Below are 56,044 nucleotides of genomic sequence, written 5' to 3' on the forward strand. Positions count from 1 at the left end.
CAGGGATGACGGTCGCTCACAGATCGCATCGGCAGACGCGTAGCCCTCTTGGGCACGGGGCTGTGGCTCAGCCGAGCGCCAACTCGTTTAGCACCTCCTTGAACACTCGGTAGCGGTCGGCTCCGACCTGGTCGGCCCAGTTGCGTTCCATGGCGGCGATGGCCTGCTCACTCATGGCCTTGATCTCGTCGCCGGCTGGGGTCCGGGTCACGATTCGGGCCCGTTTGTCGATGGGGTCGGGGTTGATGGTGATCCACCCCCGCGCCTCCATTTCGACCAGCCGCTGACCCACGGCCTGTTTGGAGATCCGCATCGCCTCGGCCAGCTCTGATGGTCGGGCGCCATCGGTCGGGAGCATGCCAAGCAGGGCCCCGAAGGTCCCCCGCATGCCCTCGATGGTGAGGTCGAGGTGCGGCCGGATGTCGTGTCCCGCTCGCCGGTTGAGGCTGTCGAGACGTGAAAAGACATGGTCGGGGAGCGTCACTTGGTCAAACACGTTGACTAATATAGTCAAGGAAGCTTCTGCGTCACCGCTGTAGTTGAGTGCATACCTCCCGAGCACCACGCCATCGTGCTCGAACAGCTCAACTGGCTGGACGAGCCACGCGTGTACGGATGTGGCCTCGAGAGCGACATGCCTGAGGGAATCCGCTTGCCCAAGCTGCTGGCCATCGATCGTGCCTGCGACGACCGGCTGGTCCTCTGGCTGGAAGAGGTCGACGACGAAGGCGGGCCCTGGAACCTTGAGCGATACCGTCGGTCGGCTCGTGGGCTGGGTCGAATGACCGGCCGCTGGCCCGAGGCGCGGGTGGAACGCAACCTGGGATTGGGCCGACGCTCGCTGCATTATCTCTTTTACGGCAAAATGATGAACGTCGATCTGCCGCTCCTGGCCGACGATGCCACCTGGGACGACCCTGCGGTCCGGGAGGTGACGGCGGCCGATCCAAAGTTGCGAGAGGATCTGGCGTGGCTGGCCGGAGCGGCACCTGCGCTGCTCGACCGGGCCGAAGCGCTGCCTCATGGCCTGGCGCACGGCGATGCCTCACCGACCAACCTGCACGAACCGGGGGACGGCACTGTTGTTGCCTTCGACTGGAGCTACGGGTCGTTGGGCCCGGTGGGGAGCGATCTTGGCCAGCTGCTGGCCGGTCGCTTCGATTCCGGTGTTGCAGAACCTGACGACCTCCCTGCGATCGCCGAGACGATCCTCGACGCGTTCAGCGGTGGCCTCGCCGACGAGGGGTACCCCGCCCCATCGGAATAGCTGCGTCTGGCATGGGCCACCCACCTAGCCGTCCGATCGGCGTTCTCGGCGATCCTGGTTGATCGCCCCGGCCTTGGGGAAGCAGACCGGGCCGACCTGATCCGACGCCTAGCGCCACTCGCCCGCTACGCAGTGGATCTGGCGCGATCGGTCAGCTGACGTCGTAGCAGGACTCCCTGCTCGATCAACGGGCCATGCTCGCCGCCGACCGCAGCGAGCATCGAGCACGCCACGCCCACTACTTCTCCGTCGGGCCCCCGGTCGACGCCATCCTGGCGCGGTGTTTCAGAGGGAGCTGATGGCCGCCTTGAGCGCTGCGAGACCCTTGGGGTCGACGCAGTAGCGGGTCCGGGGGCCGTCGATCTCGCCCTGGACGAGCCCTGCTTCGCGCAGGATACGGAGGTGCTCGGAGACGGTGGACTGGGCGAGGGGCAGCCCGTCGACGACCTCGCTCGTGGCGCAGGTGTCTCTGGCGACGAGCATTCTCAGGATCTGCACGCGTGCCGGGTGTCCGATCGCCTTGGCCATGGCGGCCAGCTCGTCGTCGGTTGTGGTCGCCTGTCTGCTCATCGCCCATCGACGATACCCGAAGAAGTCCTTGTTGCCGATCGGTCCATCGTGTATCGTCGAACGACGATGAACGACTGTGGGGAATGAAGTCTCGGATGAGCACCTCCACCGATGTGCCGCCAGCGTCCCAGCCATCGCCAGCGTCCCCTACATCGTCCGAGGTGCGCCGGTGGCTGCTGGTGGCGGCGACGGTTGCGTTGTGGTGGGCGCTGTACAGCCTGAACCGTCCGTTCTGGGATTGGCTGCTGTTCGACGTGGTCGGACTCGAAGGCGAAAGTCGGCTGGGAGAGTCGATCCACTTCTTCTTCTACGACGTCACCAAGATCACACTGCTGTTGGCCGGAATCATCTTCGTGGTCACGGTGCTCCGCAGCTTCATGTCCGTGGAACGCACCCGGGCGCTGTTGGGCGGTCGGCGTGAGGGCGTGGGCAATGTGGCGGCCGCAGGGCTTGGGGTGGTGACCCCGTTCTGCTCGTGTTCGGCTGTGCCGGCGTTCATCGGGTTTGTCGCAGCTGGAGTTCCGCTCGGGGTGACGATGAGTTTCCTGATTGCGACTCCGATGGTGAACGAGGTCGCCATCGTCATGCTCTACGGCCTGTTCGGCTGGCGGATCACCGCCATCTACATCGCCACCGGACTGGTCATTGCTACGACCGCCGGGTGGGTGATCGGGCGGATGGGGATGGAACGGTGGGTCGAGCCGTTCGTGTTCGAGACGAAGCTGCGCGGCAAGGTGATCGACCCGTCGATGGGTCTGTCCTGGAACGACCGCCTCGCCATGGGACGCGAGGAGGTTGCGACGATCCTGCGCAAGATCTGGCCGTTCCTGCTGGTGGGTATCGGAGTGGGCGCGATCATTCATGGCTGGGTCCCGGAGCAATGGTTTGCCGATCATGCTGCGGGTCCCTTGGGGGTGCCGATCGCGGTGGCTCTCGGGGTGCCGCTCTACTCGAACGCGGCAGGTGTCATGCCGCTGGTCGAGGCGTTGCACGACAAGGGCATGCCGATGGGTACCGTCCTGGCGTTCATGATGAGCGTCGTGGCGCTGTCGTTACCCGAGATGATCCTGTTGCGGCAGGTACTGCAACCCAGGCTGATCGCCACTTTCATCGCTGTCGTCGCTTCCGGCCTCATCGTCACCGGGTACCTCTTCAACGTGATCATTTGAACCAGCACAGGAGTCATGAAATGGACATCAAGATCCTCGGCAGCGGTTGCACCAAATGCGACAAGCTCGAAGCCGCTGCGCGCACCGCCGCCGCCGAACTCGGCGTCGAGGCCGAATTCGAGAAGGTGACCGCCCCCGCCGAAATCGCATCATGGGGAGTGATGGCCACCCCTGCACTCGTCATCGACTACGAGGTCGTCCTCGCTGGGCGGGTCCCCTCAACGGACGACGTCAAGGCCCTGCTCGCCGGCCGCTGAGCACCCGGAGTTCGACGAGCGATCGTCCGCCTCACCAACAACGTATGCGGCCCCCCGTCCTGAGCCGGGCTGACCGAAGGAGCGGAGCTACCGCTGCCGTGACCTGCGGCTACTGCAGCTGGGTGAGCGCCTCGCCGAGGAGCTGACGTGCCTCATCGCTGACCGGCCCCAGTTCTTCCTTGCCGGTGAGCGATGACATGAGGCCCGGGTCGAGGGCCTCAACCGTGACGCCACCGTCGGCCTCCCTCACCACGACGTTGCAGGGAAGCAGAACGCCGATCGTCGGGTCGGCATCGAGCGCCCGTCCGGCCAGGCCCGGGTTACATGCACCCAGGATCACGTGTCGAGGGATGCTCTTGTCGATCTTCTCCCGCATGGTTGCCTGGAGGTCGATCTCGGTCAGAACCCCGAAGCCCACGGCGGCGAGGGCGGTCTTGACCTTGGTGAGCGCCTCATCAAAGGGCTCTGAGAGGATGACGGTTTCTTCGATGATCATGAGGCTGCTCCGAGTTGTCCGAGTTGGGGGCCCACCCTAGGTAGCTACGGGCGACCCTGCTCGCCGGAGCGACGGCGCCGTCGTTGGCCGCCGCGACCTTGGCCTTCGGGCCCTTCGCCGCCAGGGCCCTGGCCGCCGCGACCACCGCCACCTTTTTCGCCTGGTTGGGCGTGACGCTCGAAAGCGGGGAGATGGTTCTCCTGAGATGCGCGTTGCAGGTTTCGGTAGGTGGCCAGCAGATCCTCGCGTTCGGTCCCAGCCAGCAGTCGGTCGTACAGTGCGGCGTTGTCGATCTCGTCCTGGACCCCGGCCTGGCAGGCGTCCTCGATCGAGGAGAAGCGCGGCGCCTGTCCCGGCCAGGGGTCATCGGGAACTTCGATCCCGTAGCGCTCGAACAGCACAAGGAGCGCATCGATGTGGCGTTGTTCGGCCTCCACGATGTTCGAGAACGGGCGGACCTCCCCAAAGTCGGCGAGAACCTGTCGGTAGGTGGCGCGTGCCTTGTATTCGTCGTCCAGCGCCATCAGGAGGTCCTCGATCTCCCTGTCGGTCAGTGTGCCTGAAGGTTCATGTGCATCCATGTCGGCCATGGCCCCGAGCCTACGGAGTACCCGCCCGTTCAAGGCACCGGTCGGATCACCTCGCTCGTTCAAACCTGCGATCCTCGTGTCATGAACGGAACGGCGCGCATCATTGTCGGAGTCGACCACTCAGAGGAATCGCTCAACGCTCTCGGGTTTGCGGTCGAGGAAGCCGCACTGCGTCGGGTCGAGCTGGAGGTCATGTGGGCGTGGAGCGACCACACGCCTCGCTCGCATGCGTTCGGAGGGGCTGGTGATGGTGTTGACGTTCAGCTGAGTGCACAGCGACAGCTGGAGGGCCTGGTCGAAAGCCGGGTTCCCGAGGATCTCGATGTGACCATCAGGGCGGTAGTCGACAAACCCGACACTGCGTTGGTCGATTCAGCCGAACGGGCCGAGCTTCTCGTCGTCGGGACGCGGGGCCGGGGCGGCCTTCTTGGCTTGCGGCTCGGCTCGGTCAGCGTGAAGGTCGCCGGCCGAGCGCCGTGCCCAGTGGTGGTGGTTCGTCCGACGGCCGACGGTCCGGAGGTCAACACCGAGCCCCGGATCGTGGTGGGTGTCGATGGTTCGGGCTCGGCGAGAAACGCTCTTCGATGGGCATTGACCGAAGCATCGGTTCGCAACCTGCCGATCGTTGTAGTGAACGGCTGGATGGAACCCACCGTCGCTGCGACGTTCCCCGGGATGGCTTCCCCAATCGACGCGATTGGAAGAGCGGCGTCAGAACTGATCGAAGCTGAACTGGAGATGACAGCCCAGGACGCCGCCGGTGTCACGGTGCGCGTCCAGGCGGTGTGTGCCAGCGGGGCATCGGCCCTGGTCGACGAGTCGCGCGGCGCCTCCCTCGTCGTCGTCGGTTCGAAAGGTCAAGGGGGCCTCTCTCGCGTGCTGCTCGGGTCCGTGGCCCAACAGGTCATGCGTCACGCGGAGTGTCCCGTGGCCGTGATCCCTCAGTCCTGAACCCTGGGTCTCGGGGCCGACCCGTCGGCATCCATGACGTTCGGAAGTGACCAACAACTCTAAGGTCGAACGCTTGGGGCCGAGGGGCCCTCGGGGGTGGATCCGATGCAGAAGCGGGTGTGATGTCGACTCTTGGTTGGATCATCTTGGGTGGGGTTGCGATGAGTGCGATCGCTCTCGTTGGTGGGTTGGCAGCGTTGCTGCCGCAGCCGGTGCTGGACCGCGTGCTGTTGCCGATCGTGGGCCTGGCAGCCGGTTCGCTGCTCGGCGGCGCGTTCTTCCACATGCTTCCCAGCGCGATCGACGCCCTCGGGAACAACCTGGCCGTCTATGTCTGGGTGGTCGCCGGCTTCGTCTCGTTCTTCGCGCTCGAGCAGGCGCTGCACTGGCACCACTGCCACTTCAGACCCGACGAACAGCGCCAGCCGCTCGGCTTCCTGTTGCTCGTCGCCGACGGTCTTCACAATCTCGTCGGCGGTCTGGCCGTCGGCTCGGCGTTCGTCGTCGACATCCGTGTGGGCGTGGTGACCTGGCTGGCTGCTGCGGCGCACGAAATCCCCCAGGAACTGGGCGACTTTGGCGTGCTCATCCAGGGGGGTTGGACGAAGCGATCCGCCCTGTTGTGGAACTTCGTGTCCGCCCTCACCTTCCTCATCGGCGGAGTGGTCGCCTACTTCAGCGCCGACGTGGTCGACGTGGCCTACCTGTTGCCGTTCGCAGCGGGGAACTTCATCTACATCGCATCGGCCGACCTGATCCCGGAACTGGCGACCCATCGCGCCGGGCGCGACAAGTTGGAGACGACCGCATCGCTGCTGGGCGGGTTGGCCATTCTGTACGCAGCGACCTGGATTGGCTGAGCGAGAACCCTGCGCCGTCGCGTGACGGGCCCGCTTCTGGAAGCGGCCCGGTCGAGGGCTGGGGGCATGTTCGGGTAGGTGTAGAAGCCGTCGCAGGTCCACGTTGTGCAGTGCCCCAGGCTGACGTCGTCAGGAGCGTTGCACGTGAACTGCCGAAGTCGTTTTCGAGCAATATAAAGGGCTCTCCTGTCGTTCGCGTGGGTCATTTGGTGGGGGTTCTGCCGGGGAGGTCGGGCCGGTAGCCGCCCAGTGAGAGCAGTGCGAGAGCGATCAGTGCTTCTGGTGTTTTGAATCCGTATGCCATTCGGGTGAGCACACGGATCTTGGTGTTGGTCGACTCGATGAGCGCGTTGGAGAGCCCGTGGTCGAGTGTCGCGTTGATCGCAGCACGGTGTCGGCGGATCTTCTGGCCGAGTTTCACGAACGCGTCGATCCGGCATCGTTGGGCCCATGACAGCCACCGGTCCAACGCGTCTTTCCCGGCTTGACCCTTGACTTTGAAACAGAATCGGAGGGCTTCTTTGAGGAGGTAGCCCCTGTGGAGTCTCGGGTCGGTCTTGGCGACCCACGCCAGTTTGGCCCGCTGATTGTCGGTCAGATTTTCAGGGTTCTTCCACAGCGCATAGCGGGCACCTTTCAAGCCCTTGACGAGGTCGTTGCCGGGCCGTGGCGGAGCGTCGGCTGGTGGCCGTCCCCGCTTGCGTTTCGGTTCTTTGCGGGCCAGTTTGCGGGCGTCGTTCCAGGTGTCACGGCGGAGCTCGTCAAGGGCGTCGGTCGCCCACGCCACCACATGAAACGGGTCCGCGCATTGGACCGCCTGAGGACACTTGGCGGTGACAGCGTTGGTGATCCACCGGGCCGAGTCAGCCGACACGTGGGTGATCTCGGCGCAGCGTTCCTCGCCGAGCAGCTCAAAGAACCGGGTGACCGTGGCCTCGTCACGGCCGACCGCCGCCCACAACAGGCGTCCGCTGTCATGGTCGACAACGATCGTCAGATACTTGTGGCCACGCTTGTAGGAGATCTCGTCAATCCCGATCCGTTTGAGCCCCGCGAGCCGGTCAACCTGCCCGTCGATCTCGACCTGGATCCGCTCGACAATCCCACCAACCGTGCGCCACCCGACCCGCATCAACTCGGTCACCGCCGTTTTCGACGTCGCTGTTGCCAGCCAGCCGATCGTGTCCTCGAAACCACGGGTGAACCTCGACCCGTGCCGGGCCCACGGCACCTCCGACGCCACGACCCCATGGGTCCGGCAACGCACCCTCGACGCTTCGGCTTCGATGAACACCTGAACAGTGCCCATATCCAGGCTCCGCCACCGGCGAGGGCCGGTGCTGCGGCCCCGGTCATAGCCCGCCGAATGGCGGCCACATACCCCGCACCGGCGTCGGGTGTTACGCCGCTGGCGGACCGTTGCGACGATCTCCTCGGCCTCGGGATCGAAGTCGACGGACTCGATCACCACCCGCCGGCCGGAGTTCTCGAACCCCAACACCCGATGCCATAGATTCTTCACCGAAGCCGCTCCTTGTTTTCTCGGACCTAGACAGCCCGAAACCTAGACAGGGAGCGGCTTCGCTCACTACACCCCTGTCATTTCAACCCACGCGAACGACAGGAGCCAGAAAAGTCGGGTGAATTGCGAGCATGGGGCCTGAGCATGTTGGACAACAAGCGGTTGCTGATCACCGGCGTGGTGAACGCAGACTCGATCGGATATGCCGTGGCACATCGGGCGATGGAGCTCGGGGCGGAGGTGGTGTTGTCGTCGTTCGAGCGCGGGAGCGCACGGAGGCGGCGGCGAGCACCTTGCCCGGTCCGACAGATGTGCTCGACCTTGACGTCACCCAGCCCGAGCATTTTGCACGGGCGGGCGATGAGCTCGAACGTCGCTGGGGGCATCTCGACGGAGCGCTTCATGGGGTCGCCTTCGCTCCCAGGGCGGCACTGGCGGGCGGCTTTCTGGACGCCGACAACGATTCGGTGGCCCGGGCCTTCGCCACATCCACCTACTCCTACTCGGCTCTCGCCGGGCTGGTTTCCAGGCTGGCCCCCGACGAAGGAGCGTCGCTCGTCGGGCTGGACTTCGACGCCGCTGGGGCATGGCCCGTCTACAACTGGATGGGTGTGTGTAAGGCGGCACTCGAGTCGGCCAGCCGCTACGTGGCCCGAGACCTGGGCCCTCAAGGGATACGAAGCAACCTGGTGGCGGCCGGGCCGCTCCACACGCGGGCGGCGAGCGGTATTCCGGAATTCGAGCGCCTGACGGGTGCATGGGAGGCGCGTTCGCCGCTGGCATGGGATCCCACCGACAACGGGCCGGTGGCTGACGCCGTGTGTTTCCTGTTCTCTGACATGGCGCGCGCAATATCGGGTGAGATCCTCCATGTTGACGGCGGGTATCACGCCATGGCTGCCAACCTGCGATAGCCGTTCATGGCGCCTTGGCGCCGGCGCGGTTGAGGTCTCTGGTCGGTCGGGATCGCGTGGTCGTGAAGGCGCCCGGCTCACCGATCGTTACGCCGGCGAGCCGTCGCGGGAGTCCCCGGTTCAGGTGCGGGCCACCAGGTAGTCGACTGCGCCCTGGAGGGTGGCGAGCTGCTGGTAGTCGGACTCTGGCAGGTCCAGGCCTGTGCGGTCGTGCAGGGCCTCGTACAGCGAGATCAGGTCCATGGAGTCGAGGTCGAGTTCGTCGGCCATCGTGCTCGCGGGATCGGCTTCGTCGAGGTCCACCTCGGGTGCGATGCCCCGGAGGCAGTCGGCGATCAGGGTGCGCGCTTCGTCGCTGGTCATGGCGTGGCTCCTAGCTGGGAGGACCGGCGAGCCGGTCGGGGTCTGTCAGGGCACGTTCGAGCATGTGCAGGAATCGACTGCCGGTGCGTCCGTCGGAGGCGCGATGGTCCGCTGCCAGGGTGACGATCACGCTGCGGTGCGCGCCGACGGTGCTGCCTTCGACCCAGGGACGTGACCGGATCCGACCGAAGCCGACCAGCGCCACCTGGGGTGGTCGGATCACACCGTGCACCTCATCGGCTCCCTGGTCACCCAGGTTGGTCACGGTGATCGACGCCTCGCCCATGTCGGAGCCGCGCAGCCCCCCGGTGCGGGCTCCGGCGACCAGGCGGCGGAGGGCAGCCATGGTCTCGTCGATGCCGAGCGCGGCAGCATCTGCGATGGTGGGGGTGACGACCCCGCCCTGGCGCAGCGACACCACGGTGCCGAGGTCGACCACATCGCTGGGCCGGACCGCGTCCTCGGTCCACCAACCGTTCAGCTCGCGCACCTCGGTGGCCGCCAGGGCGGTGGCACGCAGCAGGGCGGCTGCGGGGAGGATCCGCTCCCGCGGCGATCGTTGCGCGTTGAGCGCCTCCAGCCAACCGAGTGCGGGCTCCAGATCGATGGTGGAGCTGAGCCGGTAGTGGGGGATCTCGCGCCAGGCCCGCTCCATGACGCGAGCGATGGCCGACCGGGCCACCCGCCGGCGGTCCTCATCCGACGGTGCAGGTGTGGGTGCGAGCGTTGGGCGTTCCGCTGAGGCGCGTCGAGCGGTGAGGCGTTCGATGTCGCCGGCCCGGACCGCTCCCCGGGGGCCGGTGCCCGTGACCCCGTCGAGGTTGAAGTCACGCTCCCGGGCGAGGCGACGGGCGCGCGGCGTTGCGCTGTGGCGATGGTGACCGGCGCGCTCGACGTCGTCGCGCGTGATGCGTCCCCCCGGTCCCGTGCCGTGCAGGAGGCCGGGGTCAACAGCGAGGTCGTAGGCGAGGCGTCGCACCAGGGGTGACAGCACCACCGAAGCGTGGTGGCGACCAACCCCACCCGTCGGCACCGGATCCGGGGTCGGCCGGTGGGCCGGTTCGGATGGCGGCGTCGGCTGGGGCCGAGACGTTGGTTCCGGCGCCGGCGTGGATCGGGGAGTCGGCTCCGGTTGCGGTGTCGGTTCGGTTGGAGCGTCCGTGGGAACGATGGCTTCCTGAGCGGCGTTCGTTGCGTCGTCGCCGGATCCGATCCTGGCCAGCGGGGTTCCCACGGGTGTTCGGACGCCCTCCGGGACCAGCAGTTCCTCCACCACGCCGGTGGTGAACACCTCCATGTCGAGGTCCGCCTTGTCGGTGTTCACCACCGCCACCACGTCACCCCTGGTGACACGATCGCCGACGCTGACACGCCATTCCACAATCGTGCCCTCCTCCATGTCGGCCCCCAACGAGGGCATCAGGAAGTCGCTCACCTCGTCACCCGCCGCACCGCCTCGATCACGTTCTCGACCGATGGCAACGCCGCCGTTTCGAGGTGCTTGGCATAGGGGATCGGAACCTCGGCGGTGGCCACACGCTCAACCGGGGCGTCCAGGTCCCAGAAAGCGTGTTCTGCAACCCGCGCCGCCAACTCCGCGCCGATCCCTCCGCTGCGCCAGCCCTCCTCGACCACAACCAGGCGTCCGGTGCGACCCACCGACTCCAACACGGTGACCTCGTCGAGTGGTCGTAGCGTCCTCAGGTCGATCACCTCGAGGTCGGCGGTGTCAGCCAACGACTCGGCGGCCTCCAGGCAGGTATGCACCCCGGCTCCGTGGGTGACGACGGTGACATCTCCACCTGCCCGCATCAACATTGCTGTGTCCAGGTCCACCGGCGTGGGCCCGTCGGGCAGCTCACCGGGCAGTGTGAACAGGCCGGCGTGTTCGAAGATCAGCACCGGATCGGGATCCTCGAGCGCGGTGAGGAGCATCCCGGCTGCATCGGCCACCGTGGCCGGGGTGACGACGCGCAGGCCGGGGATGTGCGCGTACCACGCCTCCAGACTGTGGCTGTGTTGGGCCGCGAGCTGGCGACCGGCACCGGTGGTCATGCGGATCACCAGCGGTACGTTGAACTGTCCGCCTGACATGTGCGAGAGGGTGGCGGCGTTGTTGAGGATCTGGTCGAGGGCCAGCAGGCTGAAGTTGGCCGTCATGATCTCCACGATCGGGCGCTGCCCGGCCATGGCCGCCCCCACGCCGGCACCCACAAACGCAGATTCGGACAGCGGCGTGTCGCGCACCCGTTCGGCTCCGAACTCTTCCAACAGGCCGAGGCTGACTGCGAAGCACCCGCCGTATTGGCCCACGTCCTCGCCCATCAGAAACACCCGCTCGTCGTTGGCGAGCGCTGTCCGCATGCCCTCTCGCAGCGCCTCGCGGTAGGTGACGGCGCTCATCGGACACCCTGACGTGCGGGGGCTGCGGTGGAACCCTCGGAGTACACAAACCGGGTCAGGTCCTCGACCGGTTCGAGGGTGCCCGCCTCGGCGTAGGCCACCGCCTCGTCGATCTCGGCGGATACCTCGGCCTCCAGCTCGGTGAGTGCGTCGTCGTCCATTTCGCCGCGTTCGCGCAGCACCTTGACCAGCGCGTCGATGGGATCGCGTTCACGCCAACGCTCCACCTCCTCGTGGTCGCGGTAGCGCTCGGGGTCATACATGGAATGTGCACGGAAGCGGTAGGTGCGCAGCTCCAACAGCACCGGCCCTCCGTCGGCGCGCACGGTGGCCATCGCCCGGGTTGCGGCCTGGTGGACCGCGAGCACGTCCATGCCGTCCACAGGCCAGGCCGCCATCCCGTAGCTGGAGGCCTTCAGTGCGATGTCGGGGTCCGACTCCGAGCTCGCCAGGGGCGTGCCCATGGCATAGAGGTTGTTCTCGCAGCAGAACAGCACCGGTAGGTTCCACAGCGCCGCCAGGTTGAGGGACTCGTGAAACTCGCCCTCGGCCACAGCACCCTCGCCGAAGAAGCATGCGGTGATGGCCTCCGAGCCGGTGCGCTTCGCTGCGAGGGCAAGGCCCACCGCCACCGGCAGCCCGGCAGCCACGATGGCATTACCGCCGTAGAAGTTGGTGTCGGCGTCGAACAGGTGCATGGAACCGCCTCGGCCACGGCTGCAGCCCTCCTGCCGGCCGAACATCTCGGCGGTGATCGACCGCATCGACACCCCCCGGGCAAGCGCATGACCGTGGTCCCGGTAGGTGGCCACGATCGAGTCCTCGGGGCGGAGTTGGTCGATGATCCCGGTGGCGACCGCTTCCTCACCGACGTACAGGTGAAGGAACCCCCGGATCTTCGCCGCCGAGTACAGCTCCACACAGCGTTCCTCGAACCGGCGGATACGCACCATCTGGTGCAGCAACCTGCGTGCCGTGTCCGGGTCTACGGTTGCCAGCTCACCGGTCATGGGGGGACTCCTGGGTTGGTTCGTCGGTGCCCGGATTCTGGTCCGGGTCGGGCTCCAAGGTGGACAGGTCGCCCTCATCTTCGCCCAGCTCGCGGGCCCGGAGGACCCGCCGCATGATCTTGCCACTGCGGGTCTTGGGCAGGTGCGGTTCGCAGGCGATTTCTCTTGGGGCCACCGCTGCGCCGAGGCGGCGTCGTGCGTGGCCGATCAGCTCGAGGCGCAGGTCGTCGTCCCACTCGACCCCGGGGGCGAGGGTGACGAATGCCTTGACGATGTTTCCGGCGAGCTCGTCGGGTACGCCGATCACACCCGCTTCCACGACCGATGGGTGTTCCATGAGCGCGGATTCCACCTCGAAGGGTCCGATCAGATGCCCGGCGGTCTTGATGACGTCGTCGGCGCGGCCGACGAACCACAGGTATCCATCGATGTCTCGGGTGGCCAGATCGCCCGAGAGATACCACCCGTCGACGAAGGAACGCGTGTAGCGCTCATCTTCGTGCAGGTAGGCACGGAACATCGAGGGCCAACCGGTACCGATGGCGATCATGCCCTCACCGCCCGGCTCGGTGATGAGCCGCAGGCTGCCATCGTCGTTCACGGTGGGTTCGTTGTTGCTGTCCACGGCCGCGATGGCCACGTCGATGCCCGGCAGCGGGCGACCCATCGACCCGGGTCGCACCTCGCATGCCGGGAAGTTGGCAACCATGATCCCGCCGGTCTCGGTCTGCCACCAGTTGTCGTGGATCGTGTGGCCGAGCACTTCTGCGCCCCACACGACAGCCTCCGGGTTGAGCGGCTCGCCGACCGAGGACACCATCGCAAGCGAGGACAGGTCCGCCTCGGCCGGCAGGTCGTTGCCGGCGCGCATGAGCATGCGGATGGCCGTGGGTGCGGTGTACCAGACGGTCACCCGTTGCTCGTCGAGGATGCGGTACCAGCGACGGGCATTGAAATCGGCCTCATCGACGATGACCGTCACCCCATGGGTCAGCGGGGCGATGATTCCGTAGGAGGTACCGGTGACCCACCCGGGGTCGGCGGTGCACCAGAAGATGTCGTCCGGGTGCAGATCGAGCGCGTAGCCACCGGTGGCGTGGTGGGCGACGACGGCGCGATGCACGTGCAGCGCTCCCTTGGGCCGACCGGTGGATCCAGAGGTGAAGTGCAGCAGGGCCGGATCCTCGGCGCTGGTGTCGGCCGGGGGTGCCTCGCCGGGCATTTGGGCCATCAGCTCGGCGAGGCTGTGCACCCCGGCGTCCGGATCGCCGTCGCCGTCGATCAGCAGCACGTGGCGCAATTCGGGCAGCCGTTCTCGCAGAGCTGCGACCTTGCGGCGGTACAGCGAGGCGGTGGTCACCAGCACGGCGACGTTGCCCTTCGCGAGGCGCTGGTGGATGGGCTCGGGCCCGAAGGCAGAGAACAGGGGGCAGAAGACCGCCCCTGCCTTGAGGGTGCCGAGCGCAGCGGTGTAGAGCTCGGGAACCCGGCCGGCGAGGGTGACGACCCGTTCGCCGCGGCCTACGCCGAGCATGGCGAGCACCTCTGCGAACCGGCTGGTGGCTTTGGCAAGTTCGGCGTAGGTGAGGTCGGTCACCGTGTCGTCGCGATGGATGAAGCGCAACGCCACCCGGTCGGCCAGGAGGCCCGCAGCGTGGCGGTCGACCGCCTCGTGGGCGATGTTCAGGCCGCCTCCCGGGAGACCTTCGAGGCGGGCCTCAGCGTCGATCCACCGGAACGCGGAGTGCTCGGCGTCGTAGTCGACGAGGTTGGGTACCCGGTCGGGTCGGGAGGAAGGCGGGATCGTGTTGTGGCTCATCAGATGTCGACGCGCACATCTGATGGGATCCGCCCCGTTGGTCCGGTGGGGAATGTCGACATCAGGATGATCTCCATTCCGGGCCTCGGGCCCAGCGCTCAAGGAGGTGGCAAGGCGGCCGAGGCTCTGTGCACGAGACCCGCCCTCGAAACATCCCGTCCGATGTTATAGATCGTTTCGCTCGACCGCACCGACAACCTGCTGACTTGTGCGCCAGGGAGCTTCATCTACATCGCCGGCGACCACGTTCTGGAACCCGACCCGCCCCGGCAGCGCCTCGGGTATGGTCGGACGGTCGGGTGCGAACAGAAGCGGTCCATTTCCGCGTGAGCTTGGAGGTTCCATGAAGGACGACGAGGCGAGCCAGGTGCAACGGTGGCTGGGAGCAACCGGCTTTTCCGAGGAACTGACCGTTGACGGGGGGCACCTGTTGGCGCAGGGTTCAGGCGAGCAGTTCGATCCGGCCGAGGTTGCGGTACCGGGGGCGTACCGCTGCGACCGGGGCGCCGATACCGACCACCAAGGCACGGTCTTTGCCATCGCATCCTCCGGTGGACAGCCGATTGGAACGCTCCTCGTCGAGGACGGCGCACCGGTCACTCCGGAACTGCAGTCGGTCGTCGACGAGCTTCAAGCTCGGGCCAAGACCCCCGCCGTGGCGTGCGAGAAATACGAGCACGAGCACGTCGTCGCGGTGTTCCCGGATCGGGACCAGGCCGCAGCCGCTGTGGCTGAACTGCAGGACCTGGGTTTGGGAAGCGACCACTTGGGCGTTGCGGTGGATGGCACCGATCAGGTCGTCTTCGAACGTGACGAGGAGGCTGTCCTCGGCAAACGCCTGGCGAAGGGCGCGTCCCTGGGAGCGCTCGCAGGCCTGGCGTTGACAGCCTTGGTCATACCGGGACTTGCCCCGCTGGGAATCGGGGGAATGTTCGCCGTCGCTCCGGCAACCGGGGTTGGCGGAGCGATGCTCGGTGGGTTTCTCGGCATCGCGTCGGTCGACGACGCGTTCACCGCCCATGGCGACATCAGGGAGACACCGCTCGCACCCGGAGAGGTGCTCGTGGCGGTGCTCGCCCACGGTGAGCGCGAGAGCGTGGAAGCGGTAGCGAAGCACCACAACGGCACCCTCCTGACGCTCAAGCCAGTCCTTCCCTGAGCGCCGGGCTCTTCTCCGAGCGCGGCCGGGTCAGAGCGACCAGCTGTGCAGCAGCTGGGCGTAGTTGAGCCGTTGGAGTTCGTGTGGATTGGCGACGTTGCCCATCGCCGTCGCGCCCTTCGCCTCGTCGAGGTTGCGGTAGCCCTGGGCATCCATCCAGCCCGCGAGTTCGTCGACGATGCGCGCGAGCGCTGATGGGCCGCCTTTGAGCAGCACCGACACGAGCTGGACGGCGTCCGCCCCCGAGAGGATCGCCTTCGCCGCATCCGTTCCGCTGTGGACCCCACCGCTGACGGCGAGCGACAGCTGGGTTCGGCCGTGCAGGATTGCCATGGCATGTAGTCGCATCGGGAGCTCGGCCGGGGTGGACAGCACCAGGTGCCGCGCGATGTCGAGTGTCTCCAGGTCGAGGTCCGGTTGGTAGAACCGGTTGAACAACACCACGCCAGCAGCCCCGACGGCTTCCAGGCGGGTGACGAAGTTGGGCACCGACGCGTAGAACGGTGACAGCTTCACCGAAACCGGTACGTCCACCACGCCGACCACATCGGCGACGACGCTCAGTTGGCGCTCCTCAATGTCCTCACCGGTCTCGTCGAGGTCGGTGGCCACGTCGTACAGGTTCAACTCGATGGCAGCGGCCCCTGCACCGGCGAGTTCCCGGGCGTAACCGGTCCAGCCTCCCGGGGTGACGCCGTTGAGGGAGGCCACCACCGGTACGTCGAGTACCTCGGTCAGGCGCCGGACGTGGCGCAGCATGGGGTTGGCGCTGCCGGAGAAGACATCGGTCTCGGGGAGAAACGACGGGGCTTCTGCGTTGGTGTCGATCATGGAGTCGAGGTACCGGTTGGCAGAAACCTGATCGGCGATCAGCTGCTCCTCGAACAGCGAGTGCACCACCACCGCGCTTGCGCCCACGTCGACCAGGGCGACAGCGTCGTCCGCCGAGTCGCACAGCGGCGATGCACCGACCACGAACGGGTTGGCCAGCCGCAGCCCAAGCCAGTCACAACCCAGCTCAACCATCGGTGTCCTCCTGTGCTGGGCCCTCCGTTACCGGGAACCTGATTTGAGCGAGCTGCTGATACAGGGCGTGTCGCTCAGCAGCTCCCGCCTCCGCTGCGTTCACGAGCTGTTTGAAGCGCTCCGGGTCGCGCAGCTCTACCATGCGGAACCGGGCCTCTTCGCGCATGTAGGTGTCCATGGGTATCGACAGCGGGTCGGCGTCGATCTTCAGCGGAGGCTCGCCCTCCGCGATCCGGCGGGGATCGAACCGGTACAGCGGCCAGGCGCCGCTGTCGATTGCGCGGCGCTGCTGGGTGGGTGAGTGCGCCAGGTCGTATCCGTGAGCGATGCACGGGCTGTGGGCGATGATCAGGGACGGCCCGGGATGCGCTTCGGCCTCCAGCAATGCCTTGACCGTCTGGTTGTTGCGGGCCTGCATGGCGACGCTTGCGACGTAGACGTGGCCGTAGGTCATCGCCAGCAGCCCGAGGTCCTTCTTCCCAGTCTCCTTGCCGGCGGACGCATACTTGGCCACGGCCCCCATCGGGGTGGCCTTGGATGCCTGACCGCCGGTGTTGGAGTACACCTCGGTGTCGAGGACCAACACGTTCACCTTGCGGTCGGAGGCCAGTACGTGATCCAGCCCACCGAAGCCGATGTCGTAGGCCCATCCGTCACCGCCGACGATCCACACCGAACGTGGCACCAGGTGGTCGGCCAACCGCAGCAGTTCCGCCACATCGTCGGTGTCCACGTCCGACTCGGGCAGCTCCATAAGCCGGCGGGTCAGCTCCGCCACCAGTTGGCGGCGTTCTGCGATCGACTCGGCATCGGGGTCACAAGGCGCGCGCAGCTCGCTGAGCAGCCGGGCGGGCAACACCGAAGCGAGGCGCTCGAGCAACGTCCGGACACGCTCCTCCTGGGAGTCCACGCCGAGACGCATGCCGAGACCAAACTCGGCGTTGTCCTCGAACAGCGAGTTGTTCCACGCGGGGCCGCGTCCGTCGGCATTGGTCGTATATGGGGTAGTAGGCAGGTTGCCGCCGTAGATCGAGGAGCAACCCGTGGCGTTCGCCATCACCAGGCGATCCCCGTAGAGCTGGGTGAGCAACCGTAGGTACGGGGTCTCCCCGCAACCGGCGCACGCCCCCGAAAATTCGAACAGCGGCTGGAGCAGCGGGAGGGTTCTCGATCGCTCCGGAATGAGTGAACGGGTGACGTCCGGTATCGATTGGTAGAAGGCGAACGATTCGCGCTCGCGTTCGCGGTGCTCCTCAGCCGGCCTCATGTTGATGGCTTTGCGCTTCGGCTGCGAACGATCCTTTGCAGGGCACACCTCCACGCAGAGCCGACAGCCCGTGCAGTCGTCGGGCGCCACCTGAACCACGTACTGGAGCCCCTCGAGCGCCTGGGTATGTTCTTCGGCCACGTGCCGGAAACTCGGCGGGGCCGATGCGGCAGCGTCGGGCTCGAAGACCTTCGTGCGGATCGCAGCGTGCGGGCAGATCATCGAGCAGCGGTTGCACTGCACGCACAGGTCGGGTTCCCAGATCGGGATGTCGATCGCGATGGCACGCTTCTCGTACTTGCTGGTGCCCGTGGGCCAGGTGCCGTCGGGCGGGAAGGCGCTGACGGGCAGTCGGTCACCGTGGCCCTCGAGCAGCAGCCGCGTCACGTTGGCGACGAAATCGGGAGCGTCCACTGGCACGGTCGGCGGGCGGTGCCTGGCGCTGTCGGGGGTGCCGACTGCAACCTCGTGCAGTTCGGCCAGGGTGGCGTCGATGGCCTGGAAGTTGCGACGCTCGATCTCGGGTCCCCGCTTGCCCCAGGTGTCGCTGACCGACTGCTTCACTGCGGCGATCGCCTCGTCGCGGGGAAGGACGCCGGACAGTGCGAAGAAGCAGGTCGACATGACCGTGTTGATCCGCCGACCCAGGCCGTTGGCCTCAGCGACACGGGTGGCGTCGATGGCGTACAGGCGGCAGTTGCGTTCGGACAGAACCCGCTGTGCTTCCGCCGGAAGGCTGTCCCACAACTGGTCGGGCGCAACGGTGGTGTTGAGCAGCACGGTGGCACCCTCGTCCGCCACCTCCAGGACGTCCAAGCGTTCCAGGAAACCCGGCTCGTGCACACCGACGAACCCCGCTCGTGTGATCTCGTAGGTCGAGCGGATCGGCCGGGGTCCGAAGCGCAGGTGCGACACTGTGGTGGCGCCGGCCTTCTTGGAGTCGTACACGAAGTGGCCCTGGCAGTGAAGCTCGGTGGCGGCCCCGATGATGCGAATGGCGGCCTTGTTGCTGCTGACCGTGCCGTCGGATCCGAGACCAAAGAACACGGCTCGGGTGACATCGTCCGCCTCGATGTCGAATCCCTCCGCCACCGGTAGCGACAGGTGGGTGACGTCATCGTTGATGCCCACCGTGAAGCGGCGCCGCGGCGCCGTGGCCTCGAGCTCGTCGAAGACCGACTTGGCCATGGCCGGGGTGAACTCCTTGGAGGAGAGCCCGTAGCGGCCACCGATGATTTGGGGCAGGGCATCGATGCGGCCGTCGCCTAGTGCGTCCACCAGCGACGCGATGACATCCAACAGAAGGGGTTCACCGGTGGAGCCGGGCTCTTTGGTGCGGTCGAGTACCGCAATCGAGCGAACGGACGTGGGCAGCGCCTCGGTGAAGCGCTCCATCGAGAAGGGGCGGTACAGCCGCACCTTCACGAGTCCCACCTTTTCTCCGGCGGCCACGAGGTGCTCCACGGTCTCATGAGCACACTGCGCACCCGAGCCCATCATCACCACGACCCGCTCCGCTTGGGGATGGCCGACGTAGTTGAACGGCGCATAGGAGCGGCCGGTCAGCTCGGCGAAACGAGCCATCGTGTCGGCGACGACGTCGGGACACGCATCGTGGAACGCGTTGGCCGCCTCACGACCCTGAAAGAAGGCGTCGGGGTTCTGCGACGTTCCCCTCACGACGGGGTGTTCGGGGGAGAGGGCCCGATCGCTGTGTGCGGCGATGGCCCCGGGATCGAGCAACGAGTGCAGCGTGGCGTCATCGATCGCCGCCAGCTTCTGAATCTCGTGTGAGGTGCGGAACCCGTCGAAGAAGTGAAGGAACGGTACCCGCGAGACCAGGGTCGCTGCGTGAGCGATGGCGGCGAGGTCCTGAGCTTCCTGGGGGGAGCCCGATGCCAGCAGGGCGAACCCGCTCTGGCGGGCGGCCATCACATCGGAGTGGTCCCCGAAGATCGACAGCGCGTGGGTGGCGATGCTTCGTGCCGCCACGTGCAGGCAGAACGAGGTCAGCTCTCCGGCGATCTTGTAGAGGTTGGGGAGCATCAACAACAGACCCTGCGATGCGGTGAAGGTGGTGGTCAGCGCCCCGGCCTGCAACGCGCCGTGCACGGCGCCTGCCGCACCGCCTTCGGACTGCATCTCGATGACCTGGGGTATCGATCCCCAGAGGTTCACCTGTTCGGCCACCGACCATTCATCGGCGTGCTCACCCATCGGTGACGCTGGGGTGATCGGGTAGATGGCGATCACCTCGCTGAGGCGGTAGGCGACCGAGGCCACCGCCTCGTTGGCGTCCACCGTCTGCATCGTCGAAGTTGTTCTCATCGACATGGCCCCATCATGGTGCATGGGTGGGGTCCGTGCTCGATCATGGTGCATGGGTGGGGTCCGTGCTCGCGAGAGGTTTCCTGGTCTCTCGCTGTGACCCTGCGGCCGACGACGGGTCGGCTCGCTCATCGGGTCGGCTTCGCCTCCAGGACGTCGCGGAGGTGATCGACGTGGCCGTCACTGCTTCGGTGCAGGGCGGAGTTGTAGCTCTGCTTGCTGAGGGCGTGTGTTTCCACGTCAGGAACGAATGCGAGCAGCAGGCTGGTGCGAAACGGGCCCGGCCCCGAAGGCGGACACGAGACATGCGCGATGTCGCTGTAGTGCAGGGTGACGTCCCCGGGCTGAACATCGAGAGCAACGCCCTGGGGGGCGTCGCTGTCATCGGTGTCGATGGAGGGCGAGGAGTAACGCCAGGAACCCGGAAGCATCCGAAGTTCGCCGGAATCGGGCCCGCCACCGGTCAGACACACCGTGGCGATGAGGAGTGGGCACATGGTCGCGTGGCCGCCGAGGCCACAGTCCCGGTGCCACGGGATGTCCGAGAGCCCCTCGGTCATGTCCGGCTGTTTCCACAGCACCATCACCCCCTCGTCGGCCTGTCCGGCCCGCGCCGTCAGGTCGAATTCCGACAGGGCGACCAGGTCGAGAAGGCGATGGTCGTCGTAGAGGCGCCGCAGGTCGGGATCCGACCCTGCATGGGTGACGCGGCTGAGCACCTCGTCGCCCGAGCGGTTGCGTCCCCACCACGACCGGTCGTCGCCCGGTGTAGCCGCCGCCTGTTGGCGCTGGGCGGCCTCGAGCATCGTCTCGATCTCGTCAGCGTCGAACACGCCGCGAACGTGGAGATAGCCGGCGCTGTGGAGGAACTCGGTCATCGCCGCGTCGTCGTCGCTGGTGGTGAAGCTCGCAGCGGGATCCAGAGGATCCCCGCCTGCCGAGCGAAGCTCGAAGGCAGCCGGGTCGTAGATGGGTCGGCCGTGGAACATGGCCCGCAACGCAGGCTCCCATCGCACGAACCGCATCGGCGACCCGGCCGTGCAGGAGACCCGATCGCTGTAGAGCAGCCCCGGGGCGGTCTCGGCGTCGCCGACCAGGCCGCTGAACGATTCGAGATCGATGGTCACCACCGTTCGAGCGTCGCTCGTGCCGCGTCGGATCTCGATGTCGTCGCCAACGGGAACGTAGGTGTAGCTGTGGTCCGTGCCCTCCTGGTGGAACCCGATCGCTCCGACCTCGGTGACGTCGTGGGCGGCGAGTCGTGCGTTGCCCGACCTCAACCGGGCGGGAAGGTCTACCTCGTGAAACTGCACAAAGTCGATGAGCGAGCTCATGGCGGTCTACCTCCCTTTTGTCGGTACTGATCAGCTGTCGTTCAGTTGCAACATGTCGCGTACGAAGTGCACCGGGGAGGTTCGATGATGTGGTGGTCGGCGACCATTCGGGCCTCCTCGTTGGTGGGTGTCAGCTGGGAATGAGCGTGTCGATCAGGTGGTCGATGTAGCTGTTCGTCGACCCTGTTTCCGCGAGTGGCAACATGGCCTTGACCCGCCAGTGCCCCATGTAGGCCGTATAGGTGAGTTCGGCGCGTTGGGCAGCGACAGCCTTCGGCAGGCCCACGCTGCCGTAGAGGTCGGTGAGGATCTGCACCTTGGCCAGTGCGTGGTCGAGCGCGTAGGGCGTGACCAGCGGGTCGGCACCGGCCGCGCAGATCCCTGCGTAGACCTTCCCGCGCTGGTGGTCGCCGAACATCGACCCGATCATCGTGCTGAGCACAACCAATGGGTCGTCGCCCACGAGGAGGGCTGATGTGCATGCCGTCTCGTCGGACTTCCACTGTTCGAGGGCGGCAACCACCAGCGCGTTCCTCGATGAGAAATGCGCATAGAAGCTCCCCTTGGTGACCCCGAGGCGCTGGGCGAGCGGTTCGACGGCAACGGCTTCGACGCCGTTTTCGGCGATCACTTTGAGCGCCGCGTCGATCCAGTCCGGCGCCGACAGTCTCTGCCGACGTGCACTCGGCCCTCGGCTCGCCACATCGTTCCCGTCCGTGGATGTCGACGGCTGGGGTCCGCTCGTATGTCGCGATGATGGACCACGGGCTCGCAAGCTCTCCTGAGGACCGGGCGTCATGATACGGCAGCGTATCAATGCGGTGGCGTATTGTTCATCGCCCGATTAACCAAGCCGGTCCGGGTCAGGCCGTCAAGTGTGACACCGGCCGGGAGCTTGCTACACCGATGCGTCGCTGGCGGTCGTCTCGCCAATGGAGGTCACGGCGATGGTGGCGATCGGGCGTTGGGCGCCGATGAGCGTGATCACGTCGCCGGTGCGCGTCGACAGCGCCGGGTAACTGTCGACCCACTCGGCTTCAACCGAGGACTCGGTGCTGTCCTTGTCGAGACCCCGCACCACGATGGCGCTCTCGTCATTGCGGCGGTCGCCCACGTAGGCGAAGGCGCTGATGTGCTGCTGGTCGAACGGCATGGTCGGACCGTTCTCCTCGGCAGGAATCCATCTCAGCGTGCCGGTCATGGTGTCAGTGGTCATGGCGACATCGTCACCTGGCGTGGTCCGTCTGTCAACGGAGTCGCGCTCGCTGTCGCATCGGAGTGGTGAGCATGGCGAGGCTCATGGCGGCGACCTCGTCGATGAACTCCGACTCGTCGAGCAACGGGAGGTCGTCGTGTTCGAGATGTGATGCTCGCTCGGCCATCTGCGAGGTCATGAACCGCAACATGGCGAAGGTTCTGCGGTGCACGACGGCAGCGGGCAGCGCCACCATGGGTTCGAGGCGCACCGCAAGCGTTGTCGCACGCTCAGCGTCGTCAGCCATCCCCGGCTGATCGGTGAATTGCGCCATCAACTCCGAGATCACCCTCAGCCAGTTGCGGCCGTCGGGCGTGGCCAGAGCCGAGTCCAGCCGGCCCACCACATAGTCGACGACGGCTTCGGGCGTCTCGCCGGGGATGGAGTTGGCGGATTGGCCGGCAAAGACGTCGTATTCCCCAACCACCGCATTCACCAGGTTCCGCCGGTTGCCGAAGTAGTAGTGGAGCGCCGACTCGTTGCGCAGACCGGCCATCGCATGGATCTCGTGGTTGCGTGCTCCGGAGGTGCCTTTGCGTGCGAAGTGAAATGCCGCTGCGCGGAGCAGCCGTGTTCGGGTGTCGGCATCCGTACCAGCGGCGGATTCGGCGGCTGCCACTCACCGATCGTATCGCCCGTCCGACAACTGCGGTGCGGGCTGCATCCCGGTGGTGTTACTGATGGCGTTAATGGGTTCCATTGACAGATGTGGGTGCGGCTGCTTGTATCGGGCTCACGTCAAACACGTCTCAGGGGGACCCCATGGCTTGGCCACTGATTACGGCTGATTCGCATCACAACGTGCCGCTCGATCTTGTCGATGAGTTGCCCGCGAAGTATCGCCAGTACTTGCCACGGATCGAGCAGCGTGAGGACGGCGCCTATCTGGTGCGGCCCCGCTTCGCAGCGGCCGCTAAGCGTAAGAAGGACCGCAAAGCGGCCAATCAGGTGCTGGACCAGATGACGGCTGCACTCTCCGACGGCATCAAGGTCGATGGGCTCGATGAGAGGCAGCTCCGCCAGATGGTGATGGGCGATTGCGGGCCGCTTGCGTCACCCGCACCGACCCCTGAGGAACGGCTGGTCGACATGGCGCGTGAGGGGGTCGTGGGCGAGGTCCTGATCGGAGAGGGGGCGTTTGGGATGATGCTCCCCGACGACGATGCCAACCTCGCATGGTGTCGGCTGGCCAACGACTGGATGGCCGACGCCTACAAGGATCACATGGGTCAGTTCGCGCCTGGGATGCTCCTGCCGTTGCACGACCTCAGAGCGGCCGCGGATGAGGTCACCCGCGCAGCGGCGATGGGCCTGCGGCCCATCCTGCTCCCCGAAGTCATCACTGGCATGCCCTACTCCGACCGGATGTGGGACCCGGTCTGGGAGGCCGCCGCAGCAGCACGGGTGCCCGTCTTTTTGCACCTCGTTGGCGGATTCGCCGGCGCGATGTTCATGGGGATCGACGCTCTGCCCATTGGCGAAGCCGGCGGGGCGCAGACGGCGTTTGCCATCGGGTCGGCCGCAGGCATGGTCACGCTGGGGTGGTTTGTGAACTCCGGCGTCCTCGAGCGGCACCCCGATCTGACGGTCGCGCTCATCGAGTGCAACGCAGGCTGGCTTGCCTACGCCATGCAGCAGTGGGATCACGCACTGCACAGCCGGTACGCGGAGATCGCCCACCGGGGCGGCGTGCTCGACGCCGACCTCAAGGCGCCACCGAGCTACTACGTCCGTCGACAGGTGAAGTGTCAGTTCATGTGGGATCCGGCGGCGATCGCGCTGCGTCACGAAATCGGGATGGACGTCCTGATGTGGGGCAACGACTATCCCCACATGGAGGGCGCCTTCCCGGATTCGCAACTCTGGGTGGACAAGCAGTTCGCCGGCGTGCCGCACGACGAAATTATGAAGATCGTGCACGACAACGCCGCCGACGTGTTGGGACTGACGGTCTGACCCGTCGCTGAGGTCGAGTGCAGCGTGTCCTCGCCGCCGACGCTCCGCCCCGGGTACTGTCACTTCATGCACGTTCGCACCAGGAGCGCACGCACGGTGTTTCTCACCATGATCGGGGTGCCGTTGATGGTCATCGTCGGCTGCGGGTCCGACGAGAAACCGTCGAGCACCACGAAGGTACCGATCACCGCGAAATCCACTACGACCGCCGCATCCGTTACCGACGCCACCGCTTTTCCAAGCGACGAGTTTTGTGCGGCGCAGACCGACCTGGAGACCGCGCAGGACGGTGCTCAGCGAAACACCGCCATCGGTGAGATGCAAGCAGCGCTTGGTGACGACGCCCCTGCCGAGGTGAGTAAAGCGCTCGAGACGTTGCTGACCGGCGACCTGGGTCCCGAGGAGTACACAGCGGCCGGGCAGACGCTTGCGGACGTCTGCGACTGAGCGCACCACGACACGGTTGCACGCCACCGCCGTGTCACGGCGCACCTCCAAGAACGCGCATCGCTCCAAAATCACTTCGAGGTCCAGCAGATTGCTTCTCCAGTCGGCCCACAATGTGGGGCCGAACCGGAAGGGGGCCTGGAATGAATAGTCTGAGATACGTGCTCGAAGTAACGAATCGGAGCGCCCAGGACCCCGAGGCTCAGACGAGCGACGGGCTCCAAAGCGCCAGAGAAGAGCGACCCCTGTCCGGCTCTCAGATTCAGGAGAACTCCACTCACCCCCTCGGCTCCAGGCGCTAGGCGTAGTGGACATGACTCCCGTCGAGTTCAGCGGCCTACTGCCGGGAGTCCGTTCGGCACGTCGGTACCGGCGCGAGTGGTTGCGCCCGGATCTCTTCGCAGGCCTCGCTCTTACCGCCCTGTTGATACCCGCTGGAATGGGTTACGCCGAAGCGTCCGGACTGCCTCCCGAGACCGGCCTCTACGCAACGATCGTGCCCCTGCTCGTGTACGCCGTGATCGGGCCTTCGCGTACCCTCGTGCTCGGTCCGGATTCTGCGCTCGCTCCCATCATTGCAGCCTCGATCCTGCCGCTCTCGGGCGGCGACCCCGACCGTGCCGTTGCACTGGCCGGCCTGCTGGCGATCCTCATGGGTGCAGCACTGGTGCTCGCGTCTGTAGCGCGCCTTGGTTTCGTGACCGATCTGCTGTCCAAGCCGATCAGGGTCGGCTACCTGAACGGAATAGCCCTGGTGGTGATCGTCGGGCAGGTCCCGAAGCTGCTCGGCTTCTCGGTGAACCGAGACTCTCTGATCGACACCGCACGCCTCACCGTGCAGGGGCTTGCCGATGGGCTCACCGACCCGCACGCCATCGCCATCGGCGCGACATCGCTGGTGCTGATGCTGACGGTCAGGAGATACCGCCGTCGCTTCCCCGCACTACTCGTGGCGGTCGGGGGATCGATGGTCGTCGTGGCGTTCTTCGGGTGGACCGACCAACTCCCCGTCGTCGGCCCGCTTCCCGAGGGTCTACCGGCCCCGGCTCTGGGTGGCCTGCAGTGGAGCGACGTCTCATCCATGATCGGCCCGGCGCTCGGCATCGCTCTGATCACTTTCGCCGACACAGCGGTGCTCTCGCGCGCGTTTGCTGCGCGCCGGGGCGAGTCGGTGGACAGCAACCACGAGATGGCGGCGGTAGGACTCGCGAGCGCGGCTGCCGGCATGCTTGGTGGCTTTCCTACCTGCGGGAGTTCGACCCGTACCCCGGCCGCCGAGCAGGCGGGCGGGCGGACCCAACTCGTGGGCGTGGTCGGAGCCGTCATGGTGATGGCGTTCATCCTGCTGGCACCGGGAGCGACCGAGTACCTGCCGTCTGCGACGTTGGCCGCTGTGGTGATCGTGGCTGCCTCGTCGCTGATGGACATACCTACGGTCATCGGTCTACTGAAGGTCGACCGAATCGAGGGGATGCTGTCGTTGGCCGCATTCGTGGGTGTGGCACTGGTCGGGGTCCTGCAAGGCATCCTCATTGCGATCGCTCTGTCGTTCGTGGCGTTCGTGAACCAAGCATGGCGGCCATACCGCACCGAACTGGTGCGCGTGGAGGGGCTCCGCGGATACCACGACGCCACCCGGCACCCGGAAGGGACTCGGGTCCCGAGGCTGGTCATCGTGCGCTTCGATGCACCACTGTTCTTCGCGAACGCCCCTCTCCTGGGAAAGCTGACGAGCGAAGCCGTCAACCAGGCGGGACCGGAAACCGCAACCGTCATACTCGCTGCCGAGGCCATGACAAGCGTCGATGCGACAGCGGTCGAGAAGCTCATCGACCTCGACGACTACCTGTCGTCGCGAGATATCCGACTGTTGCTCGCCGAGATGAAGGGGCCCGTCAAGGACCAACTCCTCCGGTACGGGCTCGGTGGGCGCTTCGATCCCAGCCGGTTCTACCCAACGGTCGGAGCCGCAGTTGACGACGTCACCGGCACCCTGCGATACGACTTCGGCACCAACCCCGACCAGCCTGGTCGGCTGCTGGGGCCCGGAGAATCAGATTTCGACCACCCGTCCCCGTAGACGGTTTCCCATGGCCACCCGTGTATTGGCCCAAGCCCTCGCCCACCAGAGATTCACTCCCGCATCGCTTCGAAACCGGAGATGACGTCGAGGAGCTCCTCGGTGACAGCGGCCTGTCGGAGCCGGTGTCGTTCTCGGTGGAGTTCGGCCAGTCGCTCCTCCACATCGCGCTGGGCGTTGTCCATCGCCACCAACCTGCTCGCCGCTACCGATGCCATGGCCTGCGCGAAGGTGCGGGTCAGCCCAGCGAAGACCGATTGGCGAACCAGCGTTGCGAGCAACTCGGTACGCCCGACGGTGTAGGTGGGCAGGCTCCGGCCTGGCCAAGGTTGACCGACCAGCTCACGGAGACGAGCGGTGTCGAAAGGCAGCAGCGGGCGATCAGCGGGTTCGAAACCGGCATGACGCCCGCGGAAGCTGGGAAAGACCAAGTGAACAGCTGGGTTGGGATCGGCGCGCCGCCAGCGATCGATACGTACGAGCAGTTCTGCTGCCCGCGGGCTGATTCCGTCGACGCTGTTGGGCAGCTCGAGCACCACGTCGGGCGGAACCCCGGTGAGTTCCAGCTCGGAGCTGAGGCGGAACCCCACTGCCACCACCTCGAAAACCGAGGTCGGACACGCGGCGACGACCTCGGCCGCGTGGCGGGCCACCTGGCGGTTGACCGGTCCGCACAGCCCCTGGTTCGACCCGAACACGATTACCGCGCTCCGACGGGGCGGAAACCGGCTGTGCCGTTCCCACGCCACGTCGTCGGCGTCGAGATGGCGGGCCACCACCTGCAAACCCCGATCGAGGGTGGATTCGTAGATCCCCATGGCGTCTGCAGCCCGCTCGAAGTGACGGACGCTCACCGCAGCCATGCCCTTCATGGTGTGGGTGACCGACTCCAGCTCCTGAGCGCTGTCGACCCGGCGGTCGATCTGCGCCATGGTCACGCTCATGTGAGCTCGCGAAGCAGGTCGGTGATCGAGCGTCGGTCGTGATCGTCCAGCGCTCGGCCAGCGGTGATGTGCTCGGCGACGGTGTCCAGCCGACCCAGGTGTTCGCGCAGCCGTCGCTCCAACGGGGCGATCTCGCCAGGTTCCAGTCCGTCGAAGGCCCCGCTGGTCACCCCGATGAGCACCGCGATCTGTTCGACCGCCGTGCGGGGATCCGACGGCGTCTGCTTGAGCACTTCGCGGACGCGCCGGCCTCGTTCCAGCTCCCGGCGCCGTTCGTGTTCGAGCCGGGCGCCATAACGGGTGAAGCGCTCGAGTTCCTCAAACTGGGCATAGGAGAGGCGTAGGTTGCCGCTCAGGGCGCGGTAGGCGGGGAGCTGCGCCTGTGCGCCCACCCGCGAGACCGACCGCCCGATGTCCACAGGCGGAAGTTGGCCGCTGCGGAACAGGCGCGGCGACAGGTACACCTGGCCGTCGGTGATGGACACGAGGTTGGTGGGGATGTACGCGGCGAGGTTCTCGGCCTGGGTTTCCACGATGGGCAACGCAGTGAGCGATCCTCCACCGAGTTCCTCGGAGCGCCGCGCCGAGCGTTCGAGGAGCCGGGAGTGGAGATAGAAGATGTCACCCGGGTACGCCTCACGTCCGGGAGGTCGACGAAGTAGCAGCGACAACTCCCGATAGGCGCGGGCATGGCGGGTGAGGTCGTCATAGACGATGAGCACATCGCGTCCCGCCTCCACGAAGTGCTCGGCCATCGTGGTTGCCGCGTAGGGAGCGATGTGGCGAAGGCCGACCGGGTCCTCTCCGGTGGCGACCACCACCACGCTGTGGTCGATTGCCCCGGTACCGCGCAACCCGGCGATGACCTTGGCGACCCCGGCGGTCTGCTGTCCGATGGCGCAGTAGACACAGATGACACCCGTGTCGCGCTGGTTCACGATGGTGTCCACCGCGATGGTGGACTTGCCGGTCTGGCGGTCACCGACGATCAGTTCGCGCTGGCCCCGGCCGATCGGTACCAGCGCGTCGATGGCCATGATCCCGGTTTGCAACGGCGTGTCGATCGGCGCGCGTTCCATGATCGCCGGTCCCCGGCGTTCGACCGGCCGACGCCCGACGGTGCGAACCCTGCCGCGTTCGTCGAGCGGGCGGCCGAGGGGATCCACGACCCGTCCCAGCAGCGCCTCCCCGACCGGGACGTCCATGACCCTGCCGGTGCCGCGCACGACCTGTCCTGCCCCGATCTCCACGCCGTGCTCGAGCACGACGATGCCGACCCCGTCCCGGTCGAGTTCCAAGGCCAGCCCGAGCCCCCCGGACTCGAACTCAACGACCTCCTCTGCGCCGACGGTGGCCAGCCCTGACGCTCGCACCACACCCCCGGCGACGCTCGTGACACGACCCTGTTCGGAATGTCCGAGCCCATAACGGAACCGCTCTCCGGCGGTGGCGACGCCGCTCACACCACGATCGAGCGCGTCGGCGAGACCACCATCGCCCAGACGACCCTCAGTGGGCGTCTGCTCGTCGATCATCGGGGGACACATCTCCACCTCCCTCACCGATGAGTTGGTCGACGATGATCCCCAGGCGGTCGAAATAGTCCCCGAGGTTCCACTCGATCGAGGTCGTGTCCGAACGCATCTCGACGCCGAGGATTGCATCCGGGGAGTGTTCAAACTCGACGGCCTGCTGCTCGCCCAGGCCCAGCTCGCGCAACCTGGCGATGAGATGTGGGCGATCCACCTGATCGGGAAACCCGAGGCGAACCGTCACGGTAGCGGGCCGGTCCGGGTCCTCCGGCGTGCCAAACAGGGCGGAGCGCGCCGGCTCGTCGGCCTCCAGGTGATCGAGGGCCTTGTCGAGGGCCCGCCGTTCGATGTCGGCATCGGCGAGGGCCACCAGGGCACGGCGCCCGACAACGAGCACCTCGGCACCAACGCGACGCTGAAGCTCGCGGTCGAGGTCCTCGCGCTCGCGTCGCAGACCCTGGAGCCATCGGTTTCGCCGGTCTTCGACGTCCTCTCGTGCCTGTTCGATCAACTCCGTCCGACGTTCGGCCGCATCATGACCGGCGTTCTCGAGCAGCTCATCACGCCGGTCGTCGATCTCCACCTGTCGACGACGGTAGGACTCCGCGGCTGCTTCCGCTTCGTGCTCGCGCTCATCGGCGTCGGTGAGCCGCTGCGCGATCTTATTCTCGCGCTCGTCCATTGCGTCGATCACCGGCTTGTACAGGAAATGCCTCAGTGCCACCACGAGGACGACGAAGTTGATCAACTGGGCGATCATGGTGAACGGGTCGAACAGCATGGCGTCGCCGCCCCCTCAGCCCGTGACCTGGGCCCAGAACGGGTTGGCGAAGATCAGGATCAGCGAGATGACCAACGCGTAGATGGCCGTGGACTCGATCAGGGCCATGGCGACGAAGAGCGTGCGGGTGATCGTGTCGGCCTCATCGGGTTGTTGAGCGATGGCACGCAAGGCTTCAGCCGCGGCACGAGCCTCACCCAGAGCCGGTCCGATCGATCCGATGGCAATGGTCAAACCGGCGGTGATCACCGACGCCATGCCGATCCAGGTTGCGGAATCCATGTGTGTTCCCTTCGTTGTTGGTCGTTCAGGCGCGCGATGGTTCGTTCGCGTCCGGCGCGGTTGCGTGGTCGCTGTGATCGTCGCTTCGTTCGGTTTGGGAGTTGGCGGAGATGTACACGGTGGCCAGCACCGCGAAGATGTAGGCCTGCACCACGCCGGTGAGCAGCCCCAGCGCGTTGAGCACGGCCGGGAAGATCAGCGGCGCGATGACCAACAAGATGGCGACGATCTTGGTGAAGCTCATCACGTTGCCGAACAGGCGCACCGCCAACGCGAGCGTGCGCGAGAGCTCCGAGATGATGTTGAACGGCAACATGAAGGGGTTGGGACGCAGGTAGCTGCGCAGATAGGTGCGCAGGCCTTGGTGGGTGATGGCGAACACGGGCACCGCCACGAAGACCGCGACGGCCAGCGCCGCAGTGGTGGAGAGCGACGCCGTGGGTGGCACATATCCCGGGAAGACCACCAGCAGGTTCGACACGAGGATGAACAGAAACAGCGTGCCAACGAAGGCGAGGTAGCGATGGGGGTCCTGGCCGCTGATCTCGCGGATCTGGTTCCGCAGCATGGTGACGATCACCTCGAGCGCGTTCTGCCATCGTGACATCCGCGGTCCCGACGACAGGCGACGGGTGATCAGCCAGGCGCCGATGATGAGCAGTGCCATGACGGCCCACGTGGTGACGAGGGTGAGGTTGATGTTGAAGAACCCGCTGCTCCAGAACACCTCAGCGTCGGGACTGATCTGGTCCTCACCCATCATTCGGCTCCCCTCGCCCCGACATCGGGGTACTTCCTGTGGCCTCGTGGGTGCCACCCATCGTTGCCGAAGGTTGGGCAACGAAGCGGCGCACCACCACCAGACGGGCGGTGATCACACCCGGCACCGCCCCAACCAGCGCCCAGGGCGACAGTCGGGCGAGGGCCACGAGCCCGACCGCGAGCAGCGCCATCCTGGCCAGGAGGCTTGCCATCACCAGGGTGGCGGGTCGCGACGTAACCACGAGACGGCGTGCGGTCCACGCCAGTGCGCCGAAAAATCCGAGACCCAGCACGAACCCGGCGAGCGCGCCCAACACGACCGCGAACACGACGGAGTAGGTCATCGTCGGTCCCCGCTGCTCTCGCGCCGTATCCAATACCACGCGGTCGCACACCCCAGCGCGATCCCGAGGACCAGGAACATGATGGTGAAGCTTCGCTCGCTCTCGGTCCTGTTATCGAGAAATACCCCGAGAGCGAGCCCCGCCAAGGTGGGGATTGCGACGGTCCAGCCCACCAGACCGAATGTACCCATGAAGGCCCAGATGCTCTCGTTGGGACCTTCGCGTGAACGTATCCGGCGTTCTGACTTGGCTGAAACCACCTTGCGCAGCGTCTCGGCGCGCTCACGGTCCAGTTCGACGCTGGAAAAGGCCTCGTCCTCATCCTTGTCCTCAGAAGATGGCATCGCGATCCAGGTCCAGTAGCTGGCGTGTGATGTCCGACTCCAGATCAGCCATGGCGCGCCGGGCGGAACGCTCACCTTCGTCGAATCCCTCGAAGGCGGTGTCGAGCTCGCGGTCGAGTGACCGCAGGTCGTCGCCGCTGAACGCCGCAGCGGTCACGACATCGACCCGGGTGCCGCACTTGACGAGGAGGCCGCCGTCGAGGGCCACCACGAATTCCTCGTCGTCCCAGACGTAGGTGAGCAAACCCTGAGCCAGGGGAGCGACGAAGTCGATGTGCCGCGGCAGCAGGGTGAACGCGCCGTTGGTCGCCTCGGCGGACACCTTGTCGACGTTGGTGTCGAGCGCCACCTGGCCGGGGGTGACGACGCGGAGACGCATGGACGGGGCCCCGGTCATGGTCGACGACCAGGGTTGGCCAGGTCGTCGAGAGAGCCGATCATGTAGAAGTCCCCTTCGCCGTGATCGGGGAGATCGTCGGCGAGGATTCGCTCGCATCCCTCGAGTGCCTCTTCGAGCTCGACCATGCGCCCGGAGCGGTCGGTGAACTGTTCGGTGACAAAGAACGGTTGTGTGAGAAACCGCTCCAACCGGCGGGCCCTGGTGACGACCAGTTGGTCCTCCTTGGAAAGTTCCTCCATCCCCAGCATCGCGATGACGTCGGAGAGGTCGTCATAGGCGGCGAGGGTCTCCCGAACCCGGCGGGCAACGGAGTAGTGGCGTTGGCCGACCACGTTCGGAGTGAGCAACTTTGAACTCGACTGCAGCGGGTCGATCGCTGGGTACAGCCCTTGGGATGCCCGGTCCCTCGACAACACGATCGAGGCCGACAGATGACCGAACACGTGCACTGCGGAGGGATCGGTGAAGTCGTCGGCCGGCACGTAGACGGCCTGCACCGAGGTGATCGCCCCGCTCTCGGTGGTGGCGATCCGCTCTTCCAGGGCGGCCAACATGCTGGCCAGGTCGGGTTGGTAGCCGAGCCTGGAGGGAATCTGTCCCAGCAGTGCTGAGACCTCGCTGCCCGCCTGCACAAACCGGAAGATGTTGTCGATCAGCAATAACACGTCCTGTTGGCGGTCGTCGCGAAAGTACTCGGCCATCGTGAGCGCTGTATGGCCCACCCGCAAGCGGGCGCCGGGTTGTTCATCCATCTGACCGAACACGAGGACAGACTGTTCCAGCACCCCACTCTCGGCGACCTCGCGGTGGAGATCCTCCGCCTCTCGGGTGCGTTCTCCGATGCCACAGAAGACGCTGGTGCCCTCGTGAGCGCCGGCCACGTTGTTGATGAGTTCCATGATGAGCACCGTCTTGCCGACCCCGGCTCCCCCGAAGAGCCCCGCCTTGCCCCCACGCTCGAGGGGAGCAAGCACGTCGATCATCTTGATACCGGTCTGGAACGTCTCGGATTTGGCCGGTCGACGGGCCAACGAAACCGGACGACGGTGGATGGACCGCTGCTCCAGGTCGACAAGATCGTCGTCGCCCAGACCATCGATCACCCGTCCGAACACGTCGAAGGTTCGCCCCCGGGTGGCATCGCCCACACCGACGGTGATGGGCGCACCCGAGTCGATGAACTCGTCGCCGCGGGCCAGCCCCTGAATGGGTGTAAGCGCAACGGTACGCACGGTTTGGCCATCGAGATGGCTGACGACCTCGACCGCGACGGCGACACGAGATCGCTCCTCGAGCGACGCTTCGCCACCGTCACCCCCCGCGGAACGGTCGGGTGTCTCCAGAAGCGTCCCGAGTTCGGGCAGTGGTGGATCCATGGCCACATCGACCACACTGCCGTGCACCCCTACCACCAGACCTGAACGGTTATCGGCGGTGTTCCTCGAGCGTCGCATCGCTGCTTTCGTCCGGTTGGATGTCCTGTGCTGTGAATGTACGTGAAGGGGCCTGAGCGTCTTCCACGATCGAGGCTCCCCAGACACTCCCTTTGTTACACCTATCCAACGGTCTGTCCAGGCGAGTTGCCAAATGGGCAGGGTGTCCGGTTGGCAGTGCGGTTTCCCCCGATCAGCGCCGCTGGCCGTTGCTAGGCTGAAGGTCCGCGACAGAGGGAACGGCGAGGGGCACGAATGACGTATCGCACGGCCAGCTTCGAACACGAGGGCCACCGGCTGGTCTACGACGAATACGGCTCGGGCGACAGCCTCGTCGTCTACATGCACGGGTTGTTGCTCGACTCGAACCTCAACCGAGGCATTGCCGACGCTCTGGCCGACCGAGGAAACCGGGTGGTACTGCTGGACCTCCTTGGCCACGGCCGCAGCGACTGCCCCGCCCATGCCGCCGAGTACCGAATCGACAGTTATGCGGAGCAGGTCATCGGCCTGCTCGACCACCTGGGAGTTGAGGGCGCCGTGTTGGGCGGGCTGTCGCTGGGCGCCAACGTCAGCCTCTTTGCCGCTGCTGCGCACCCCGAACGCGTGCAGGGCCTGGTGTTGGAGATGCCCGTGCTGGAATGGGCGGTACCTTCCGCTGCGTTGGCCTTCGTGCCCATGCTGCTCGCTGCCCACTACGGGGCTCGAGTCATGCGGTTTACCTCTGCTGCGGTCAGGCGGCTGCCCAGGACACCGTGGGGCCCGGTCAATTCCCTCATGCACGCCGGATCGCTTCCACCCGAGGTGATGGCGGCGATCCTGCACGGGGTGCTGGTGGGCCCCGTGGCGCCCACCCTCGAAGCTCGGTTGCGCATCAAGGCCCCGACGTTGGTGCTCGCCCACAGCAACGACCTGATCCACCCGTTCAGCGACGCGGTCAACCTGGTGAACCAGCTGCCGAACGCCCGTATGGAACGTGCGCGGTCGCCGGTTGAGCTGCGCCTGTTCCCCGAGCGCCTCACCGTCTGCGTCAACGAGTTTGTCGACGAGGTCGGCGGCCGTTCGCCTGCCAAGCCGGCGCTGACGCTGGCAGCGAGCAACGGATCCGGCGGGGCGTAGCTGCTGTGGCACGCGAGCCCCTCAGCGCTTCGGACGCAACGCTTCTCTATGTCAGTGACCCGGAGGCGCAGCTCCAGATCGGAGCGGTGTGCTTCTTTGAGGCGGCCGCGTTGCGGGCCGATGACGGCAGGCTTCGTCTCGACGCGATTCGTTCCCACGTCGCGGCACGCCTGCAGCAGTCGCCTCGCTTCCGCCAGAGGCTTGCTCGGATCCCGTTCGATGCTGGCCGGCCCATGTGGGTCGATGACGATCGCTTCGATATCGCCCATCACGTCAAGGGGGCGACACTGCCGGCGCCGGGGGGTCAGGCCGCCCTGCGTCGCTTCGTCGGCGACCTGCTATCGGGTTCGCTGGACCCTTCCCGGCCGTTGTGGGACGCGTGGTTCGTCGATGGGGTCGACGACGACCAGGTGGCGTTTGTGCTGCGGGTGCATCATGTGCTGGCCGATGGGATGTCGCTGTTCGGTGCGGCGATGTTGCTGATGGATTTCGAGCCCCAAGAGCATCCCGACCATGCGGTCCCGTGGACCCCGGAGTCGTCACCTAGCGACGACCGGCTCCTGGCAGAGGCCCTGATGGTTCGTGCGCGGCGTCAGGGCGAGATGGCCATCGGAGCAATCGGCCCCCTCGCCTCGCTGTTCGATCCCCGCAGGGTGCCCGGCATGCTTCGTGCGGTGGCCGGCGGCCTGGCCGGCGGGGTCAAGACAGCGCCGGCACTCCCGCTCAGCGGCCAGGTGGGTCGCCATCGCGACGTGCTGTGGGCGTCGTTGTCGATGCCCGGTCTGCAGGCGGTCAAGCGGGGCGCCGGTACCACGCTGAACGACGTCGTGCTGGCCGTGGTGGCCGGTGCTCTGCGGCGTCACCTCGGCGATGAACGTTCAGCCGAGTTGGCCGAGCAGCCGCCCCGCGTGTTGGTTCCGGTGGGATCCCCCGAGGACGGAGAAGAGGGCACCGGCAACGCCTTCTCGGCTTTGGTCGCCGAGCTTCCCGTCGCCACTGCCGACCCGTTTGACCGCCTGGCCCAGATCCACGACGACATGGTGCGCCACAAGCAGGGCGCAGGTTCGTCGATGGTTTCGTCGTTGTTCTCGGTGGTTGACGTGGTGCCACCGACGCTGCTTCGTCAGCTGGGACCACTTGCCCTGGCCCGCCAGCCGTTCGCCAACCTGGCCGTCACCAACGTTCCCGGTTCACCCGTGCCTATGTACCTGCTTGGCTCGAAACTGTTGGCCGTGCACCCGTTCATCACCGGCGTCGGCAATATCGCGCTGATCATCGGGGTGCTGTCCTACGGCGACGAGCTTGGGGTTGGCATCACGGTCGACCCCGACGTCGTCGACGACCCCGACGGACTCCTCGAGCACATCCAGGCGTCGGCTGCGGAGCTGGTGGCCGGAGTCGAGTGATACCGGCCGGCCGCTTGTGAACTCGTCGGACGGGCTCAGAAGAGGAAGGCGAACAGCGGGGAGCCGGGTTCGACCTGCTCGATGGTGAGGGGGCTCTGATCCATGCGCTTGAGGAGCGCGCCGAAGTCCTCGGCGCGCTCGATGTCGATACCGACCAGCGCCGGGCCGGTCGAGCGGTTGTTCTTCTTCACGTAGTCGAACACGACGATGTCCTCCCCGTGGGCGAGCACATCGTCGAGGAAGTGGCGAAGGGCACCCGGCTCCTGCGGGAACGTGACGAGGAAGTAGTGGCGGAGGCCCTCGTGGACCAGCGACCGCTCGATCACCTCGGCATACCGGCTGAGGTCGTTGTTGCTGCCCGACACGATGCAGGCCACCGGACCTTCCGGACGGTGGTTGAGAAATGCACGAACGGCGGCCGATGCCAGGGCGCCGGCGGGCTCGGCCACGATGCCCTCGGATTGGTAGAGGTCGATCATCTCGGTGCACACCGCCCCTTCGGGCACGGTCACCACCTCGTCGACCAGGTCACGCACCAGCGGGTAGGTGATCTCGCCGGCGCTGCCGACCGCTGCTCCCTCGACGAACGTGTCGACCTCGGCGAGGGCGACAGGTGCGCCCCTGGTGAGGGCGGCGGTCATGCTCGCAGCACCGGCCGGCTCCGCTCCCACGATCCGGATCGCGGGATGATGCAGTGCGAACCAGAGCGCGATGCCCGAGATGAGGCCACCGCCGCCGATCGGCACGACGACCGTGTCGATCGGCCGGTCGCTCTGCTCGGCGAGCTCGATGGCGATCGTGCCCTGGCCGGCGATCGTGCGCGGGTCGTCGAAGGGGTGGACGTAGACGGCGCCGGTGCGGCGGCTGTCGGCGTGGGCGGCCGCACTGGCCTCGTCGTACGAACTGCCGATGACCACCGGTTCGATCCACTCGCCGCCGAGCGCTTGGATGCGGTCGCGCTTCTGGCGCGGCGTGTTGGATGGCAGGAAGACCTTGCCGTGGATGGCGAGTTGCTTGCAGGCGAACGCCACGCCTTGACCGTGGTTGCCCGCACTGGCGCACACGACGCCTCGCTGTCGCTCGGACGGGCTGAGCGTCGAGATCAGGTTGTAGGCGCCCCGCACCTTGTAGGAGCGGCCGATCTGTTGGTCCTCGCGCTTGAGGAGGACCGGGACCCCGAGGGCGCTGGTCAAGCGCTCGCTCAGCTCGAGTGGGGTGCGGTGGATCACCCCGGCCAGACGTGCAGCAGCGTCGTCGATCGTCTGGGTGTTCAGCTCGTCGGGCATTGCGTCGAGCGTAGGGCCGGTGTGTCTGTGCCTGGTGGCACCAACGCTTGGTATCGAGTTGCCGGCGGGCGCCCGGTAGGTTCCGTCATGGGCACGACGGCAGTCGTCCCGGCACAGAATCCGGGAGGTTTCCCTTCCTATGATGCAAGCTTCGATCGCAGTGATCGGCGGGGGTATCACCGGGTTGGTGGCCGCACGTCGGCTGGTCGGCGCTGGGCACGCCGTCACCCTGTACGAATCCGGCGGTCGGCTCGGTGGTCAGGTGCGCACCGAGCAGTTCCTCGGCCACGCCGTTGATGTTGGCGCCGAGTCGCTTCATCTCGCCGGCCCAAACGCACAGCTACTCGACGAACTGGGTCTCACCGACCAACTGGTGACCGCCGAGGCCAGCTTCGCCTGGATTTGGGACGGCGTGAAGCGTCGGCGCTTGCCCGCCGGCATGGGCCCGGCAGGCCCGACCCGAATGTGGCCGATCGTGCGCTCGGGTGCTCTGTCGCCGCTCGGCATGGCCCGCGCCGGGTTGGAGCCGCTGTTGCCCCCAACCCCCGAACAACATGTCGGCGCCGATACCGATGTCTCGGTCGGCGCGTTCATCGGCCGTCGTTTTGGCGACCAGGTGACCGACCGCCTGGTCGACCCGGTGCTGGGGAGCCTGCACTCCGGGGACGTGCATCGGCTGAGCATGCGGGCGGCCACCCCGATGCTCGCCGCCAAGGCGACGCGCAACCGGTCGCTGCTGTTGGGTTCCGCCAGGTCCGGTCACTCGCCACCGTCCTTCGTCACCTTCCCCGGCGGGTTGTCGACGTTGATCGAGGGCCTCCTTGCCGGAACCGACGTCGACGTGCGGTTGGCCACGCCGGTCGACGCCATCGAGCCCAGCGGTTCCCGCTACCGGTTGATCGCCGCCGGCGCCGATCAGAGGGACTTCGACGGGGTGGTCCTGGCGCTCCCGGCCGCACCTGCCCTCGGCCTGCTGCAACCGCTGCTGGGCGAGGACGCCGCGCCCCTCGGCACGCTACGAACCGCCTCGGTGGCGACGGTCGCGGTGGCCTGGGATGCCTCCGAAGCGGCCTCGTGTGAGGCCCTCCGGGCAACCGGGATACTCACCCCTGCCAAGGCGGGCACGCTGATGAAGGCGGCCACGTTTCTGTCCACCAAGTGGCCGCACCTGCGCCACCCCGACCATGCCCTGCTCAGGCTTTCGGCGGGACGGGTGGGGGAGCACCGGGTGGCGTCGCTGCCCGACGAGCAGCTCGTCGGGCAGATGGTTGACGAGCTCCGGCGTGCCACCGGGCTGACCGGAGTGCCCATCCAGGCCCAGGTGTACCGGTGGCCGCATGCCCTCCCGCAGCTGGAAGTGGGGCACTTGGAGAAGCTGGCCGTGGTGCGGTCCGCGCTGGCGCAGCGGCCCGCATTGGCACTGGCCGGTGCCGCCTACGACGGGCTGGGCATCTCCAGCTGCATCGCCGCCGGGCAACGCGGCGCCGAGACCATGATCGATCAACTGGCACTCAACGAGGAGGCACGATGATGACCCAGCCCTCGACGGCTTCGCCCTCAACCCGCAGCGCGGTTCGGACCTTGCATCTGGACCCGGCCGACCGGCCGTTCATCGTCATCTGGGAGGTCACCCGGGCCTGTGCGTTGGCGTGTGCCCACTGCCGGGCCGATGCGATCACGCGGCGCAACTCCCTCGAGCTGAGCACGGACGAGGGGAAGGCTCTTCTGGACGACCTGGCGTCGCTGGGCGCTCCCCGCCCCATCGTGGTGCTCACCGGAGGCGACCCTTTCGAGCGTGACGACCTGGCCGAGCTGGTGCGCCACGGCCACGGGCTGGGTCTTCCGATGGCGCTGTCCCCGTCGGTCACGCCGCGGTTGACCTCCGAGGCGCTGGCCGAGCTGCGCGCCGCCGGGGCGTCGGCGGTCTCGCTGTCGCTCGACGGCGCCACGCCCGCCACCCACGATGCGTTCAGAGGCTTCGACGGCGTGCATGCGGACACGATCGAGGCGGCGGCCAACGTGCGTGCCGCCGGGTTTCGACTGCAGATCAACACGACCGTCACCAAGGACAATGCCCACGAGTTGCCGGCGCTGCTCGACACGGTTGTCGAGCTTGGGGCCGGGTTGTGGAGTGTGTTCTTCCTGGTGCCGACCGGCCGAGGTGAACAGCTGACGGCGCTGGATGCCGAAGGTGTCGAGGACGTGCTGATGTGGCTGGCCTCGGTGGCCGACCGCGTGCCGGTCAAGACCACCGAGGCGCCGCATTTCAGGCGGGTGATGCTGCAACGCGCCGATGCTGGTGGTGAGCCTCCCGACTATCGACCCGGCCCGCTCGGACGTCTCCTTCGCGACGCGCCCGTTCGCTCTGTTGCGGCCCCCAGTCCGGCCACGATCGAACGCGGCGGTTCCGGCCCCCGACGCCCGCCGCTGGACGTCAACGCCGGGCGCGGCTTCGCCTTCGTCGATCATCTCGGCGCGGTGTATCCCAGCGGCTTCCTGCCCGTGTCGGCAGGTTCGATCCGCCGGGCGCCCTTCACCGAGATCTACCGCAAATCCGAGCTGTTGGCATCGCTGCGCGACCCGACGCAGCTAGGAGGCAAGTGCGGTCGTTGCGAGTATCGGGAGGTGTGCGGCGGATCGCGCTCGCACGCCTACGCGGTCACCGGCGATCCGCTGGGGGAGGACCCGACCTGTGCCTACGAGCCGGACGGACGTGATGCCTGATCGGACACTGGATGCCCCCGAGGTGGCACGCCAACAACCCGCACCCGACACCGGAGAACCACCGGCGCTCAACCGTGCCCGGCCCGGGCAACTGAGCGTGTGGCTGTTCGTCATCGCAGCGGTGGTGCTGGTCATGATCGTGGTGGGTGGCACCACCCGCCTGACGCAGTCCGGTCTGTCGATGGTGAACTGGGAGCCGGTGGGTGGCGTGGTTCCGCCGCTGAGCGAAGCCGACTGGAACGCCGAGTTCGACGCCTACAAGACCTCCCCCGAGTTCCAGAAGATCAATGCCGACATGACCGTTGGCGATTTCAAGGGCATCTTCTTCTGGGAGTACCTGCACCGCCTGTTGGGTCGGCTGTTGGGGTTGGCGCTGGTCGTGCCATTCCTGTGGTTCCTGGCTAGGCGGGCCGTCCCTCCGGGTTATGCGCGCCGCCTGGGAGGGCTGGTACTGCTGGTCGGGCTGCAGGGCCTGATCGGCTGGTGGATGGTGGCCAGCGGGCTGGTGGATCGTCCCGACGTGGCCCACGAGCGGTTGGCGCTGCACCTCACCACCGCCCTCGTCCTGCTGGTGGGACTGATCTGGACGGCTCTCGACCTGCGGGCGCTTGCCGCAGGGCGGAGTGCCGTCACGGGGCGCCCGGTCCGTTGGGTGTGGCCCTTTGCTGTGCTCCTCGGTGTGCAGATCACCCTGGGGGCGTTCGTCGCCGGGCTGGACGCAGGGTGGATGTACAACACCTGGCCCATGATGCGGGGCTCCTGGTTACCTCCAGGCCTCACGGAGTTGTCGCCGGTCTGGTCGAACCTGGTCGACAACCCGGTAGCGGTGCAGTTCCTGCACCGCTGGTTGGCGGTGGTCGTCGCCGTGGCAGCGCTCGTCGTGGCGTCCCAGCTGTTCCGAGCGGGGGCGAGGCACTACGCGATTGCGCTCGAGTCGGCCGTGGCAGTGCAGTTCCTGCTCGGGGTGTTCACCCTGTTGCACGCCGTTCCGGTGGGTTTGGGGGTGGCCCATCAGGCGGGCGCTGTGTTGGTGTTGGTCATCACGGTGGCGGCGGCCCACTGGTCGATGGGCGGTGCTCGAAACTCGGTCGGGTCGTCGCAACCCTCGCCCTCGACGAGAACCAAGCAGTTCGGTTAACCGAGTCGTTCGCGTGTGGCGCTCAGGCGTCGTCGACCGTTGCGGCGACCCAAGTGAACGGTTGAACCCCACCGCTTGGGGTGACGTGCTCAAACCTGCCGTGTCCGTCCTCGATGAATCCGGAGCCGATCTCGGCCAGCAGTCGGTCAGCGCTGTAGCGCTCCACGGGAAGGGCCGAACAGGTCGAGGGGCCGTCCTCGGCAAAGGTGGCGAGGATCACAGACCCTCCCGGTTCGATGGACCGGAGGAGCAACTCGCGATAGCGGCGGCGGTCGTCGGCGTCGGTGAGGAAGTGGAACACGGCACGGTCGTGCCACACGTTCCAGCGGCGAGCGGGTGACCAGTCCAAAAGGTCGGCGCGGATCCAGGTGATCTCGTCGGGGCTGTCGACGTTGCGTCGCGATGCGTCGAGCGCCTCGGCGGACACGTCCAGCACGGTCAGGTCTGCGAACCCCCGCTGCTGCAGGGTGGCCGTCAGCGAGGAGGCGCCGCCACCGATGTCGATGACCGAACTCGCCGGCGTCGCCCCGACGAGGTCGAAGAGTTCGAGCGACAGGCGAGGCTCGGCCTCGAACCAACTGACGGAGTCCGCGCCGGAGGTGCGATATCGATCGTCCCAATGGGACTGACGTTCGGGTTGATCCATGGTGTGCTCCGCAATCGGCTGTACAAGGCTTCCAGCATACCCCGAGGGGTATGCTGGCTGCGTCGGCTGCCTCAGGGCTGTGCGGCGCAGTAGCCGGTCGTCGGTCAGTCGCTGGGAGGAGTGTCGCCGATCAGTCCGGCGCTTCGCGCCAGCCGCACCGCCTCGCCCCTCGAACTGGTGCCCAGCTTGCGATAGATGGCCGCTGCGTGGCTCTTGACCGTGTTGCGCGAGACGTACAGCCGGGTGGCGATGTCGGACAGGCTGAGGTTGGTGGGCAGGTACTGGGCGACGCGCAGCTCGGCCGCGGTGGGCGACCACAACCGTTCGGCGCTCAGCTCGTTGGCGGCTTGGACCCTGTCGTGGAGCCCGTCGACATGTTTCGCGAACGGCGTGGTTTCATCCTGGATCACCATGCTCAGCTCGAGTTGTTGGAGCAGCTTGAGCGCCGTCTGAGCATCGTCGAGCAGCAGGCAGGTGCGGACCAGCGTGACCAGCCCGAGGATCCGGTACCAGGGAGCGCAGTTGTCCAGAGCGTCGAGCCGGGTGCGGCTGAGCGCAATGCGCTCGGCCGCCTGCTGTTGGCGCCCCGCCCGAGCATCGAACAGCGACGCGATGGCCATGGTCAGCCCGGTCGCCGGATACGTCTCGCCGGGCCGCGTCGCAAGCAGCTTGAGCGCTCGGGTGCTGAGCCCGGCGGCCTCGTCGCGTTGACCTTCGAGGTCGAGCACGATCGCCAGTGCCCCTGCCGCCATGGCGTTCAGGATCGACCAGTCGCCGACGTCGTTCTCGAACAGCGCTTGGCGCAGCGTGTCGTCTGCCCGTTCATCGCCGGCGATGTAACGGTTGGCGCCGAGTACCACGGCCGCGATCGCTTTGAAAGGGCCGGCCGGCAGCAGATGATAGGCATGGGAGGCAAGCGGGAGGACCTCCGCTGCAGGGAGCATTTCCAGCCCGGCTCGAAGCGCCTCCGCCTGGAGCATGGTGAGGTTGTCGGTGTGAGCTGCGCTCACCTCGGTGCTGTTGAGCTCTTCCCAAGCCAGTCGCGCCCAGCGCAACGCCGCCTCGCCGTCGCCGAGGTACACGGCAATGGTCGACGCAACGATGCGCAGCCGGGGTGATGAGCGCACCCGGGCATCACCGAGGTTCGCCAGCCAACGCTGCACCGTGGTGTACATCCCTCGCACGGCGTAGAGCCCGGCATGGGTGGTGATCAGCTCCTCGCACAGGTCGAGTTGTTCGCCGGTCACCGCATGCTCGATGGCGAGGTCGGCATCGCCCTGGCGCTCCCACCAACGGGCAGCCGCCACCTGGATCTCGCTCCAGCGGCCGCGGTTCTGGCTGCGAAGCCGGGAGCAAAGCCAACGCCGCAGTAACGGGTGCAGCCGATACCAGTCGCCGTGCTGATCGAGCGCAAACAACACCACCTCTTCGCGACAGAGACGGCGCAGGGTGGCTGCGGCATCGGAGATCCCGAGGATCTCCTCACACGAGTCGCCGGAAAACCGCCCGAGGCAGCCAAGCTCGGGGGACGGGGGGGGGGGGGGGGGGGGCGTGCGGGGGGGGGGGGGGGGGGGGGGGGGGGGGGCGGGGGGGGGGGGGGGGGGGGGGGGGGCGGGGGCGGGGGGGGCGGGGGGGGGGGGGGGGGGGAAGGCGGGGGGAAAGGGGGGAGGGGGGGCAGGCGCATCAAGAGGTGTTGATCGGCCGCTTTGAGAGCGCCGAACCATTCCTCGGCGACGTAGTCGCTGACGTACTCGATGCTTCCGAGCCGATTCGCGGGCACTTCGAAACCCGAGCGTCGGCTGGTCATGACCAGGCCGGCCAAGCGAAGTCCGGCCGGCCATCCTTCGAACTGGTCGGTGAGGTCGCTGAGCGCGTCGATGTCCGGGTCGACGCCCATGGCGGTGAGCAGTTGCTCGGTTTCGGCCAGGTTGAAGGCCAGGTCGTCCGTGACCACATCGATCACGCCCGGGTCGAGCCGGAATCGGGCAATCGCCTTGGCGTGATGGTGAGCCCGTCCCACGAGAACGAGCGTCGACGACGGCGCAAGGTTGGCGGTCACCTGGCTGAGCAGTGTGGCCGATGCTTCGCTCTCGAGGTGGTGGATGTCGTCGAGTACGAGGACGAAGGGCTCGGTACAGCTTGCGACCATCCGAGCGATGTCGGGATCCGCCTGCGAGTCGGACGCCCCAGTTCTCAGACTGGCCACAATCTGCTCAATGGCGTGGCTCAAGACCAAGGGGTCGTTGTCGATCGCTTCCAGGTTGAGCCAACGCACGACGCGATTGTCCTGAGCGGCCCAGCGCGCCACGAGTGCCGACTTTCCATAGCCCCCGGGGGCCAGGACGCGAATTACCCCGCCGGTCGCCGCGCTGAAGCGATCGTCGAGGCGGGTCCGCTCGATCAGTCGTGACCGGGTGCTCGGCGCACTGAGTCGCGCCGGGGGTCCGACAAAGCGTGTGGGGTCGCGGGTGGCAACCGGGTCACTCACGGCTCAACAAGTCCTTCGACCGACGTGCCTCAGCCAGGGGGAAGGCTGGGGACCGGCGGCCATCGTGATCGCGTCAAAGTACCACGGAGAAAGGGAACCGATGGACGATAGTGCCCCTGCATGAGGGCACTCGACGAGGAGGGGACTCGACGTCTGTTGTGTCGATCTTGGAGGGTGGCCGGCGTCAGCCGGCGAGGATTTTGGCCTTCTCCGTCTCGAACTCGGCATCGGTCACCACGCCCTGATCTCGCAGCGCTGCAAGTTGCTGCAACTGTTCGACGGGCGTGGCAGTGGGTGCGGCCGGCGCTGGGGCTGCCTGGGGCGCAGGCTGCGCCTCCTGCTGTTGTTCGGAGGCCCCCATCGGGCCACCAAACCGTCGCGCTTGGCGGCGCTGAACGCGGCCGGAGACCGCGGTGGCGGTACCGGCCACCACGGCCGTTCGGGCTGCCGCTCGCATCACGGGTCGTCGTCGCAACATGGTGTTCTCGCTTTCTCAGCCGGCCTCGGCCAGCGCGGTTTCCAGGGCTTTGCCCAGGTCGGCGGGGATAATCCCACCTTCGATCAGTTCGCCACCGGCGCGGCGGATCGCTTCGGCGAGCGGCTTCGCCCACAGGTCTTCCCACACCAGTATGAGCACCGATGAGCCGTCGGCGATCGACTCGGCGGCGTGCTCGATGTCCTCGGGGCCGATCATCCCGCCAACGTCCCCATCGAGAGCGGCAAATGCGCTGAGGTGTTCGTGCTCGTCAACCTCGAGCACAACGACGCTGCCGTCGTCACCCTTGGCGACCAACACCAGATCGACGATGCGGATCAAGCCGGCGTCGAGCAGTGCTGCCAGACCATCGGCGATCTCACCCGAGAAGTTGTTCTCGGGGAAGCCGACGATGACGTATTCGAACGGTGCAGCCATGGGCCCTCCACGTCGTGAATTGGTTGCCGGGAAACGTGAGCGGCGTCGTTGGACGGACCGCACGTCCCCACTGCAAGATACCCGAGATGGCGGGCCGCCACCTCCCCCACATCGGGCGATCGGCGCATAGGTGCGTGATCACCCGCTACGGGTGGTGCGGACGGGTGCACGTTGGCGTTTAATGAGTGCGATGTGGGACAACCTGGTGTTCTGTTGCGATGAGGTCGGCCGGTGACGCTGCTCGGTCCGTTCGATCGTCCGGTGGCGCTCAAGCTGCTCAATTCGGAGGTACTTTCAGCGACTCCGCCCGCCTCAGTCATTGTCGAGTGGCCAGAAGGCCAGTCGACACCAGCACAGCCGTCCACCCCGGCCGACGAGCGCCGGCTCGACGTCGCCCGATTTCTCGCCCAAGCGCTGCTGGGTGATTCGGGCGAGGTGGTCCCACAACTCGCCCGGCTCGAGGCGGTGGTCTCCGAGTCGATCGTTGTGTGGAGCCCATCGATGTACACCACTTCGAGACGCGAGCTGGTGGCGGCCATCTTCGACCACGACGATGCCGTCACCTCGACCAGTGTCGAGATCGTGGACGAGGTGATCAGCGGGCCACGGGTTTGCCTCGAGTGGCGGATCACCGGCGTGTTCAACAACGCAGGCTTCCTCAACGATGACGTGCTCATCGAGCCGTCGCACTCCCAGGTCGAAGCGGCGGGCATGCTGGTGTGCACCTTCGAGGATGAGTACGTCAGCCGAATCTGCTGTCCGTACGACCGCATCGCACTGCTCGAACAGGTCTTAACCCCGTCGGCGAGTGACCTGGCGCAGCGTTGAACCCCGGGGCCCCGGTTCGGTTCACCCCGATGGGGTGATGACGCACGGGCATGCCGGGCGCATCGTCGACAACACAACGGGGATATGGCGCACCGACGACACGATCGGTGGGTGGACGGCCCGCACAGGAGAACCCATGAGTGACGAAATGATCGACGACCTGGGTCCAGTCGACTACCTGGTCGTCGAGTTCCCGGCCGGACAGAGCAACTTCAACGGCGAGATGGCGGCCGAACTGGCGTCGCTGAATCGGGCGGGCACGATCCGGCTGCTCGACTTGCTGATCCTCCAGAAGGATGCGGACGGCGCGATCGAGGCCTTCGAGGTGGACGACTTCGATGAGGTCGACGGGTTGGTCGAGCTGGAAGGCGAGATCGCCGAGATTCTCGCTGCGAAGGACATCGCCAACCTCGCCGAGTCGATGCATCCGGGAAGCGTCGCCGGATGCATCGTCTGGGAGAACCTCTGGGCCGCACCGTTTGCGTCGGCCACCCGCCGCGCCGGTGGTCAGCAGATCGCCTCCGGTCGAATCCCCATCGAAGCCATTGTCGCCTCCCTCGAGGCGGATACCGACGAACCCGACGAAGGAGCCTGACCATGCCACTCCGACCAGCACGTAGGCGGCGCCGCGGCGTCATCGCAGCCCCGGTTGCCCGAACGGCCACCGCAGTTGGAACAGCAGCCGTCGTCTCCCACGGGGTGCGGCGCCGGCAGACTCGGCGCGTCGTCCGCCGCGTCCGCTGAGCACCGAGGGCATTCAGCCGATCGCCCAATGTGGGTGATGCGGCCCGAGACGGGCCGTTTCTAGGTTGTCGGTCCAGACCGCTGACGTCGCTGTCGGCGCGTCCGCCGGACCCGCAAGCCCACTGGAGACCAACGATGACGAACCGACCCGACAGCCATGCCCGCTCGATGCTGCCGATCCCGGACCGTCCCAAGTTTGGGCACACCACTTACGACGCCAAGGACCCGGAGACGAACTTTCCGCCGATCGAGCCGCTGTTGCCGCCCGAGGGCGCACCCAACGTGCTGATCGTGTTGCTCGACGACGTCGGGTTTGGTGCGTCGACCGCGTTCGGTGGCCCGTGTGCCACCCCCAACGCCGAGAAGCTCGCCGCCGGCGGCCTGAGCTACAACCGGTTTCACACCACGGCACTGTGTGCCCCGACCCGCGCTGCGATGCTCAGCGGCCGCAACCACCATTCCGTCGGGATGGGCTCGATCACCGAGACGGCCACCTCGGCGCCCGGCAACAGCTCGGTGCGGCCCAACACCAAGGCCCCGCTGGCCATGACGTTGAAGCTCAACGGCTACTCGACGGCCCAGTTCGGCAAGTGCCACGAGGTGCCGGTGTGGCAGTCCTCGCCGCTCGGTCCCTTCGATTCGTGGCCGTCCGCCGGTGGCGGGTTCGAGACGTTCTACGGCTTCATCGGCGGCGAGAACAACCAGTGGGACCCTGCGCTGTACGACGGGTTCACCCCCGTTGAACCGCCTGCGACACCCGAGGAGGGCTACCACCTCACCGAGGATCTCGCCGACCAGGCGGTCAACTGGATCCGCCAGCAGAAGTCCCTCATGCCGGACCGGCCGTTCTTCGCCTACTTCGCCCCCGGCGCCACCCACGCACCGCACCACGTGCCCAAGGAGTGGCCCGCCAAGTACGCCGGGCAGTTCGACGACGGTTGGGACGCCCTGCGCGAGAAGACCTTTGCCCGCCAAAAGGAGATGGGGATCATCCCGGCGGACGCCCAGCTCACCCCGCGCCCCGACGAGATCACCAGCTGGGCCGACATGCCCGAGGAGATGAAGCCGATCCTCGCCCGCCAGATGGAGGTGTACGCAGGGTTTCTCGAGCACACCGACCATCACGTCGGCCGGGTGATCGATGCGATCGACGAGCTGGGAGTGCTCGACAACACGATCATCTATTACATCGTCGGCGACAACGGAGCGTCGGCCGAAGGCACGATGAACGGCGCCTTCAACGAGATGGCCAACTTCAACGGCATGGCGGCGCTCGAGACGCCAGAGTTCCTGGCGTCGAAGATCGACGAGTTCGGCACGCCCAGCGCCTACAACCACTATTCGGTCGGTTGGGCCTGGGCGATGTGCACGCCGTTTCAGTGGACCAAGCAGGTGGCCTCGCACTGGGGCGGCACCCGCAACGGAACCATCGTCCACTGGCCCAACGGCATCGATGAGAAGGGCGGGTTGCGCACCCAGTTCACGCACTGCATCGACGTCGCCCCGACCATCCTGGAGGCGGCGGGGCTTCCCGAACCGACGATGGTCAACGGCGTGCAGCAGAGCCCGATCGAGGGCACGAGCATGCTCTACACCTTCAACGAGGCCAGCTCGCCGGAGCGCCACGACCTCCAGTACTTCGAGATGTTTGGCAACCGGGGGATCTACGACCAGGGCTGGAGCGCCGTCACCAAGCACAAGACGCCGTGGATCATGGTCGGCGGCGACATGCCGGCGTACGACGACGACGTGTGGGAGCTGTACGACGCAACGTCGGACTACAGCCAGGCGGTCGACCTGAGCAAGGACCATCCCGAAAAGCTCGCCAACCTGCAGCGCAAGTGGCTGATCGAGGCGACGAAGTTCAACGTGTTGCCGATGGACGACCGCACCGCCGAGCGGCTCGAGCCGAAACTGGCCGGTCGGCCGACGCTGGTTCACGGCAACACCCAGAAGTTCTACCCGGGCATGGGGCGGCTGTCCGAGAACAGCGTGGTCAGCATCAAGAACAAGTCGTTCTCGGTCACCGCCGAGGTCGACGTACCCGCTGCTGGGATCGATGGCGTGATCATCGCACAGGGTGGACGTTTCGGTGGCTGGGCGGTGTACGCCAAGGACGGCCTGCTGAACTTCGCCTACAACGTGCTCGGCATCGAGGAGTTCATCGTCACCTCAGACAGCGCGATCCCCGAGGGGACCCATCAGGTTCGTGCGGAGTTCGCCTACGACGGCGGAGGGCTCGGCAAGGGCGGCGACGTCACCCTCTACTGCGACGGTGACCAGATCGGCACCGGTCGGGTCGGGGGGACCCAACCCCTGGTCTTCTCGGCCGACGAAACCACCGACATCGGCTACGAGTCGGGCACGATGGTCAGTTCGGACTACGACCTGGTGACCAGTAAATTCAACGGCAAGATCCACTGGGTGCAGATCGATCTCGGATCCGACACCCACGATCACCTCATCGATCCGGAGGATCGCCACCGGATCGCGATCTCACAGCAATAGGGGAGAACCAGCGCGTCGTCCCCCTGTCCGGCCGATCGCCGGCCGGGGGGTCGACCCTGATAAGGAGTAGCGATGACCCCCTTCCAAACCAACCTGCTGTATCTGTTCGTCGCCGGGCTCGTCGCCGGAGGGCTGGGCTATGGCATCCGCCGGTTCTTTCCGGGCATCGAGAAGGCCGATGCGGCACCGTGGGCGGCGACGCTGTCCTACGTCTCGACAGCGTTTGGCGTGGTCGTCGGCTTCTCGATCCTGTTCCTGTTCGGGCAGTTCGCCGCGGCGCGTTCCGCCGTCGGCGACGAGGCAACCTCGATCGGCACGGCCTTTGAGGAGGCCAAGCTCTTTCCCGCCGCGTCGGAGGGCATCCAGGGTGCGCTCATCTGTTACGGCCGGAGCGTGTCGGAGTTCGACTGGCCATCAATGCGGAACGATGGCGTCGGAGCGCCGCAGGTTGACCAGACGTTCAGCGATCTCGTCGCGTCGCTCGGTCAGGGCGACACGGCGACCACCGGTGCCCTCAACTCGGCCGCCGCAACCAACATGGCCTCACAGGTGGGCAGCATCTCGACCGCACGGGAGACCAGGCTCGTGGCGGCGGAGACCTCGGTGCCGACCATGCTCTGGCTGCTGTTGTTCGTCGGCGCAGCGTTCGTTGTGGCGCTGATCTTCATGGTCACCCACTCGGCCGCTCCGCTCACGCAGTCGTTGTTGCTGGGCGCTTCGGCGATCTTCACGGCAGTCCTGATCCTGCTGGTCGTCTCGCTGAGTCGGCCCTACTCGGGAGGGGGAGGCGCCGTGACGCCAAGGTTGATCGAAGAAACAACGACGTTCATGGAGGCTTCGGCCCCCCAGTTGGCAGCCCAGCCGTGCCCAGCGCCAACGGCTGACTGATCACCCGATCGGGGTGATGACCAAACGGTGATCCAGGTCCATTCTGGACCCATGTTTGCCTATGACTATCCCCTTCTATCCGTCTTCTGGACAGTGCTCTGGATCTACCTGATCTTCGCCTGGTTCATGCTGCTGTTCAGCGTCATCGCTGACATCTTCCGCAACCACGAGATGCGAGGTTTCTCCAAGGCGATCTGGCTGGTCGTCGTCATCTTGATCCCGTTCCTCGGGGTGTTGATCTATGTGTTGGCCCACGGGGACGAGATGAGCCAGCGGAAGCTGGCCGAGGCTCAGGCCCAGGACGCTGCCATGCGGTCCTATGTGCAGGATGCGGCCGGTACCCCAAGCCATGCCGACGAGATCGCCAAGTTGGCTGCGCTCCGTGACCAAGGGGCGATCACCGACGCCGAGTTTGCGGCCGGGAAGGCCAAGATCCTTGCGTGAGCAGTCCGCTTCGGCCGGCTGATGGGCTCGGATCTGCTGTCGGCAAGCCCTCAGCCCACGGGCTGGGGGCTGCCGCAGGTTCCGGACGACTGGACGGTCGTCGATACCAAGCGGGCTGGTCCGTTCGTCGTCGGCGCCCACGTCCGACGGGCCGACGGGCGCCTCGTCGAGTGGCGTGCTCGTGCCCACCGCAAGCGCCTCGGCCTTGGCCTCGGCAGGAGCGATGGGGCCGGTCCGGATCAAGTCCGTCCCGGGCCGACTGCCTCGTGTTGGTGGATGGCCGGTCTGTTCGCCGGCGGGTCCGTCTGCTTCGCCCTGGGGTCGTTGCCCCCGTTCTTCGATGGCGTTGCCCCGTCGGTCGTCGCCGCCACGTTTTTTGGCGGTTCCCTGTTGTTCACCAGTGCCAGTGCCATCCAGTACGACGAGAGTCGGGCTGCCCCAGGGGGCATCGGGCCGGCTTCGAAGCGACGCCCTATACTTCGGAGGCTGCTCGGCGTGTCGCCCAGCAGCCTCGGTTGGTGGTCAGCGGCTGTCCAGTTGGTGGGCACCCTGCTGTTCAACCTCAGCACCTTCGCAGCGATGCAGAGCGGCCTCGACACCCAGCAGGACCGCCGACTCATCTGGGCGCCGGATCTCTTCGGTTCGCTGTGCTTTCTCGTGGCCAGCGGGCTTGCATTCGTCGAGGTGAACGCCGGGCTGATGCCTCGCCCCGACGGATCGACCGGCTGGAGAATCGCTGCGCTCAACATGGTGGGTTCAATCGCGTTCGGCGTATCCGCAGTAGCGGCCCGGTACCTGCCCACCTCGGGGCAGTCGGCCAACATCGCGCTTGTCAACGCAAGCACGTTTGTCGGTGCGCTGTGCTTCCTCGGCGGATCGATGCTGCTGCCGGTCGAGGCGGCGAAGGGTGCCCCGGCAATGGCTTCGGCCGGCTGATGAGCGAGGGGCGGCGACCTGCGCCCGGTGCGGCGATGAGGCGGTGGCGGTGGTGGGCGTCGGCGCGACCGGCCGACCGCGCCGAATTGCAGACCGACGTCGTCGCCGGCCTGCCGGTAGCCATCGGGGGCGTGCCGGACGGCATGGCCGCCAGCGTGCTCGCGGGGGTGAACCCGGTCCACGGGCTGTACGCCAGCCTGGTGGCGCCGATCGCCGGTGGGCTGACGAGCAGCACCCGGCTGATGGTGGTGACCACCACCAGCGCTGCGGCGCTGGCGGCCGGGTCGGCCCTGGCACCGGTCGACCCGGCGGAGCGCACCGAGGCGCTGTTTCTGCTGACCGCGCTGGCTGGCGGGATCATGGTCGCTGCCGGGATCCTGAAGCTGGGGCGCTACACCCGCTTTGTCTCCCACTCGGTGATGACCGGGTTTCTCACCGGTGTCGCCGTCAACATTCTTTTCTCCCAGCTCAACTACCTCACCGGCGTGCCCTCGCAGGGGGGCGTGGCGATTCGCCGCGCCCTGCACGTGATCACCCATCCCGGCCTGTTCGACTGGCCGACCCTGGCCACCGGGCTCTGCGCCATCGTCATCCTGCTCGCACTCCGCCGGGGCCCGGTGGCGTCGTATGCATCGATGGTGGCGCTGGCCGTGCCGACGATTGCGCTTCAGCTGCTCGGCACGGCTGGCGTGGTGCGCGTCGGCGACGTCGGCGAGATACCGGCGGGCCTGCCGCTGCCGCATATCCCACCGTTGAGCGCCTTCTCGCTCAACGTGGTTGCCGGCGCCTTCGCGGTGGCTGCGATCGTCCTCGTTCAGGGAGCGGGGGTCAGCGAGTCGGCCCCCAACCCGGACGGAACGCCGGCCGATCCGAATCGGGACTTCATCGCCCAGGGTGCCGGCAACCTGGCCGCCGGGTTCTATCGGGGGCAGCCCACGGGTGGCTCGGTCGGCCAAACGGCCCTCAACCGCAGCGCCGGGGCCGTCGGTCGGTGGGCGGCGGTGGCGGCCGGTGTGTGGATGCTCGTCATCCTGGCCCTGTTCTCCAGCCTGGTGAAGGTCGTGCCGATGACGACGCTGGCCGCGGTGCTCATCGTGGCCGCGTACGGTGCGCTTCGCTGGGGCCGGGTGGTCACGGTGTGGCAGGCCGGTCCCAGCTCTCAGATCGCCCTGGTCGCCACCTTTGTGGCCACCCTGTGGCTCCCGATCGCGGCGGCGGTGGGTATTGGTGTGGTGCTCTCGTTGCTCCTTCAACTCAACACCGAGCTGATGGACCTCAGGGTGGTGCGACTGGTGCCACTCGAGGACGGCCACTTCGAGGAGGTCAAGGTGCCGCCTCGTCTCGAGGGACGCGGCGTGGTGCTGCTCGACGTCTACGGCAGCCTCCTGTATGCCGGCTCCCGCACGATCGAGCAGCACCTTCCCGATCCCAGCGGTGTGGACACCCCGGCGGTCGTCCTGCGGCTTCGCGGCCGATCGACGGCCGGGTCGACCGCCATGGTCGTCATCGCCGGGTATGCAGACCGCGTGGCCGCTGCCGGCGGCCACCTGTTTTTGAGCGGCGTCAGTGGCCCGGTGCTGGAGACCTTGGAACGTTCCGGACGGATCGACCTCAAGGAGAAGGTCACGGTCTTCGAGGCCGATGCGATCGTGGGTCACTCCTCCGAAGTGGCGTATCGGGCGGCCGAAACCTGGCTCGAGGATCACCCCAGTGGAGGTACGTCGTGAGCGGCGATCCAGGTCAATCCTGCTGCAGTCCGTCGAAGCAACCGTCGACGTTGAAGACGGTGCCGAGAGGTGCCCCAGCGGTGGACATGGGCGCTCGATGGGGACCGCCGGACGAGGGCCCCCCGGGGGGGGGGGGGGGCGGGGGCGGGGGGGGCCCCGCCGCCCGCGGGCCCGCGGCCGGGGGGGGGGGCCCGCCGAGTTCAGCAGGTTTGCGGATGCCACCGGCTACCGCACCAGCGCCGAAGCCGACGAGTGGTCGTTTGTGTTCGTGGGCTTGCTGCCGGACGACTTTCCCGACACCCGCGGTGTCGCTGCTGCGCCCTGATGGCGACAGGTGTTTGGCGCAGTCTTCCAGGGGACCTTCCCCGGCGGGCAGGACACCGGGGCCGACGGGGGGGGGGGGGGGGGGGACGGCTGGATTGGGACGTGCCCGGTGACCGCGTTTCAACCCAACGGGTTTGGGCTCTTCAACATGACCGGCAACGTGTGGGAGTGGTGTTCGGACTGGTTCTCCGCCACGACCTACTCGATGGCCCCCAGAGCCGACCCTCAGGGGCCCGTCTGGGGTGAACGTCGGGTGACGTGGGGCGGGTCCTACCTGTGTCACGACTCCTACTGCAACCGCTACCGGGTTGCGGCCCGCAACTCGAACAGCCCGGACAGTTGCTCCGGCAACATCGGCTTCCGGGTGGTGACGTCCGGGGCCTGACCCGCCTGGGGGCCACACGACTGCGCCCGACGCTCGGTGAGCGTCGGGCGCAGGTCATGCGTATTCGTCGTGTGGCTTTCCGACCGGGGCCGGAAAGCGGATCAGTTGGCGCGCAGCTCGCCGCCATGCACGATCAGCGCCCAGATGACGAGGGCATCGATCACGATGATGATGATCGCCCAGAAGGGGTAGACGGGCAGCCACAGGAAGTTGGCAATCATGCTGACGGCGGCGACGATCACTCCGAGTGTGCGAGCCAGGATGTTGCCGGTGAACAGCCCGAATCCAGCCAGCACGACGAGGGCGCCGATGATCACGTGCAGCCAGCCCCAGCCGGTGAGGTCCAGAAAGACGGCGTTGGTGTTGCCGAAAACCACCCAATTGTCGTTGAACAGTGCGATGAACCCGTAAATGATGCTCAGCGTGCCGCCGATGAGCAGCATGGTCCCGGCAAAGTAGATCCAGCCGGTCCAGCCAGTTCGCTCCTCGGTCTGCGTCATGCGTGTGTCGGTCATGGTTTCTCCTCCGTGTTGGATACTCCTAGGACCGTAGAGACGGGGGTCGGTCTCGTCGTCGCCCAGATAGGGTGATCGCGCTCACATCGGCGGCCTTGCTGCGCTTCTGCCGGCGCAACGGCGCCCGGTTGCTCGACATCCCGTGGGTTCAGCCGCGCCTGTCCCCGGCCGGCGCCCGAGTGCAACACATGTTGCTGGTCGACCTGCTTGCCGGGTCCGAGCGAGCGTTGCCGAGTGCAACCCGGGGTCGGTGGATCGAGGGCTACTACCTGGCCGCCGAGGGCGCTGTACCCACCGATCCGACATTCCAGGCCCTGTGGTCACGCGTGTTCGCCCATGATCCCGTCGGCTTCGGTGCGATTGAGAACCCGGAAGTCGAGCCGCTCGACCTCAGCGGCGTCGATCCGTAGAGGTGGGCGGCTGCGAGGCGTCGGCGGTTGCCTGGTCGGACCGCGGGTCCGGGTAGTAGCGGCGCTTCGCCCAGAGAGCGACGTACACCAAGGCGACGAGGACGGGAACCTCGATCAGCGGGCCGATCGTGCCGGCGAGGGCTTGGCCGCTGGTGACCCCGAAGACCGAGATTGCCACCGCTATGGCCAGCTCGAAATTGTTGCCGGCGGCAGTGAAGGCGACCGAGGCGTTGCGGTCGTAGGGGAGGCCGAGGCGGTAGCCGGAGAAGAACGACGCGAACCACATGACGGCGAAGTAGATGAGGAGCGGGACGGCGACACGGGCGACGTCGAAGGGCCGGTCGGTGATCTGTTCCCCCTGAAGCGCAAACAGGATCACGATCGTGAACAGCAGGCCGTACAGGGCGATCGGGCCGATGCGAGGCAGGAAGCGCTGCTCGTACCATTCGGTGCCCTTGCGCTTCTCGCCCAGCATGCGCGTGAGAAACCCGGCCAAGAGCGGAATCCCCAGAAAGATCAGCACCGATCGGGCGATCTCCCACAGACCGACGTCGAGGGCCTGCGTGTCGAGGCCGAGCCAGCCGGGCAGCACGGTGAGGTAGAACCAGCCGAGCACGGAGTACATGACGATCTGAAACGCCGAGTTGATCGCAACCAGCACCGCGCCCAGCTCACTGTTGCCGCACGCCAGGTCGTTCCAGATGAGCACCATGGCGATGCAGCGGGCCAGCCCGACGATGATCAGTCCGG

At 66.8% G+C, this 56,044-nt stretch carries 55 protein-coding genes and 2 pseudogenes (1 of these 57 running past the window's edge); 25 read left to right on the forward strand and 32 right to left on the reverse strand.

The genetic code is table 11. The annotated features are described in order from the left end of the window. Positions 1–67: 67 nt before the first annotated feature. On the reverse strand, positions 68–496 hold the full coding sequence (locus IPN02_11690) for a MarR family transcriptional regulator (protein MBK9297470.1): 429 nt from the start codon (positions 494–496) through the stop codon (positions 68–70). A 138-nt stretch (positions 497–634) separates the two neighbouring features. Here IPN02_11690 and IPN02_11695 point away from each other — a divergent pair, with 138 nt between their 5' ends. Next, positions 635–1,267 (forward strand): hypothetical protein, encoded by a 633-nt coding sequence (locus tag IPN02_11695; GenBank protein MBK9297471.1) that lies wholly within the window; start codon positions 635–637, stop codon positions 1,265–1,267. Between the two features lie 285 nt (positions 1,268–1,552). Here the strand turns inward: IPN02_11695 and IPN02_11700 are convergent, their stop codons facing one another. Further along, positions 1,553–1,837 (reverse strand): winged helix-turn-helix transcriptional regulator, encoded by a 285-nt coding sequence (locus IPN02_11700; protein ID MBK9297472.1) that lies wholly within the window; start codon positions 1,835–1,837, stop codon positions 1,553–1,555. 95 nt (positions 1,838–1,932) lie between these two features. On the opposite strand from IPN02_11700, the gene IPN02_11705 reads away from it, so the two are divergent. Both IPN02_11705 and IPN02_11710 read left to right on the forward strand, forming a co-directional pair. After that, on the forward strand, positions 1,933–3,006 hold the full coding sequence (locus IPN02_11705) for a permease (GenBank protein ID MBK9297473.1): 1,074 nt from the start codon (positions 1,933–1,935) through the stop codon (positions 3,004–3,006). Between the two features lie 20 nt (positions 3,007–3,026). Continuing rightward, positions 3,027–3,263 (forward strand): TM0996/MTH895 family glutaredoxin-like protein, encoded by a 237-nt coding sequence (locus IPN02_11710; GenBank protein MBK9297474.1) that lies wholly within the window; start codon positions 3,027–3,029, stop codon positions 3,261–3,263. A 109-nt stretch (positions 3,264–3,372) separates the two neighbouring features. On the opposite strand, the gene IPN02_11715 is transcribed toward IPN02_11710, so the two are convergent. Both IPN02_11715 and IPN02_11720 read right to left on the reverse strand, forming a co-directional pair. Continuing rightward, on the reverse strand, positions 3,373–3,759 hold the full coding sequence (locus tag IPN02_11715; GenBank protein ID MBK9297475.1) for a DUF302 domain-containing protein: 387 nt from the start codon (positions 3,757–3,759) through the stop codon (positions 3,373–3,375). A 44-nt stretch (positions 3,760–3,803) separates the two neighbouring features. Next, positions 3,804–4,340 carry a DUF2202 domain-containing protein gene (locus IPN02_11720; protein ID MBK9297476.1) on the reverse strand — a complete coding sequence of 179 codons (537 nt, stop codon included), beginning with the start codon at positions 4,338–4,340 and terminating at the stop codon, positions 3,804–3,806. 90 nt (positions 4,341–4,430) lie between these two features. Between IPN02_11720 and IPN02_11725 the strand changes: the two genes are divergently transcribed. Then, positions 4,431–5,300, forward strand: a complete 870-nt coding sequence (locus IPN02_11725; GenBank protein ID MBK9297477.1) for a universal stress protein — start codon at positions 4,431–4,433, stop codon at positions 5,298–5,300. A 122-nt stretch (positions 5,301–5,422) separates the two neighbouring features. Then, positions 5,423–6,160: a ZIP family metal transporter gene (locus IPN02_11730; GenBank protein MBK9297478.1), complete on the forward strand. Its 738-nt coding sequence runs from the start codon at positions 5,423–5,425 to the stop codon at positions 6,158–6,160. 202 nt (positions 6,161–6,362) lie between these two features. Here IPN02_11730 and IPN02_11735 read toward each other — a convergent pair whose 3' ends face one another. Beyond that, positions 6,363–7,682: an ISL3 family transposase gene (locus IPN02_11735; protein MBK9297479.1), complete on the reverse strand. Its 1,320-nt coding sequence runs from the start codon at positions 7,680–7,682 to the stop codon at positions 6,363–6,365. Positions 7,683–7,826: 144 nt separating this feature from the next. On the opposite strand from IPN02_11735, the pseudogene fabI reads away from it, so the two are divergent. Continuing rightward, positions 7,827–8,596 (forward strand): annotated as a pseudogene (gene fabI / locus IPN02_11740) (enoyl-ACP reductase FabI). A gap of 120 nt (positions 8,597–8,716) precedes the next feature. Here the strand turns inward: fabI and IPN02_11745 are convergent. The 5 genes from IPN02_11745 to acsA are packed head-to-tail and all read right to left on the reverse strand — an operon-like array spanning position 8,717 to position 14,191. After that, the gene (locus IPN02_11745) at positions 8,717–8,959 is read right to left on the reverse strand and encodes an acyl carrier protein (GenBank protein ID MBK9297480.1); all 243 of its coding nucleotides are present in this window, start codon (positions 8,957–8,959) and stop codon (positions 8,717–8,719) included. 10 nt (positions 8,960–8,969) lie between these two features. Beyond that, positions 8,970–10,394 (reverse strand): 2-oxo acid dehydrogenase subunit E2, encoded by a 1,425-nt coding sequence (locus tag IPN02_11750; GenBank protein MBK9297481.1) that lies wholly within the window; start codon positions 10,392–10,394, stop codon positions 8,970–8,972. Continuing rightward, the gene (locus IPN02_11755; protein ID MBK9297482.1) at positions 10,391–11,362 is read right to left on the reverse strand and encodes an alpha-ketoacid dehydrogenase subunit beta; all 972 of its coding nucleotides are present in this window, start codon (positions 11,360–11,362) and stop codon (positions 10,391–10,393) included. The genes IPN02_11750 and IPN02_11755 overlap by 4 nt, the downstream gene beginning before the upstream one ends. Continuing rightward, positions 11,359–12,372 (reverse strand): pyruvate dehydrogenase (acetyl-transferring) E1 component subunit alpha, encoded by a 1,014-nt coding sequence (gene pdhA / locus IPN02_11760; protein MBK9297483.1) that lies wholly within the window; start codon positions 12,370–12,372, stop codon positions 11,359–11,361. Before pdhA ends, IPN02_11755 begins: the two co-directional genes overlap by 4 nt. Continuing rightward, a complete protein-coding gene (gene acsA / locus IPN02_11765; GenBank protein MBK9297484.1) occupies positions 12,362–14,191 on the reverse strand; it encodes an acetate--CoA ligase in 1,830 nt (609 codons plus the stop codon). The genes pdhA and acsA overlap by 11 nt, the downstream gene beginning before the upstream one ends. 343 nt (positions 14,192–14,534) lie before the next feature. Here acsA and IPN02_11770 point away from each other — a divergent pair, with 343 nt between their 5' ends. After that, complete coding sequence (locus IPN02_11770) at positions 14,535–15,350, forward strand: hypothetical protein (GenBank protein ID MBK9297485.1); 816 nt, start codon at positions 14,535–14,537, stop codon at positions 15,348–15,350. Between the two features lie 30 nt (positions 15,351–15,380). Here IPN02_11770 and IPN02_11775 read toward each other — a convergent pair whose 3' ends face one another. The 6 genes from IPN02_11775 to IPN02_11800 all read right to left on the reverse strand — a co-directional run bounded on the left by IPN02_11775 (position 15,381) and on the right by IPN02_11800 (position 23,179). Continuing rightward, positions 15,381–16,376 carry a dihydroorotate dehydrogenase-like protein gene (locus IPN02_11775; GenBank protein ID MBK9297486.1) on the reverse strand — a complete coding sequence of 332 codons (996 nt, stop codon included), beginning with the start codon at positions 16,374–16,376 and terminating at the stop codon, positions 15,381–15,383. After that, complete coding sequence (gene nifJ, locus IPN02_11780; protein ID MBK9297487.1) at positions 16,369–19,953, reverse strand: pyruvate:ferredoxin (flavodoxin) oxidoreductase; 3,585 nt, start codon at positions 19,951–19,953, stop codon at positions 16,369–16,371. The genes IPN02_11775 and nifJ overlap by 8 nt, the downstream gene beginning before the upstream one ends. Before the next feature lie 146 nt (positions 19,954–20,099). After that, positions 20,100–21,305, reverse strand: a complete 1,206-nt coding sequence (locus tag IPN02_11785; protein ID MBK9297488.1) for a phytanoyl-CoA dioxygenase family protein — start codon at positions 21,303–21,305, stop codon at positions 20,100–20,102. A gap of 130 nt (positions 21,306–21,435) precedes the next feature. Then, complete coding sequence (locus IPN02_11790; protein MBK9297489.1) at positions 21,436–21,936, reverse strand: TetR/AcrR family transcriptional regulator; 501 nt, start codon at positions 21,934–21,936, stop codon at positions 21,436–21,438. Between the two features lie 267 nt (positions 21,937–22,203). Further along, a complete protein-coding gene (locus tag IPN02_11795; protein ID MBK9297490.1) occupies positions 22,204–22,521 on the reverse strand; it encodes a hypothetical protein in 318 nt (105 codons plus the stop codon). Between the two features lie 31 nt (positions 22,522–22,552). Then, positions 22,553–23,179: a hypothetical protein gene (locus IPN02_11800; GenBank protein MBK9297491.1), complete on the reverse strand. Its 627-nt coding sequence runs from the start codon at positions 23,177–23,179 to the stop codon at positions 22,553–22,555. A gap of 89 nt (positions 23,180–23,268) precedes the next feature. On the opposite strand from IPN02_11800, the gene IPN02_11805 reads away from it, so the two are divergent. The 3 genes from IPN02_11805 to IPN02_11815 all read left to right on the forward strand — a co-directional run bounded on the left by IPN02_11805 (position 23,269) and on the right by IPN02_11815 (position 27,043). Beyond that, on the forward strand, positions 23,269–24,516 hold the full coding sequence (locus IPN02_11805; protein ID MBK9297492.1) for an amidohydrolase family protein: 1,248 nt from the start codon (positions 23,269–23,271) through the stop codon (positions 24,514–24,516). A gap of 66 nt (positions 24,517–24,582) precedes the next feature. After that, on the forward strand, positions 24,583–24,963 hold the full coding sequence (locus tag IPN02_11810) for a hypothetical protein (protein MBK9297493.1): 381 nt from the start codon (positions 24,583–24,585) through the stop codon (positions 24,961–24,963). Positions 24,964–25,276: 313 nt separating this feature from the next. After that, complete coding sequence (locus IPN02_11815; GenBank protein MBK9297494.1) at positions 25,277–27,043, forward strand: SulP family inorganic anion transporter; 1,767 nt, start codon at positions 25,277–25,279, stop codon at positions 27,041–27,043. Positions 27,044–27,096: 53 nt separating this feature from the next. Here IPN02_11815 and IPN02_11820 read toward each other — a convergent pair whose 3' ends face one another. From IPN02_11820 to IPN02_11860, 9 genes are read right to left on the reverse strand one after another with little or no spacing between them, the layout of a single operon-like run. After that, on the reverse strand, positions 27,097–27,987 hold the full coding sequence (locus IPN02_11820; protein MBK9297495.1) for a F0F1 ATP synthase subunit gamma: 891 nt from the start codon (positions 27,985–27,987) through the stop codon (positions 27,097–27,099). Beyond that, positions 27,984–29,522: a F0F1 ATP synthase subunit alpha gene (locus IPN02_11825; protein ID MBK9297496.1), complete on the reverse strand. Its 1,539-nt coding sequence runs from the start codon at positions 29,520–29,522 to the stop codon at positions 27,984–27,986. The genes IPN02_11820 and IPN02_11825 overlap by 4 nt, the downstream gene beginning before the upstream one ends. After that, the gene (locus IPN02_11830; GenBank protein MBK9297497.1) at positions 29,497–30,300 is read right to left on the reverse strand and encodes a hypothetical protein; all 804 of its coding nucleotides are present in this window, start codon (positions 30,298–30,300) and stop codon (positions 29,497–29,499) included. Before IPN02_11830 ends, IPN02_11825 begins: the two co-directional genes overlap by 26 nt. A 15-nt stretch (positions 30,301–30,315) precedes the next feature. After that, the gene (locus tag IPN02_11835) at positions 30,316–30,582 is read right to left on the reverse strand and encodes a F0F1 ATP synthase subunit C (GenBank protein ID MBK9297498.1); all 267 of its coding nucleotides are present in this window, start codon (positions 30,580–30,582) and stop codon (positions 30,316–30,318) included. Between the two features lie 25 nt (positions 30,583–30,607). Beyond that, on the reverse strand, positions 30,608–31,342 hold the full coding sequence (locus tag IPN02_11840) for a F0F1 ATP synthase subunit A (GenBank protein ID MBK9297499.1): 735 nt from the start codon (positions 31,340–31,342) through the stop codon (positions 30,608–30,610). Continuing rightward, the gene (locus IPN02_11845; protein ID MBK9297500.1) at positions 31,335–31,688 is read right to left on the reverse strand and encodes an ATP synthase subunit I; all 354 of its coding nucleotides are present in this window, start codon (positions 31,686–31,688) and stop codon (positions 31,335–31,337) included. The genes IPN02_11840 and IPN02_11845 overlap by 8 nt, the downstream gene beginning before the upstream one ends. After that, positions 31,685–32,032, reverse strand: coding sequence for an AtpZ/AtpI family protein (locus IPN02_11850; protein ID MBK9297501.1), 348 nt, complete (start codon positions 32,030–32,032; stop codon positions 31,685–31,687). The genes IPN02_11845 and IPN02_11850 overlap by 4 nt, the downstream gene beginning before the upstream one ends. Continuing rightward, positions 32,019–32,429 carry a F0F1 ATP synthase subunit epsilon gene (locus IPN02_11855; protein MBK9297502.1) on the reverse strand — a complete coding sequence of 137 codons (411 nt, stop codon included), beginning with the start codon at positions 32,427–32,429 and terminating at the stop codon, positions 32,019–32,021. The genes IPN02_11850 and IPN02_11855 overlap by 14 nt, the downstream gene beginning before the upstream one ends. Continuing rightward, positions 32,426–33,886 carry a F0F1 ATP synthase subunit beta gene (locus tag IPN02_11860; GenBank protein ID MBK9297503.1) on the reverse strand — a complete coding sequence of 487 codons (1,461 nt, stop codon included), beginning with the start codon at positions 33,884–33,886 and terminating at the stop codon, positions 32,426–32,428. Before IPN02_11860 ends, IPN02_11855 begins: the two co-directional genes overlap by 4 nt. 234 nt (positions 33,887–34,120) lie before the next feature. On the opposite strand from IPN02_11860, the gene IPN02_11865 reads away from it, so the two are divergent. After that, positions 34,121–34,984 carry an alpha/beta hydrolase gene (locus IPN02_11865; GenBank protein ID MBK9297504.1) on the forward strand — a complete coding sequence of 288 codons (864 nt, stop codon included), beginning with the start codon at positions 34,121–34,123 and terminating at the stop codon, positions 34,982–34,984. A gap of 5 nt (positions 34,985–34,989) precedes the next feature. After that, positions 34,990–36,390, forward strand: coding sequence for a wax ester/triacylglycerol synthase family O-acyltransferase (locus tag IPN02_11870; GenBank protein MBK9297505.1), 1,401 nt, complete (start codon positions 34,990–34,992; stop codon positions 36,388–36,390). Between the two features lie 35 nt (positions 36,391–36,425). Here IPN02_11870 and ilvA read toward each other — a convergent pair whose 3' ends face one another. After that, positions 36,426–37,676: a threonine ammonia-lyase IlvA gene (ilvA, locus tag IPN02_11875; GenBank protein ID MBK9297506.1), complete on the reverse strand. Its 1,251-nt coding sequence runs from the start codon at positions 37,674–37,676 to the stop codon at positions 36,426–36,428. Between the two features lie 142 nt (positions 37,677–37,818). On the opposite strand from ilvA, the gene hemG reads away from it, so the two are divergent. From hemG to IPN02_11890, 3 genes are read left to right on the forward strand one after another with little or no spacing between them, the layout of a single operon-like run. Then, the gene (gene hemG / locus IPN02_11880; protein MBK9297507.1) at positions 37,819–39,207 is read left to right on the forward strand and encodes a protoporphyrinogen oxidase; all 1,389 of its coding nucleotides are present in this window, start codon (positions 37,819–37,821) and stop codon (positions 39,205–39,207) included. Continuing rightward, positions 39,207–40,400 (forward strand): TIGR04053 family radical SAM/SPASM domain-containing protein, encoded by a 1,194-nt coding sequence (locus IPN02_11885; protein MBK9297508.1) that lies wholly within the window; start codon positions 39,207–39,209, stop codon positions 40,398–40,400. Before hemG ends, IPN02_11885 begins: the two co-directional genes overlap by 1 nt. Continuing rightward, positions 40,393–41,538, forward strand: a complete 1,146-nt coding sequence (locus tag IPN02_11890; GenBank protein MBK9297509.1) for a COX15/CtaA family protein — start codon at positions 40,393–40,395, stop codon at positions 41,536–41,538. The genes IPN02_11885 and IPN02_11890 overlap by 8 nt, the downstream gene beginning before the upstream one ends. Before the next feature lie 22 nt (positions 41,539–41,560). Here the strand turns inward: IPN02_11890 and IPN02_11895 are convergent, their stop codons facing one another. Both IPN02_11895 and IPN02_11900 read right to left on the reverse strand, forming a co-directional pair. After that, positions 41,561–42,184, reverse strand: a complete 624-nt coding sequence (locus IPN02_11895; GenBank protein MBK9297510.1) for a methyltransferase domain-containing protein — start codon at positions 42,182–42,184, stop codon at positions 41,561–41,563. A 104-nt stretch (positions 42,185–42,288) separates the two neighbouring features. Continuing rightward, positions 42,289–43,605, reverse strand: coding sequence for a hypothetical protein (locus IPN02_11900; protein MBK9297511.1), 1,317 nt, complete (start codon positions 43,603–43,605; stop codon positions 42,289–42,291). 269 nt (positions 43,606–43,874) lie between these two features. On the opposite strand from IPN02_11900, the gene IPN02_11905 reads away from it, so the two are divergent. Then, positions 43,875–44,594, forward strand: a complete 720-nt coding sequence (locus IPN02_11905) for a hypothetical protein (GenBank protein MBK9297512.1) — start codon at positions 43,875–43,877, stop codon at positions 44,592–44,594. A gap of 262 nt (positions 44,595–44,856) precedes the next feature. On the opposite strand, the gene IPN02_11910 is transcribed toward IPN02_11905, so the two are convergent. Both IPN02_11910 and IPN02_11915 read right to left on the reverse strand, forming a co-directional pair. Beyond that, entirely contained in the window at positions 44,857–45,150 is a 294-nt protein-coding gene (locus IPN02_11910; protein MBK9297513.1) for an SHOCT domain-containing protein, read from the reverse strand. Positions 45,151–45,165: 15 nt separating this feature from the next. Continuing rightward, complete coding sequence (locus tag IPN02_11915) at positions 45,166–45,585, reverse strand: hypothetical protein (protein MBK9297514.1); 420 nt, start codon at positions 45,583–45,585, stop codon at positions 45,166–45,168. Between the two features lie 231 nt (positions 45,586–45,816). Here IPN02_11915 and IPN02_11920 point away from each other — a divergent pair, with 231 nt between their 5' ends. From IPN02_11920 to IPN02_11955, 8 genes and pseudogenes are all read left to right on the forward strand, one after another. Then, positions 45,817–46,413: a nuclear transport factor 2 family protein gene (locus IPN02_11920; protein ID MBK9297515.1), complete on the forward strand. Its 597-nt coding sequence runs from the start codon at positions 45,817–45,819 to the stop codon at positions 46,411–46,413. Between the two features lie 136 nt (positions 46,414–46,549). Then, positions 46,550–47,008 (forward strand): DUF1269 domain-containing protein, encoded by a 459-nt coding sequence (locus tag IPN02_11925; GenBank protein MBK9297516.1) that lies wholly within the window; start codon positions 46,550–46,552, stop codon positions 47,006–47,008. A 284-nt stretch (positions 47,009–47,292) separates the two neighbouring features. After that, positions 47,293–49,665, forward strand: a complete 2,373-nt coding sequence (locus IPN02_11930) for an arylsulfatase (GenBank protein ID MBK9297517.1) — start codon at positions 47,293–47,295, stop codon at positions 49,663–49,665. 72 nt (positions 49,666–49,737) lie between these two features. After that, the gene (locus IPN02_11935) at positions 49,738–50,553 is read left to right on the forward strand and encodes a DUF4239 domain-containing protein (GenBank protein MBK9297518.1); all 816 of its coding nucleotides are present in this window, start codon (positions 49,738–49,740) and stop codon (positions 50,551–50,553) included. 51 nt (positions 50,554–50,604) lie between these two features. Then, on the forward strand, positions 50,605–50,997 hold the full coding sequence (locus tag IPN02_11940) for an SHOCT domain-containing protein (GenBank protein MBK9297519.1): 393 nt from the start codon (positions 50,605–50,607) through the stop codon (positions 50,995–50,997). Positions 50,998–51,018: 21 nt separating this feature from the next. Next, complete coding sequence (locus IPN02_11945; GenBank protein MBK9297520.1) at positions 51,019–51,933, forward strand: YrhK family protein; 915 nt, start codon at positions 51,019–51,021, stop codon at positions 51,931–51,933. Next, complete coding sequence (locus IPN02_11950; protein MBK9297521.1) at positions 51,933–53,660, forward strand: SulP family inorganic anion transporter; 1,728 nt, start codon at positions 51,933–51,935, stop codon at positions 53,658–53,660. The genes IPN02_11945 and IPN02_11950 overlap by 1 nt, the downstream gene beginning before the upstream one ends. A 97-nt stretch (positions 53,661–53,757) precedes the next feature. Continuing rightward, positions 53,758–54,369, forward strand: a pseudogene (locus IPN02_11955) (SUMF1/EgtB/PvdO family nonheme iron enzyme). A gap of 101 nt (positions 54,370–54,470) precedes the next feature. Here IPN02_11955 and IPN02_11960 read toward each other — a convergent pair. Continuing rightward, positions 54,471–54,884 (reverse strand): hypothetical protein, encoded by a 414-nt coding sequence (locus tag IPN02_11960; protein MBK9297522.1) that lies wholly within the window; start codon positions 54,882–54,884, stop codon positions 54,471–54,473. A 71-nt stretch (positions 54,885–54,955) separates the two neighbouring features. Between IPN02_11960 and IPN02_11965 the strand changes: the two genes are divergently transcribed. Continuing rightward, positions 54,956–55,294 (forward strand): hypothetical protein, encoded by a 339-nt coding sequence (locus tag IPN02_11965; GenBank protein MBK9297523.1) that lies wholly within the window; start codon positions 54,956–54,958, stop codon positions 55,292–55,294. On the opposite strand, the gene arsB is transcribed toward IPN02_11965, so the two are convergent. Further along, positions 55,275–56,044: the 3' portion of an ACR3 family arsenite efflux transporter gene (gene arsB / locus IPN02_11970; protein MBK9297524.1), read on the reverse strand. The gene runs 454 nt beyond the window's last position; the window shows 770 of its 1,224 coding nt (coding positions 455–1,224); the start codon falls outside the window, past its right edge; it ends in the stop codon at positions 55,275–55,277. The genes IPN02_11965 and arsB overlap by 20 nt on opposite strands.

Source organism: Candidatus Microthrix subdominans, assembly GCA_016719385.1.
Lineage (GTDB): Bacteria > Actinomycetota > Acidimicrobiia > Acidimicrobiales > Microtrichaceae > Microthrix > Microthrix subdominans.

Coding starts and splice junctions, on each gene's coding strand:
- IPN02_11775 (MBK9297486.1), bottom strand. CDS start 16,376: ATGGTTGAGCTGGGTTGTGACTGGCTTGGGCTGCGGCTGGCCAACCCG.
- IPN02_11725 (MBK9297477.1), top strand. CDS start 4,431: ATGAACGGAACGGCGCGCATCATTGTCGGAGTCGACCACTCAGAGGAA.
- IPN02_11695 (MBK9297471.1), top strand. CDS start 635: ATGCCTGAGGGAATCCGCTTGCCCAAGCTGCTGGCCATCGATCGTGCC.
- IPN02_11835 (MBK9297498.1), bottom strand. CDS start 30,582: ATGGATTCCGCAACCTGGATCGGCATGGCGTCGGTGATCACCGCCGGT.
- IPN02_11890 (MBK9297509.1), top strand. CDS start 40,393: ATGCCTGATCGGACACTGGATGCCCCCGAGGTGGCACGCCAACAACCC.
- IPN02_11910 (MBK9297513.1), bottom strand. CDS start 45,150: ATGTTGCGACGACGACCCGTGATGCGAGCGGCAGCCCGAACGGCCGTG.
- IPN02_11895 (MBK9297510.1), bottom strand. CDS start 42,184: ATGGATCAACCCGAACGTCAGTCCCATTGGGACGATCGATATCGCACC.
- IPN02_11820 (MBK9297495.1), bottom strand. CDS start 27,987: ATGAGCGTGACCATGGCGCAGATCGACCGCCGGGTCGACAGCGCTCAG.
- IPN02_11950 (MBK9297521.1), top strand. CDS start 51,933: ATGAGCGAGGGGCGGCGACCTGCGCCCGGTGCGGCGATGAGGCGGTGG.
- acsA (MBK9297484.1), bottom strand. CDS start 14,191: ATGAGCCACAACACGATCCCGCCTTCCTCCCGACCCGACCGGGTACCC.
- IPN02_11925 (MBK9297516.1), top strand. CDS start 46,550: ATGAGTGACGAAATGATCGACGACCTGGGTCCAGTCGACTACCTGGTC.
- IPN02_11755 (MBK9297482.1), bottom strand. CDS start 11,362: ATGAGCGCCGTCACCTACCGCGAGGCGCTGCGAGAGGGCATGCGGACA.
- IPN02_11825 (MBK9297496.1), bottom strand. CDS start 29,522: ATGATCGACGAGCAGACGCCCACTGAGGGTCGTCTGGGCGATGGTGGT.
- IPN02_11830 (MBK9297497.1), bottom strand. CDS start 30,300: ATGCTGTTCGACCCGTTCACCATGATCGCCCAGTTGATCAACTTCGTC.
- IPN02_11730 (MBK9297478.1), top strand. CDS start 5,423: ATGTCGACTCTTGGTTGGATCATCTTGGGTGGGGTTGCGATGAGTGCG.
- IPN02_11940 (MBK9297519.1), top strand. CDS start 50,605: ATGTTTGCCTATGACTATCCCCTTCTATCCGTCTTCTGGACAGTGCTC.
- IPN02_11785 (MBK9297488.1), bottom strand. CDS start 21,305: ATGAGCTCGCTCATCGACTTTGTGCAGTTTCACGAGGTAGACCTTCCC.
- IPN02_11935 (MBK9297518.1), top strand. CDS start 49,738: ATGACCCCCTTCCAAACCAACCTGCTGTATCTGTTCGTCGCCGGGCTC.
- IPN02_11930 (MBK9297517.1), top strand. CDS start 47,293: ATGACGAACCGACCCGACAGCCATGCCCGCTCGATGCTGCCGATCCCG.
- IPN02_11705 (MBK9297473.1), top strand. CDS start 1,933: ATGAGCACCTCCACCGATGTGCCGCCAGCGTCCCAGCCATCGCCAGCG.
- hemG (MBK9297507.1), top strand. CDS start 37,819: ATGCAAGCTTCGATCGCAGTGATCGGCGGGGGTATCACCGGGTTGGTG.
- IPN02_11720 (MBK9297476.1), bottom strand. CDS start 4,340: ATGGATGCACATGAACCTTCAGGCACACTGACCGACAGGGAGATCGAG.
- nifJ (MBK9297487.1), bottom strand. CDS start 19,953: ATGCAGACGGTGGACGCCAACGAGGCGGTGGCCTCGGTCGCCTACCGC.
- ilvA (MBK9297506.1), bottom strand. CDS start 37,676: ATGCCCGACGAGCTGAACACCCAGACGATCGACGACGCTGCTGCACGT.
- IPN02_11745 (MBK9297480.1), bottom strand. CDS start 8,959: ATGACCAGCGACGAAGCGCGCACCCTGATCGCCGACTGCCTCCGGGGC.
- IPN02_11795 (MBK9297490.1), bottom strand. CDS start 22,521: ATGACCACTGACACCATGACCGGCACGCTGAGATGGATTCCTGCCGAG.
- IPN02_11855 (MBK9297502.1), bottom strand. CDS start 32,429: ATGACCGGGGCCCCGTCCATGCGTCTCCGCGTCGTCACCCCCGGCCAG.
- IPN02_11850 (MBK9297501.1), bottom strand. CDS start 32,032: ATGCCATCTTCTGAGGACAAGGATGAGGACGAGGCCTTTTCCAGCGTC.
- IPN02_11945 (MBK9297520.1), top strand. CDS start 51,019: ATGGGCTCGGATCTGCTGTCGGCAAGCCCTCAGCCCACGGGCTGGGGG.
- IPN02_11885 (MBK9297508.1), top strand. CDS start 39,207: ATGACCCAGCCCTCGACGGCTTCGCCCTCAACCCGCAGCGCGGTTCGG.
- IPN02_11860 (MBK9297503.1), bottom strand. CDS start 33,886: ATGCGACGCTCGAGGAACACCGCCGATAACCGTTCAGGTCTGGTGGTA.
- IPN02_11915 (MBK9297514.1), bottom strand. CDS start 45,585: ATGGCTGCACCGTTCGAATACGTCATCGTCGGCTTCCCCGAGAACAAC.
- IPN02_11845 (MBK9297500.1), bottom strand. CDS start 31,688: ATGACCTACTCCGTCGTGTTCGCGGTCGTGTTGGGCGCGCTCGCCGGG.
- IPN02_11700 (MBK9297472.1), bottom strand. CDS start 1,837: ATGAGCAGACAGGCGACCACAACCGACGACGAGCTGGCCGCCATGGCC.
- IPN02_11960 (MBK9297522.1), bottom strand. CDS start 54,884: ATGACCGACACACGCATGACGCAGACCGAGGAGCGAACTGGCTGGACC.
- IPN02_11770 (MBK9297485.1), top strand. CDS start 14,535: ATGAAGGACGACGAGGCGAGCCAGGTGCAACGGTGGCTGGGAGCAACC.
- IPN02_11840 (MBK9297499.1), bottom strand. CDS start 31,342: ATGGGTGAGGACCAGATCAGTCCCGACGCTGAGGTGTTCTGGAGCAGC.
- IPN02_11865 (MBK9297504.1), top strand. CDS start 34,121: ATGACGTATCGCACGGCCAGCTTCGAACACGAGGGCCACCGGCTGGTC.
- IPN02_11710 (MBK9297474.1), top strand. CDS start 3,027: ATGGACATCAAGATCCTCGGCAGCGGTTGCACCAAATGCGACAAGCTC.
- IPN02_11810 (MBK9297493.1), top strand. CDS start 24,583: ATGCACGTTCGCACCAGGAGCGCACGCACGGTGTTTCTCACCATGATC.
- IPN02_11715 (MBK9297475.1), bottom strand. CDS start 3,759: ATGATCATCGAAGAAACCGTCATCCTCTCAGAGCCCTTTGATGAGGCG.
- IPN02_11815 (MBK9297494.1), top strand. CDS start 25,277: ATGACTCCCGTCGAGTTCAGCGGCCTACTGCCGGGAGTCCGTTCGGCA.
- pdhA (MBK9297483.1), bottom strand. CDS start 12,372: ATGACCGGTGAGCTGGCAACCGTAGACCCGGACACGGCACGCAGGTTG.